Raw genomic sequence first — 57,671 nt, 5'->3', positions numbered from 1 at the left:
GAGGAAGATCTGAAGCCTCTTCGACTGACGCTGAGCTGTCTGCTTCGTTTGCAACAACATCAGAGCTACTTTGAGTACTAGCAGCTTTTACATCACTCTCGTTGGACTCGTTTCCGCATCCTGTGAGCGCAGCCGCAGCTATAGTGCCTGTAAGAACTAGTGATATTATTTTTTTCATAATAGTTTCCTCCTGCCCGAATTTAAGACTTATTATCGCACCAACACTGGGATTTGACTACAATAAAATAATATATATTAGTTATAAGTTTTAGCTATAACAGATAAACATAACCCATTCATCGTCTCAAAACACCCTTTTGTCAAGTTCTGCGAAAGCATATCAGAAGCTGGCGAACCTGAGATAAAGCGAGTTACATATGTAGATCTTGATGGTCAAAATGGCAAGGAACTTATCCTTGATCTTGGAACTAATGCAGGCGTATATCTGATCCTGTCGCACATTGACGGTAAGTACTATGGAAATATGACTACTACAAGGTGTTTCGAAGAACTTCAGAATGATGGAACATATAGGGGAAGCGGCGGAGCAGGCGATTCCTATTACATGAGAGCGACAATCTCTACAGAATCCTATACAGAAGAATACATTGCCGAGTATCATGACGGTGTATTCACAATCGATGGCGAAGAAGTAGATGACTATGAAGGATGGCTTTCTGAGAATTTCTCAGATCCGGCTTATTGGTGGGAAAAGAACTAACTAACATATGGAAAGCTTGTTATAAGCATTTATTATTTATCTCCATAATGTCCACGACAGTGTGAGATGCAGATACGTCCATACATTGTGTAAAACTTAAAATTTTTGTATAATACGTTGGCGCGTATCAATAATTTTGACGCGTAAAAAGATTTTAAATCGGGGAGAAAATTAAATATGATAGAAACAATTTATGAAGAAAGATACAGGGGAGAAGGATTATCACCAGAGAGTGCACATTTTCTAAGCAGTTGGCTCATGATCCTATTTGGGCTATTCATACTGAATACTATTGCATCCATACTTAGTAGTGAAATAATCATAACTTCTCAAGATCTTTTAATTGTAGGCAATATTATAAGTTTTATAGTATCCATTGCCTATGGACTCATTCTTTTAAAAATCTCGTCTAAGGAAGAAAAATACCGTATAGCAGGCTATTGTTTTCTAGTAACTTCAGCAGCAGATGCTATTAAGCTTATCCAGATTGCTGCATCGGGGGCTTCTGAAGATGTTGATTTTATAGCCTTTGGATTTATTATCTCGCTGGTTTCCTTAATAGCGGAGCTTATTGGTAATTATAGTGAATTCACCGGTCATTCTAACGTACTTGAAGGAGTGGATGACGAATTATCAGAAATGTGGCTACGGTTATGGAAGTTGTATATAGGTTCTTTGATCGCTATGCTGTGTAGCATTATTCTAGCGTATGTTGTTGGTATGCTTCTGATCATAGGTGCAGTAATAGTAATCTTCATTGTAAGCATTATGAAAATCGTCTATATCTATCAGACATCGAAAGCATTAGACGAATACAATAAAAGACTTAGAAGTGAAGTATGAACTGACCGTATGGAATAGAAAAGGCGCAGGTTCACTGCGCTTTTTTGTTGTAGACTTGTTTCATTTTTAGGTTATTATCTTTTGGGTTCCGGATCAGGTTCCGGCCCTTCTCACTAGAAAAAACGATCATGGCTGACATCCATCCCCTAAAACCCACCTTTCATCAGAAAACATGCAAATATATCCCCATCCCGTGGTATCATTCATATATGCGTTTTAATGGAGGTCAGTGACAAGTATGAAAAGAAAAATAGTAGTAGCATGTATCCTCGCGCTCACACTTACAGGATGCGTCAATACGGATCTGTCGATGAATGACGATTCTACTGAGGAAGCAAGCAAAGAGAATGCAGCAGGTGAAGAGGATAGCAAGTCATCAGATGATCCATCTGATAAAAAAACAGAACAGACTGATGAAGAGGAAGATGAGACTTCCGAAGAGACAGATGAGGCAGAAGAATCTTATTCAGGCGATGGGTATCAGGTAGTAGCATTTGATGAAAACTCCATGAAAGTAACCATGGAGCCATTTGGCGAAGTTGAACTCATACCGCTTATCGATAAGGACGCAGGCAAGTGGTCTTCATTCAAGATAATGCAGGACGATACAGAACTTGCACAGGTGTATTATTCCCGTTATCACTCTCCAAAGGAAGATGATACATATTATGATGAGATTAGTGAAGTTGGAATATGCGACATCAATTTTGATGGTATCTCAGATGTAGTTGTAGTCGGAGATACTCAGGAAGGAGAGATGATCCAGATCTGTACCGGAGAGTATGAGGATTATAGTGATAGTTATAACTATAATACTTTTAATAAACCTGAAGCTATTGAGGACTATTTTGGAAGTGACTTTTCAGCAGCTGCAACTATAGCTTTTCTGACAGATGGACATCCCGATGGACAGTTCGACTCATATCAGGAAGCATATGAGATGATCGCCAGCAGATACTGCTTCGGCCATGACTATGCAGATTATGAGTATAAACTCATATACTTTGATGATGATGACGTTCCGGAGCTTGTGATCGATTATCCGGGCTACAGTGTCAGCATGTATACCTTCGCAGATGGAAAACTAATACTTTCCATAGATGACTGGGGCTACGGCGCAGGCGGTAACGGTGGTTACGACTACTATCCTAAAGCAGGTCTTGCAGTAAATTATAATACAGATTATGCTGGAGCAATTCTATATACCTATTACATGAAGATGGATGAAAACTACAAAGTCTCGGTGGCATATTCAGAGAAATACTATAACTATGAGGATAAAGATGGAGACGGAGTGCCTTCAGATGATGAACTTGATGATTGGTCTGAAGATTATGAAGGCAAAACAGAGTATGAGTGCTACACAGGTGAAGACCTGACACAGGACGAGATCGTAGACAGGATCAGTGATCTGGTCAAAGGAACCGGAGATGAGATAGATGGTCTTAGCGGCGATGAAAACCTGATAGAGCTCAATGATGAACTGACAGCACCTAGCTGGAAGGTTACAAAGCTTGAAGGAGAGGAAAACAGTTTTACTGTAGGCGGAGAGGAATTTGAACTTTCGGTAAATGTACCCGAGGAGTATTATAAAGAATTCATTCTTTCAAATGGCGACTCCCAGTACCAGAAAAAAATATTATGTAATACTGAAAACATGTTTTTAATAGAAAAAGCAAATGGAAAGAGCTATCTGTACATAAACATATTAGACGAGGGTAACAGCGACACATTGTATGTATTTGATCTGAACAATACCAAGATAAGCGAACCACGCATATATGAAGATTACTCTTTGTTCTATAATGACATCACAGATGCAAACAGTTTTGTACTTCTTAAAGCTGAGGATATCTTTGGCAGGTCTGTAGTTAAGAAGACTTTTACAGTTGGATTTGACGGCATGCCTGTTAGCGTTGATAAGTTTGAGTACTACGTAGGCATAGATTCTATCAATCCCGGCAATCCTGTTGGACAAACAGGTGAGACTATCGTGACCAAAAAGGAGATGACTTTAGATTCATCTGACGATATTGACAGTGAGTATTATTGGACCGAAAAAACTATTCCTGCAGGATCAAACCTTACACTGTACAAAACAGACGGAGAGACATATGTCGATCTTATCACCGATGATGGAGTAGGCGTCAGATTCAATATAGAAGATGGCGTTATATGCGGCGAGTATACAGTAGGTGACTTTGAGGATGTTCCGATGTTTGGCTGAGGAAGCGCCATGAACATATTGACATGACAGAAGGAAATAATTATACTTGAGTTTAACTAAATAACGATTACATATTTACGGTAAAGCCAGAGCGATCTGGTGACACAAAGCTATAGGGACTCTCAGAGTCAGCCAGTTGCATGTAACACGAGTAATGGGCATTGCAGCTGTGCAGTGCCTTTTTTATTACCTTTTGGGAAAAGAGATAGAGGATAAATACATGAGAATAGCAAACTTCAAGATAAACAGAATATTGGCGATGCTCATTATTATAGGACTGATAAGTAGCCTGCCGGGATTAACACTTACCAAAGCCCATGCCAAGAGCGACATACCGGCTTATACAGGAAGTGCATCAGTAGTCCTAAACGGCAATATACCAACCTTCGCAGCATCCGATATCACCACAGTATCATACGAACAGTATGGAGCACTTGATAGCCTTGGAAGATGTACAACAGCTGTAGCATGCATAGGTCAGGACCTCATGCCTACAGAGCCCCGCGGATCAATCGGAACTGTAAAGCCTACAGGTTGGAATCAGAACAAGTACCCAGGACTCGTTGACTCAGATCCGCCATATCTCTACAATAGATGCCATCTTATAGGCTACCAGCTCACAGGCGAGAATGCTAATGAGAACAACCTTGTCACAGGCACAAGGTACATGAACGTTGATGGTATGCTTCCATATGAAAACATGGTTGCGAATTACATAGAATCAACCGGTAATCACGTAATGTACAGGGTTACACCTGTATTTGAAGGCAATAACCTCCTGTGTACAGGAGTTCAGATTGAAAGCTACTCCGTAGAAGATTCAGGACAGGGAATCTGCTTCAACGTATTCTGCTACAACGTACAGCCGGGAGTTAATATCAATTACGCAGACGGCAGCAACAGCGCTATAGACGGATATGTTCTTATACCAAATGATGTGACAGAAGAAGATGTAACCAGAAGCACTACAGACCAGACCACGCAGCAGTATAGCTACGTTGTTAATACAAATACTAAGAAATTCCACTATCCTACATGCAGCAGTGTCAGCGATATGAAGGAAAAGAACAAAATGTATTATGAAGGAACGAGAGATGAGCTTGTAAATCTTGGGTATGATCCTTGTAAGCGGTGCAATCCATGAGAATGAGTAATTAGATGATGATAAAGTGTAAATTAATCAACGCAATTAACTAAAAAATGCTATAATTATATACGGAGGAGCGATAGCTCCTCCATTTTGCATTTACAGATAAACTTACGAGGAAGAACATGACCATAAAAGAAGACGAAGAAAAATACCTCATGATTTTCTGATGTACAAACAATGAGGATTTCATATGATTACAGCAAAAGAAGTATAAGAAATAAATACAAAAGACATTTTGAGTGTAAATAAAAGTTTTCATAAGTATTATTTTATTTTGAATACTTTGCATGGATATTTCATATCTGATAATTACAAAATTGTGGCATCACTCGTATATTATCGAATGAGGAATTAGAGTATGGGCATACTAAGAGATGCAGCTGTCAAAATTGCTAAAGATACGTTTGTATTGTTCGGAACAAGCGCAATTATAGCAGCCAAAGATCAACATGATCGAAAAAAGGAAGAAGAATCTGAAAAAAAGGAGGAGAAGATCAATAAAAGATTTAAATTGACTTCCTTTTTTAGCAAATATAAAAACCATTTATTAGCTATTTGTCATGAGAATGATGAAGATACGAAAACTTATGTGTTCTCAACTGCAGATAATAAGATAGAATTCTTTACAAGCTGCCCAGATAATTTCAATGGAATATTATTTTATGATTATGATGAAAATGTGATTGGTAGCGTGGTACTTGATAATCCTGATAAATCGGGCTTTTTATTTCACAAGAAGTATTCGCGGAATCTTATTTTATATATTGGAAAACGGCAGGTAGGAACAGTGGAGATTGTTATAGTTGGGAAAAGTAAGAGAATAAAGGTTCATTCAGATTTGTGGGATGTATGGCTAAACGCTAGAGATAGTTCCTTTGAGTCAGAGAAAGAGTTTAAGATAAAGCCAATGGATCTTTTTTCGAAGACAGCCTACCAGATTGGATTTAACGATGAAAGTAAAAGTCTATTGCTTGCGTTAACATTCGTTGCAGTCAATGAAGCTAAATGCATTATTAAAGATGTCAGATAGATTTAAACTCTGATACGGAGGGGTAATATGTCATATAGTGCTGATACATACAGGCATCATTTAGATAAGTGCGCATTTGATGCACTAAGTAAATTTCCAAGGTTCGTAAAGCTGTGTGAGGCGTATTCAGCCAATTATACAGAGATAATGGCTAAAATTCAAAATATGTCTGAACTTGTAAGACTTGGTGATAAGCAGATGCCGAAAGTATATAAGCTGCTTCCGCCTATATGCGATAAATTAGGTATTGATATTCCCGAGTTCTATTATATAAAAAGTGGGGATATGAATGCCTATACAGGTGGAACTACAAAGCCTTTTGTGATTGTTACATCAAAGCTAGTTGATGAGCTTAATCCGCAGCAACTATCAAGCATAATAGCCCATGAATGTGGACATATCGCTTGTAAACATAGTCTATATCATTCGATGGCTGAAAATCTTGTTAATGGGGTAGATAACAGCCCACTTAGATTATTTCCTGCTGTGAGAAAGCTGATTACTCCAAATCTTGAAAGAGCATTGCTGTTTTGGGACAGATGTAGTGAATTGTCTGCTGACAGGGCAGCTGTATTATGTGATGGCGGTGATGAGGCTTTAATTGACAGTCTTCTTAAGATTAATGGATACGGAGATGATATCAACAGACATGAGTTTGTTAAGCAGGCGCTTGATCTCAAGGATTTTATTGATGAAACCAAATCTGCTAAGGCTTTTCAGCAGATGTTGGATCAGTGGAATAGCCATCCAAGACTTGCTACCAGAGTATACGAAAGTCATACATGGGCTGAATCTGAAGAATTTTATAAGATTCTTGATGGTTCATATAATATTCCAGAAGAAGAAATTGAAGAAAAGGAAATAGTGGCTGCCAAAATAACTGTTTCAGCTGCTGATACAAACAGTAATGAGGTGCCACTTCCTGAAGGAATAAATCTTGATACAGAGCTGGAAAGGATTAATTACAAGCTGGAAAAGTACAATAATCGTGCAGATGGAACAGACTATGCATTTGCAGTAATTAGTGGTATTTATTCAGGAATTATTGATGCATTGTTTGTGGGGCAGTGTAGTATAACTCCAGAAGGAATTGGATTAAATCATAAGCAGGTCAATGAATTTATTCAAAAATATGCAAAGGCGAGAGGATTTAAAAATGACAGATTAAAAGATGCAATCGTTGATCTGGAGAAGGCTTTTAAGGTTGCACAGGATAATGTATGGAAGGGTGCTGGTATAGGAGTTTCTGCGAGTAATCACCATCTTGCTGATCTTGCACACCATCCTACGCCGCTTGGACTTATGTCCGCTATAATAGTTCAGTTTCTAAGGATAGGAACGTTTGTTAATAAAGAGGGTAAGTGGCATTTTGTTTTAGCAAAGACAGACGTAGGTGATATTGTTGAAATTCTTTCTCCTGCTATTATAACAGGAATACTTAACTGGCTTGTTTCTTTGGCAGAAAAAACATATGAGGAAGAAACAGATCAGGAAGTTCCTAAAGCGCTTCATGGCATTGTTCATGTTGTTGCATCAACGCCTCTGATCATAGAGATTGCTAAGTGTGCAGATAACTGGTTTGGCCATCTTGTTAGTGATATGGGTGGTTCGAAGAATACTGCCGGTGGAGGAATGGGAATACCTGGTATATTTGTTTCCTTGCTATATGAAATATCGGGACTTCCAATTCTTAAAGACTCGGGGCTGCCTGCTTTTGTTAATGATCTTTATGAACATCAGAAACTTGACCTACGACATGAGCTATCTATATACAAGAATCTTGGAAAACAGGTAATACCAGTTGCCTTAAATGAGATTGTTGTAAGATTAGGCTTTTTTATTAATCATCTTGCAACCGAATATGCTGACAATGGAATAGCTAATATCAGATGGAACAGAGTCGTTCCATTTGGAAACAGATCGGTAGATAGAATGATGATGATCGCAAGCATGACTTTTAACATTGCAGACACTGCAGATGCAGCGCTTCATGCCGGAATTGAATCATGTGGTAACTGGGTTCTTTTTGCTGGATCATTTGTTACAAGATACAACTATGTCGGTGCTGGCAGAGCTGCTCTTGCTATAGTCAAAGAGATATCGAACGAGAAGAAAGAGGCAGAGCTTATTCACCTTAAGCTCATTCTTACAGAAGCCAAAACAATTGATGTTATAGATCAGATAAGAATGTATCGAGATGCATTGGAAAAGAGAGTATCAGACTATTTGGCTGAAGATCTTAAAGCATTCCTGACTGGCTTTGATTATATGAATGAGGGATTTAAAACAGGTAATTCTGATCTTGTTATAAAAGGTAATGTGGTAATTCAGCGCGTGTTAGGTCGGGAGATCCAGTTTGCTGATCAAAAGGAATTTGATGAACTGATGGATTCTGATGATTCAATTATCCTATAACATAGTGAGGAAGTGCACATGGAGAAAAATGTTAATAATCTTGATATTGCAAAGAAGTTAGATACCACGATAAATTGCATAGATGATCTGCCGTTTTCAGCTATATCTCCTTTTAATGCTGCAAAGATCATTTATTACATGATGACAGTTGATGGAGAAATAGAAGAAAGAGAAGCAGAGAAGTTCAACCTGATAGGAAAGGAGTTGGATCCTGATTTTGTAAATCGAAGGGACTATATTGTTAAGGCTTGTAAGAAGAATCTTGATAAAGCAGGTGATGGCGAGGACTATTATGAGGTTGTACAAAACGGCGTTGAAGAAGCACTTCTTTCTAAGCAGGTATTTGATAAAGGATATGTTCCTTCGAAAATGCTGGTGTGGGATCTACTTGCACTTGTCTATAGTGACAATTCTTATAATGATTTAGAGAAGAAGCTGATGATATACATAGTAAATAAGTTAAAAATCGCCAAGGATGTTTTTCTTGAAATGGAGAGCAGCTATCTTACAGTCAATGATCTTGAAAGAGAACTGGAATGGATTAAATCCACTAACAGGCCTTATCTGACGATTGATGCACAAGTAAAAGAAATTGAAAGACGGGAGCAGGTTATTTACGAGAGCATAAAAGCGCTCATTCTTCTGTAGGGAGGAAGGTATATGCCATTACCAATACTATTTATAGGAATAGCAGCCGTTGCAGGAAGCTTGGGAGTTGGAAAGACTATTAAGGCAGGGGTGGATTCATATACTGCCAAGGATATAAACAAGAAGGCCAATCAGATTGTTGAGGAGTCGACAGATTATCTTAATTGTCAGCGTTTTGCATGCGGAGATTCTCTAAAACAACTTGGAATTGAAAAGGTATATATCCTGAATAATAGCATGAAAGAGTTTCTGGATACCTTTACAAAGATAAAAAATGTTGACTTTAGAGAGTCTGAGGGCTTGCTTGAGTTAAGTAAGATAAAGCTTGATGAGAAGAACTTTACAGAGCTTAAGCAACTAGTGAATTTTGCAGTATCACTTGCTGGTGGCGGCGTTGCCGGGGCAGCAGGAGGTGCTTTGACTGCATTTGGGGCTTATGGCGCTGCGCAGGCATTAGCATGTGCTTCAACTGGAACTGCGATAGCATCCCTTAGCGGAGCTGCTGCAACCAATGCTACCTTAGCTTTCTTTGGCGGAGGATCTTTAGCTGCTGGGGGCCTGGGAATGGCGGGTGGTGCTGTTGTACTTGGCGGTCTTGTTGCAGGTCCGGCACTTCTTGTTATGGGCTTTGTTGCTGGTGCAGCAGCTAAGAAGAATCTGGATAAGGCTAAAACCAACCGTCTTGAAGCCATACAGCTTGCAGGTCAGCTTGATACTGCTTCTAAACAGTGCGAAGCGATAAGACGCAGGACTTATATGTTTCATAATCTCTTGGCAAGACTTGATTCCTACTTTCTTCCATTTATATACAAAATGGAAGATATAGTTGGTGCTGAAGGAGATGATTATAGCAAGTACTCAGATGAATCAAAGAAATGCATAGCATCGTGCGTGAGCTTGGCTGTATCCATTAAGACAGTTCTGGACACTCAGATACTTACAGACGATGGTATTCTTAGTGATGAATCGTCAGATATTGCAGTTTCTACGGAACGTTTTTTGGAAACGTTTGCGGTTGTGTGATACAGCATATCGAGGAATCATTGCTTTTCTCCTTGTTGAAACATGTAGATTTCTATGAAAAAAATAGGCAAGTATTTGAATGACTCTGATTGCGGTATCGGCGGCAAAGGTAACTGACCTCCTTTTATGGATTTGAAAGAGATTATTTGTATTAGCAACAGTAAAGATATATCACAAATAACTGAGAAGCATGAGTTTTATGAATCAACAGCGTTACTAAAAATTGTAGTATACTTATTATAGTTGCTTTACAGAAAATCTAAGACTGGAGCAATTATATGAACAATTCTGAAGCTACCAAAGAAAACCTCTATGTCATAACCAATCATAAATTCCCCAGCGACAGCTACGGAGAAGATGATTATCTTGGCAACTGGCCGATGCTTTATATCCTGGAAAATGGAGATAAGGTCTATATTGGCGAGTCTACTAATGTTGCGGAGAGAATGAAGCAGCATTATAACAACAAGGAAAAGCGCGAATTTAACAAAGTTCATTTCATATATTCCGGCAGATTCAATCAGTCTGTAACTTTCGATTATGAGTCTAAGCTGATCCAATTTGTTTCTGCTGATGGTAAGTATACTATTACCAACAAAAATGATGGTATTGCTAATAAGAACTATTTCAGCAAGCCTGAATATGACGAGACCTTTGAAGCGTTATGGAATAAATTAAGGTCTTATAATCTTGCTGAGCACACGCTTGAATACATCAAGAACAGCGAGTTCTACAAATATTCTCCTTTTAAAGAACTAAATAAAGATCAAAAGATCCTTGCTGACAATATCATCAGAGAGATAAGAGAAGGTAAGGAGCTACCCATAGTAGTAGAGGGTCGACCAGGCACTGGTAAGACAATTGTCGCAGTTTATCTGATGAAGTATTTAAGGGATTATGAGGATGAGAAGACTCATAGATTCCCTTTCCGTGAAAAGAAGATGGGGCTTGTTATTCCTCAGACATCGCTTAGGGCTACGCTTAAGAGTCTTTTCAAAAAGATAGAAGGACTTGCTGCCAAAGATGTAATAGGTGCATCAGAAGCGGTAAAGGCTGGGGAGTGGGATATCCTTTTTGTAGACGAAGCACAGAAACTTCAGGTAAGGCGTAGTATCGTTGGATATCAGGCTTATGATAATAACAATAAAAAGCTTGGACTCCCAAGTGATGCAACAGAGCTTGACTGGATACTTAAGATCTCTAAGACTCCGGTTTTCTTTTTTGATCCGGATCAGTTATCAGGCCCATCGGGTACAACTATCGAGGTATTTCAGGACAAAGTGAAGATGGAGCTTTCAAGAAGAAGGCGTATGACTGCGTATCTGACACATTTCTTGAGAATGCAGATGCGTGTCAAGGGCGGAGAGGAGTATATCAACTATGTAAATGATATACTTCATAATGTTGATGTTCCAAGGAAGACATTTGACGATTACGATTTTAAGATTTTCACACACTTTGCTGATTTTAATAAAGAGCTCTATGTCAAAGAAAAAGACATGGAACTTTGCAGGATGCTTGCAGGCTATGCGTGGGAGTGGAAGACCAAGAATGACAAGACTGCATATGACATAGAAATCGAAGGTGTCAAAAAGAGGTGGAATCATTGCCTTAATAACTGGATTAATAGCGATGGAGCGCTTGATGAAGTTGGATGTATTCATACAAGTGCAGGATATGACCTTAATTACGCCTTTGTAATTCTCGGGAATGATATTAAATACGATGATGAAAAGGGTAGGATCTATGTAGATAGGTCCAATTATTATGACAAGCGTGGAAAGCAGTCGGCTTCGGATGAGGAACTGGATCTGTATATCAAAAATATATACTATGTTTTGATGACAAGGGGAATCAGGGGGACTTATCTGTATGTATGCGATGAGAAGCTTAGAAACTATTTTATGAAATACGTGGAGGAGTTTTGACAGCTATGGATTTTGAAGAGGTTAAGAAAGAGGTACTGAAATTCACTAAGGACAGGGACTGGGATCAGTTCCATACTCCTGAGAATCTTGCTAAGAGTATTTCAATAGAGGCAGCAGAGCTTCTGGAGTGTTTCCAGTGGAGCCCGGAATATGATAAGAAGGCTGCGACTGAAGAGCTGGCAGATATCATGAATTACTGCATTCTTATGGCGGATAAGATGGGCGTTAATATTGAAGATGCCATTATGGATAAGATTCAGAAGAATGCGGCTAAGTATCCTGTAGAGAAGAGCTATGGGAGTAGTAAGAAGTATACGGAGCTGACTTGATAAGGACTAGGTACCTGCCCGCTTTTTACGGGGCATATACAAGGCTGGGGCATATTGATATGTCACAGGAAGAATTAACTGATTTGCTGGGAAGTAATGATGTTACAGTGATGTTGAAATAATGGAGATATAAATTGTTAGATGAAGGTAGTAGCTTGCCTATACAGGGCGTAAGCATTAATTGGGACAAAATAGATGAAAATAGCTATCTGCGCAGGATAGATGCAATTAAGGATTTAGATTATCTTGCCTTTAGGAAAAACATTACTATATTTGTGGGTGAGAATGGCAGTGGTAAATCTACTATGCTTGAAGCTATTGCAGTAAATTATGGATTTAACCCTGAGGGTGGCACCAGGAACTATAGTTTTTCAACCTATGATTCTCATTCGGAGTTATGTGATGCAATAAGGCTATCCAGAGGATTCAATAAGCCGGGGTGGGGATATTTCCTTAGAGCAGAGAGTTTTTATAATGTGGCATCAGCAGAGGAAGAATATAGTAGACTAGGTGGAGTTCCACAGCACTTCCATGAGCGTTCACATGGTGAAAGCTTTTTACAGCTGGTTCAAACGAATTTTAAAGGGCATGGGCTTTATCTTTTAGACGAGCCGGAGGCTGCATTATCACCGCAGAGACAGCTGACCCTGCTATTAGAGATAGTTAATTGTGCCAAGGAAGATTCTCAGTTTATCATGGTTACACATTCCCCTATTCTTCTTGGAATACCTGGAGCAGAGATATTAAGCTTTGATGATGGGCAGATACATCCTATAGATTATGAGGATACCGATAGTTATCAGGTTACAAAGATGTTTATAGAGAACAGGGAGCAGCTGCTTAACAGATTGTTGAATTAGGGAGACTTATTGTTTTTTTCAAAATGATAGATATGATAATTACAAGAAGCTTTGATTAGGTACCGTGACGCTTAAATAGGGGGGTGAGTAGAATGTTTTTCAAGAAGAAGCCTGAAAAGCTAACCTATGACAAGGAAAATAAAAAGCCGGTTATCAGAGCGAGTATTTGTAATGGTGAAATGGTAGCCGGTTTTCAGGATATTCATACCGGGGCTTTTGAGGAAGTGATGCTTGTAAGAAGCGATGCAGAAATCGCTGATTTTATGCATCAGTATGGGATTACGGAAAAGGTTGAGAAGATTTACTGATGCAATCTGTAATAAGGCATTTTAAAGAACTCAGCACCACAGAGCTTTATAGAGGACAGGGAACAGCTGCTAAGCAGATTGCCTTATTAGGGTTTTGACGAGGGGATTACATGCCATTTCAAATTATCAGGAATGATATTACAAAAGTAAAAGCAGATGCCATTGTTAATACAGCCAATCCAGAAGTTGCTATTGGTGATGGCGTTGATTCTGCCATATATAAGGCAGCAGGAGTAGATAAGCTTTTTGCAGAGCGTCAGAAGATCGGAAGGCTTAACCCTGGCGAAGTAGCTATTACTCCGGCTTTCAATATGGATGCAAAGTTTATCATCCATGCAAGCGGCCTTTGGTGGGAAGGTGGAAGCAGCGGTGAAGCTGAGCTTCTTAGGCAGTGCTATGATAAGTCGCTGCAACTGGCTGTTTCTCATAAGTGCCAGTCTATTGCTTTTCCTCTACTTGCTACTGGTACTTATAGATTCCCTCAAAGACTTGCTATGGAGATAGCTGTAGATTCTTTTACCAGATTCCTTGAAGAGCATGATATAGAGATATTCCTTGTTGTGTTCGGTGACAAGGCGGTGAAGATATCAGGCGACCTTGGAGAGGAAGTCATAAGCTTCATTGATGATGATTATGTAGGCAGTGCTCTTTCTGATGAGTACAGATATGAAGGCCTTCCTGAGGAATTCGATGATTATTCTGATAGAGATCTTGGAAGTTTAGATTCAGAAGAGGCTGATAAGGATCTGGACTATAGTGGTGAGGTTTTTCGGGCTTCATCTGTTAGTGCTCGTCGAGGATTTTCGCCGCGGGAGCTTGACGATTCTTTTGACAAGAAAGTTAAGCCGTTAAAATCCTTGGATGATGTTCTTAAAGGTATATACAAGGATTCTTTTGAGAAGCACTTACAGAAGATGATCAACAAAAAAGGTCTCAAGAATTCGGAGGTATACGCAGCTGCGAATATATCGAAACAGTATTTTTCCAAATTATTAAAAGGACAGGTTAAGCCTTCTAAAGAAAAGGTCTTGGCACTGGCCGTGGGGCTTCGTCTCAATATGGATGAGACTGTGGATCTCCTCAAGCTGGCAGGCTACGCTTTATCGCCTATATCCCAGACAGATGCTGTGGTGGAATATTTCATAGAGCATGAGGACTACAATGTATTAAAAATAGATATTGTACTGTTTGATTACGGCTTAGACCCGCTGTCAAATGGATGATTATAAGGTCGCCTTCGGGTTGACCTTTTTTCTATGGCCAATTGGTATCATATGATCATCAGATAACGAACGCCTCACTGCAGGGAGGTGGTATAGATGCCAGGAGGTAAAGAAATTATGAGTAAAGGATATACAGAGATTATTTATATTTTGGATAGATCAGGTTCTATGGGTGGTCTTGAATCAGATACAATCGGCGGTTTCAATTCCATGATGGAGCAGCAGAAGAAGACTGGGGAGAAGGCTGTTGTTTCGACAGTGCTTTTTGATGATGTATGTGAAGTAATCCATGACAGAGTTCCTATTGAAAAGGTTGAGAAGATGACGGACAAGCAGTACTACGTTAGGGGCTGTACAGCTCTTCTTGATGCAGTGGGCGGCGCTATTCATCATATCGGTAACGTGCACAAATATGCCAGGGAAGAGGACAGGCCGGAGAAGACTATCGTAGTTATCACTACGGACGGTATGGAGAATGCAAGCTGCAAGTATTCCCGTGACAAGATAGAGAAGATGGTTAAGCGTCAGCAAAAGAAATACGGCTGGGAGTTCATCTTCATCGGTGCCAATATTGACGCATATGCAGAGGCTCAGAAGTATGGTATTCGCAGGGACAGGGCTGTTAACTATGTGTGTGATGATATAGGTACAGCCAATGTGTACGCAGGTGTTTCTAAGGCAGTTTGCTCAGTAATGATGGCTGATAGTTTGTGTGAGGTTGAAGGCTGTCTTGATAATAGTGATTGGGACGAGGAGATAAACGCAGATTATCAGAGACGTGGCAATGGCAGAAAGGCAAGGAGGTAATAGCGATGGCAGTAAAAGGTGCAGTGCTTGGAGATATCCTTGGTTCTCAGTACGAATTTGACAGGCAATTGGATCTTGATTGGAAGAATGTGCCGCTTATTAGCGGTCTTCCAATGGGATTCACAGATGATACAGTTATGACGCTGGCTATTAAGAAGGCTATTGTAGAAGGACTAGACCTGACTGATACTATGGTCAGGATAGGCAGAAGGTATCCTGATTGCGGCTATGGTGGCAGAGGAGTTCTATGGAGGATTCGGGGAATTGGATGCTGAGGGGATATTGAATGAGTATCTTGATGATGAATTGATGGAGATTTTGATAGCATAGGTATTTTTTTGATATATCAGGATATGGTGATATAATAAGCGCTGTCAATAATTAAGAGATGACAACTGGCATCCGGTAAACAAATTGTTGACCGAATGCCCGTTTTATTATATTCTTAAGTTGTAAAAACAGAGAGATTTTATAGGGTCAAAATGGAGGATGCACCATGTATGCAACAGATTTTGCGCAGGTTGGCGCCAATATATTGGATAAAATAGAAAGAAAAGGCATGACTCAACAAAGTCTTGCAGATGCACTTGGTATTTCCAAGCAGGTTATGAATAAAATAATTAAGGGCAGTAAGGCTATCAACGTAAATGAACTCGCAAAGATAGCGTCAGTAATAGGAACTACAACTGACGAGTTACTTACTGTATCAGGAGAGCCAGTGTCCGCAGATAGTATGAGTTTCATGGGATCGGTAACTGACGAGGAGACATTAGAGAAGATAGAACTGATGAGATCAGCTATTGATGAGATTCATATGTTGGAGGAATTACTCCATGCGTAAATCTTTGAATGATTTTGAAATAGAAGAAGTTAAAAAACAAGCCAGAGAAAAACTCGGTATTTGCAGAAAATCAGGTGACGTTATTGGGACACAGATTTTCTCTATACTAAGTATTTATGCCAGAGTAATATATTATCCACTTGGGAAAACTGCGCCATGGGGATTTACAAGGATAAGCGGGTGCAGGGATGATGCTTCTTTAGAAAAACCATTTGTTGCGATCAATACGTCGATTCCGGTTGACTGCCAGGTCTTTGCAGCTGCGCATGAACTGTATCATATCTGGTATGAGCAGAAACCGGACATTTTGCCATCAGATCTGCTTGATGAAGACGGCAAGGAAGCTGATGAGAAGAAGGCGAATAGATTTGCTGCAGAATTTCTTGTGGATGAAGTTATGCTCAGGCAGGAAATAAACATCTATGGAATAAGAACTTTTGATATAAAAGAAGTTCTACAGTTAGCACAGCTGTTTGTAGTGCCATATAGAGCTATGGCAAAGAGACTTTACGAGATTTCAGTAATCGATGAAAGGGAAATGGATGATTTATTGTCTGTTTCCGAGGCTGAGGTTGATCAGTACAGAAAGAGGTATGCTATTTTTGTTCCTAACATGGAAAACAGAATCTTTATAGACAACCTTGCGGAACTCTCGGTTTCTGCATTCGAAAAAGGTCTCATTACTTATGAAAAACTGGAATATCAGTTGTCTATCTGCGGATTAAGACCAGAAGATATAGGTATTGTAAAGCAGAGCATAGGCTAAAGTACCGTGTTGTGTTAACAGAAGAAGTGATGCTTGTAAGAAGCGATGCAGAAATCGCTGATTTTATGCATCAGTATGGGATTACGGAAAAAGTTGAGAAGATTTACTGATGGAATTTGTAATAAAGCATTTTAAAGAACTCAGCATCACGGAACTTTATGAGATATTAAAAACCAGAGCTGAGATTTTTGTAGTAGAGCAGGACTGTGTATATCAGGATCTAGACGATAGTGACCAGGATGCGATCCATGTTTTTGGTTGGAATGATTCCGGCAGAGTTGCAGGGTGTCTCAGAGTATTTTGGAAAGATCATGATGAAGCGGAGATTCTTCCAATATAAGCATTTAACGTGTGCGAAATTGATGTAATGTCAAAAACGCACACGTTAAAACGCTAGAAGTTTTTACCTTTTCTCATGAAGTCCACAAGATTAATGTGTTCTATACCATTGCGCTTCTGAAGGAGCGAATCTACAGTGGCAACATATTTAGGGTAATTGTCTTTTATAGATTCAAGAGGTTTGTATTCGCGATCTTCTGTATCTTTGGACAGTGCTATTGTATAAGCAACCTGTACATAGGAATAACGCATCTCATTGTCCCTTAGGATAAAGTCGCATTCCAGTTTCCCAATCCTTCCGACACTTACAGAATAGTCGTGGGATCTTGCGTATATATATATGATGTTTTCAAGGACGGGACCGAAATTTATCCTATTATCGGTGTTTTGGACATAATAAAACCCGGTGTCGGACAGGTAGTATTTTTTCTCTCCGCTTAAGGATTTTTTCGATTTCATGTCGAACCTTGGACATTCATATAGGATCTTAGCATCCAGTAAGGCTTTGATATATCGTGCTATTGTTGCCTCACTGATTGGGGTCCCGGTTTTCTCAATTGCTTTCTTAAGACTTTTCAGGCTTGTTGTTGCACCGAAATTATTAATGATATATTTTTGAACAGTTTCAAAAGTGCTCTTATTGCGGATTTTCAATCTTCTTCTGATGTCTTTTTCAAAGATCTCATCGATAACGCTTTGTACATATCTACGTTTTGCAGCCATATTATCAAGAAGGATCGTTCTGGGAAATCCGCCTTCCAATATGTAATTCTGTAACTCTTCCTGACGATCCGGTGCGATCTCTTTTCCGTAGAACTTTTTAATGTCTTCATATTCCTCGAAAGAGAGTGGGAACATTTCAAATTCGATATATCTTCCGGTGAGTTTTGTCATAAGCTCACCACTTAAAAGATATGAATTTGAGCCGGTAATGAAGATTGACCATTCGTTAGTTCCGCGAAATCCATTTAGGACAGTCTCAAACCCTTTTACATTCTGTACTTCATCGATAAAAAGATACTTTGTACCGTTTATTGCAGAAACCGATTCGATCAATTGTTCCAGCTGTTCCGGCTTCAGGATCTTGTTGTAGTCTTTGCTGTCGAGATCAAAATAAATAATATTCTCCGCCGGAATTCCGGATTCCTTAAGTTCGTAAGCAATCGTCTCCATGAGACAGGATTTTCCGCATCTTCTGACTCCAGTGATCACTTTGATAATGTCAGTCGTATGATAAAAGTCGCGGATCTTTTTCAAGTAGTTTTCTCGAGGGTACCAATCCATATCATTATTCCTTTCGAAGGTGTTTTCATTCATATGTTATCAAAGCTAAGCATCAGAATCAAGTTTAACGTTTGCGATATTGTAAAAATATCAAAAACGCTAACGTTAAAATCAACAAGTATGGTCACGCCATACTTTTATTAATCCACCGTTTTACAGCGACTACGGAATACATATTAAAGTGGGCAAAAACTTTTTTGCCAATTACAACTGCACTATCATCGATGTGGCAACAGCCTGATTAAAAAATATATGTATACATCACTTGTAACGCACAACTCATACTCGACAAAATTCAAAGATCTTTGATTTTTGTCGAGTATGAGTTGTGAATTTATGTCTATAATGATATAATGTAATCGACAAAAATCAAAGATTATTGCAAAAGTGAGGTTATATATGGAGTATTCTAGAAATCTTTATTTAAATCGATTAATAGAGCGAAAGCAGAACGGACTTATAAAGGTCATAACAGGAGCCAGAAGAGCAGGTAAATCGTATCTGCTAAATGAGCTTTATTATAAGTATCTATTGAACTCGGGAGTTCCAAGTACTAATATTATTCGCTTTGCCTTTGATTCCGACGAAGACATAGATTTACTCGATGCATACATTCCAGAAGAGTCTACTAAAATTGGACAAAAACCAGATATGCTTTTTGTTAATGCAAAGAAGTTTAGAGCATATATAAAAGACAAAACCAATGATAAAGATAATTTCTATCTTTTACTAGATGAAGTTCAATTGCTTGATAATTTTGTTGGAACCCTTAATGGCCTATTAAGACATACCAATTACGATATTTATGTTACTGGCTCTAACTCTAAGTTCTTGTCATCAGATATTGCAACTGAATTTAAGGGAAGAGGGACAGTAGTACATGTATTACCATTGGCCTTTTCAGAATACATGCAAGGAACAGAATTGTCTCCGGAAAGGGCTTGGAGAGAGTACGTTGTAACAGGTGGAATTCCTCTTGTTGCACAAATGCGAAGTGAGGAAGAAAAATATACTTATCTTAAAAACCTTTGTGAAGAAACATACTTAAAAGATATTATTACTCACAACAGAATTAAGAAAAAAGTAGAGCTTGGTGATACGTTCAACATTCTAGCCTCTATGATTGGTAGCCCAGTTAATATAAAGAAGATAACAGATACATTTAAAACAAACTTAGATAAAGGTATTACTAAGGACACTATCATTGATTATATTGATTATTTTCAGGATGCCTTTGTCGTTTCAAAAGCAAATAAATATAATATCAAAGGTCGAAAATATATCGGGTCTCCATTCAAATTATATTTTGAAGATGTGGGTGTAAGAAACGCCAGATTAAACTTCAGACAGATTGAAGAAACTCATATTATGGAGAATATTCTGTATAATGAGTTGCGATATAGAGGTTTTAATGTTGATGTTGGAGAGGTAACTATCAATGAAAAAACTGATCGTATAGATGTAAATGGTAAGCCAATATATGCAAAGAAAGCGCTAGAAGTTGATTTTATAGCAACAAAAGGAGATCAGAAGTTTTACATTCAATCTGCTTTATCGATGGAGTCAGAAGAGAAGCAGACGCAAGAGAAAAAGAGTCTATACTATATAGATGATTCATTTAAGAAAATAGTAGTTGCTAAGACTGGCCTCAATCCTACATATGACGATGAGGGTGTATTAACAATAGATTTGTTTGATTTTCTGTTAGACGAAAAAGTTTTGGAGAGCTAGTGTGCTGACTCGTTCATATTTAATCAAATAATTAGTTTTTTGTTACAAAAGGGAGAGCAGCATGAGCAGAAACATGCTTTCTAATAACTGTTGCGACATCCTTTGATATCGAAGTTATCTCATCATCGATATCTTCTTTTACAGGGAACCAGTTCTGATCTGGTATAGTAAAATCATATGCCTTTAAGAAGTCTTCCGATGGGAGCTTTCCAGTTATTAGCTTGGTAAGTACCATTGAAACAAGGAAGTCGCCGATTGCAGATGCATGCTCCCCATCGCGGTAGTACAGGTCTGCGCCCAAGGAATCCTGAAGCTCCTTCATTGCAGAGCTCCAAACTTCTCCAATTGGAGCAAGTAATGCACCTTGATCCTTTGCAAGGCTCTGATATCTTCGATTCATTTCAGCCTGGTTCTCAGGCTTTACTTTCTCTGCCCAGGTTTCAAATATGACAGGAACAGTATTAGCTTTTTTGCACAGTTCAATGATCCTTGCAGCGTAGGCTATTGTATCTGCTTCGTCAGTCATCGGATGTGCCTGCTCCTGAATTATACAGTAGTCATATTTTCCATGAAGAATGTTGAACCTCTCAGAAAAGTATTCTTCGCCCATATGCCATTTTAAAGATCTGGCAGAATATGCCAGCATTACTACTTCACACTTTTCGCCGGTTGCGTTTTCGATCATCTCGCTTACGAGCTGCGGCATATCATTCATATATGTATGGCTGTTACCAATAAAAAGAATTCTCATGTGATTATCCTTTCTTATGTTCACATCCAGCGGATCATCTTTTTTGATTGTTCAAAGCCAAGCTTTTTTGCAATTCTATGGATGCGGTATTATCATTTACTAAAAAAATATTTTTTGTTAAAAAACGATATCAGTTATTATACCCGGGAATCATGCGTCTTACAATCGAGATTGATTGTAAACGAATAGCTATTTTCTATATTATAATGATATAGGTGTGACACCATATAAGGATCGGATTGTTTAGTGAGATTCTTAGAGTGGGAATTTGGTTTTCATGAAGATGCCATGAACGAGACAGAAAAGGAAAAAGTTATATGATAAAGAAAATTATACTGATAGTAATAGTAATCCTGTTGGCAATTATATTCTGGTTCGAAGTTCCTGTTACCGAGCACATAACAGTCAGCGGAAATGATAAGATTGATACTCCCATCAGGATTGCGCTTATAACAGATCTTCATTCCTGCTATTATGGCAGGAATCAGTCGCAGCTTATCAAGATGATAGATGATGAGAATGTGGACATTATTCTGATGTCCGGTGATATCTTCGATGACAAGTTTAGCGAAAAGAACGCAAGGCTCTTCATAGAAGGCGTCTGCGACAGATATCCGTGCTTTTATGTTACAGGCAATCATGAGTTTTGGAGCGGCAGGCAGGATGAGATAAAAGAGTACCTTGAAGCGCATAATGTAACGGCTTTGGAGGGAGAGTATTCTGCCATCGAGGTTAATGGTAATACCATTGTGATAGCAGGAGTTGATGATCCAACATACATGACTATGGATGATTGGACCAGGCAGCTAAAAGAAGCGGATTGCGGTGAGGAATACCAAGATTGTTACAAGATTTTATTGTCTCACAGACCTGAACTTGTAGATGTATACGCAGGCTATGATTATGACCTTGTAGTATGCGGACATGCTCATGGAGGACAGTGGAGGATCCCTTTTACAGGAGTAGGCGTTGTTGCTCCAAATCAGGGGCGTTTTCCAAAATATGTTGACGGCTTATATGAGCTTTCAAATGGTACAGATATGGTTGTAAGCAGAGGCCTTTGCCGCGAAAGAATGCCATACCCAAGATTTTTCAATCATCCAGAAGTCGTAATAATAGACGTTGAGTGAACCGATTGTAGCCGAATCAGTAGATGAGCAGAACTGCAATGGCGATAGGTTGTAAAAAGCATTCATGTCATATAGAATTATGGCAAGGATGCTTTTTCGTGCATATAATTTAGAATGGCAGGAGACAATATCATGTATTGATTATAGAAGAATGAATTGCAATATGAATTTGAATGGAGGAAGCTACGTTGATCAAAGATTATATTACTAAAGTTGAAGCAGGCAAGTGCAGCGCAAAGGAGATCAAACTTATCGCGATCTGTCTGGTTCTTATTGGAATTATTATTGGAATGATCCTTTCACCTGCAAGGGTGTTTACATTCGGAAGCTTTAATGGAAACACAGGAAGCCTCACCACTCCTGATCTTAAGAAAAAGAAGAAAAGTACAGATCAAGAAGTTGAAGGATAATTAACGGATTAGATAATGTCTTTAACTACAGGAAAAAATTTATTCGTGTATTATAACAATTGCCCTATCAGGACATGATATGATAGGGACCGGTATAGCCAAAAAAGAAGATGACCTAATTGCAATACTTGATATAGCTACGCTTTTTGGATAAAGAAAAAATCCTGTTGAGATAAGGCTTATAGCAAATCTCAACAGGATAATCTAAAATAATTGGTTTGAACAAACGCTGGTATAAATCTAAACAATTGTCTTGAACAAACACTAAAGAAAATATCACATATTTACATTGAACAGATTTCTAAGTTCATTGACAATATCTTCTGAATCAGCATCTATACAGACAGCTTCATTGATCTCTGAAAGGCTATTTAATTGAGCTTTGTCTGAATCGCTCATCTCATAACCGATTGTATATACAGATATTCCAAGTCCGCCTACGATAGGAGTGATACGGTTTAAGCTGTATCCGGCATTCTGCGCACCATCTGACAATACAAACAGCATACAGTTAGCATCAGGAACATCTTTCTTGGCATCAAGGAGCATCTGGAGTCCTACAAGAACTGCATCGTAGGTAGCAGTCTGACCGCCTACATTAAGATCTTTGACCGCGCCGCTGAAATATGCTCTTTGAGTATTATCGAATTTGGCAACCGGAAGATTTATATATACATCATCACTATAACTTACAAGTCCTACATAGTTACTGGAATCAATATACTGCATCGTATTAAGAAGTGAATCCTTAAGTGAATTGATACGAGTACCATTCATAGAGCCTGATATATCAGTGACAAATACTGCGATTGTGGGTCTTGATCCGTTCTTGTTGGTCTTCCATACTTTCTGTGCAGAGAGATAATCAGAACCTGTCATACCATAATCTTCAGATACGTAATCATCATCAAGATTGAAACCTCTGTCAGTAGCCATCTTCTGAGCTTCATCAGTAAGACAATAATCTATGAACATCTTAGCAGCTTCAAGTCTGTCACCTTCTGTCCAGCTGAAGGCATAGGCAGGATGGTCGTGGCGTACACCTGCAGGAGTATATACGTAGTTTTTAAGGTCAGCTGTGTTGATATAGGTCTGCTTCTCCATAACCATGGCATTGATGATACCTTTTTCTGCAGAAGCCTTGAGTATAGAAGTAGTATATGCTGCAGTTGGCGCATTGTTCTGATATTCTACAAGCTTGGATACTGCATTTTCTGAAAGAGGATCAGAAGGATCAAAAGAGTGAAGCATGGAGCACAGGATGTTCATACCTGTAGCAGATGTATATGGATTAGTATAAGCGAATACAAGATCACCTTCGATGGCTGCTTGAAGTATGCCGTCTACAGTTACTTCGCCGTGTTTTTCTGAATATGTATCATATACATCTTTGGACAAAAGGATACCTGCGGTATTACCTGCAAGTCTTTCAGCAAGGAGAGTGGTGTTGACACCGCTTGCACTAAGCATATCTCCCCACATGTAGTTAGAAGGTATGTATACATCTGGCTTGTAGCCGCCTTCTGTTATGTAAGTAAGAGTCTCACCTGAAGAGATCTTCCTTATAGAGACGCTTACACTCTGGCCATTGATAGTATAGCCTTCCTTGTTGAAGTTCTGACCTACAGCTACCAGCCATTCATCCGGATAACTGCTACCGGAGAACTCTGAAGGTGCAGCGATTTCGATGTTAATGCTTCCGCTGCCTGTCAGCATCATCTCAAAGGTATCAATATCTGCCAGTGAATCAGCTACTGATGCTTCTGACATATCTACGTCAAGTCTTGGTGATACAGTAGTAGGTTTGATATCCTTTACAAAAGTGTCAAGCTCCGAAACAGCATCATCATAGCTTAGTGCATTGTCCAGAGTTGAGTTTCCGGTCTTGACGCCGGAACAGGCTGTAAGTGATACAGCCAGGGCAAGTGAGATTACCCCATTGATTACTTTTTTCATAAGTAACTCCTCCCATTTTTTAATTATATGAATGCTTTAGGGACATTCCTATAGCATCAGCATATCCTTGGATCATTGTAACTGCATCTGTGTCTTCATTCTGCTCATTGGTATATCTTGCCATCTGCAGAAGGAACTCTTTGGAATTGTTCATAAGCTCTTTGTTATTATCAAGGATTATCTGTGATTCAGAGCTGAACTCATCGCCTGACTCCAGCGCTACATACAGATTGACTATGCTCCTGCAGTTGTGATATACAGCGGATTTAACGCTTCCCATGATCTCTTTCATATTAGTGAACTCAGACATATCGTTGAATTCGAACAGCTTTTCATTTCTCTCTACATATTCATCTATCTGATCCATATCATGTAAGAGAGTAGTTCCTGTGGGAACAAAGCCGCTTTCTTCATTCATTAGATCTCTAATAAGACCGCGTACATCTTCTTTTTTCTTGCGGATCTCTTCCTGTCTGGCAGCTTCCTCGGCAGCGAGCTTTTTGAGCCTTGCGCTTTCTTTGGCACGATATCTGATGATCATTGATATACATACAGCTGCGCTTATGATACTAATGGCAAGGCATATGATCGACAGTGCTTTGAAGACTGTTATGCCTGCGTTTATAATGATCTTTGATCTATAATAAAAAACAGCTATTGTAGCAGCTAGAGCTGCGATCATAATGACAGCCTTTTTAATAATATTTACTTTTTTCATACTCTGTAACCATCCCCTTTTTTGATAATATATAATAGATTGGCGACATCAACAGCTTCCTTCTGTTTCTGAGCAAGCATTAGCTTTTGCTTTACAACTTCGCCATTATCGATCTGTGAATCCATGATATTAATATAATTCTGGATAGTTGCCATATACTGCTGTATCTGCACGAGACTTATCCGTTCAGAATCAGATACTACTTCTCCGATACTTTTTTTATTTTCAATATATGAATTAAGTCCCGCGAAATCCACGGAAGCCTCTTCGTAGAGCTTTTTATAAGAACTTATTCCTGCCCTTAGAAAAAGAAGATATGCATCCATTCCCTTAATAGCTGGTCCTATCTCGGTTGCAGAAGGCGTGACTATAAGTTTCTGCCTTGCCTGGAGTTTTGATATACGCTCCGGATACTCTGCAATCTTTCGTTGTAAAGTTTTTATTTGTAATAATTCCATGATATAACTCACTTTTATAATTATTATAAAATGAAGGCCCTTGCTTATCAGCCGCTAAAATACTGTTTTAAAAGCCTGTAATGCGTATAAAAAGATATTTTATAATGTAAATAACTATTTTTGATGATGTAATTAAAATCATCGATAAAAAGTATGATCAAATATAAATGATCCGTTACACCAGGGGCACCTGTTATATATTGATAGCGCTGTCAGAATTCATAGCCCTCAACTACTATTTGGATCTGGTAGTAATAAGTTCTTTTATCCTGGTAATCATTAATGGTTTTTTCAGAGTCTCTATAGCGTCCTGTTATATCAATACTTGTTAGAATATTAGTATCTGCATCAAAAGTATATCTGACATCATCAATATAGTTGCTGTCTATCTTTTTACTAAAAGCATTTACGAATGGTCTGTAATAATCAAAACCATATGCGGGGTCTTGAGTCAGTACTACTGTAGTATTTGTGCTTTTGGATCGATCTATGTATAGCGAGCACTGATCAAGATCAGGCAGTAGCAGATTCATAAGATCTATATCAGGAATAGGGCTCCAACTATTTCCAAAGGTTCCAGAAGAATTGGCTTTTCCATTATTTACGTTTTGTACCAAAGTGTATCCGTAGCGCTCAGATTTGTCATATGGTTTGAAATCAAAAAATTTAGATGTTATGGAAGTGTCTTTCTGATCATATGCATCATCTATTACAAGTGTATTATGATAATCCCTGGTTCCGGCGTATTGCCTTGTAAAAGAAATATTTATATCTTCAGTAGCTGTATAATTATCCATGCCCTTACTGTCAGGAGACATTGTAGGAGTCCAAAAGGTACAATCTATATTACAGCTCCCTGTTCCTGAGACAGATAAATTAGTGGCATAAAAGAGATTTTCTTTGGTGACATCAAACAGATGTGCAATTTTTTCGGCGTTAGGATCAGGCCCCTTTTTAAGGCACCCGCATAACATGGTCATAGATAGAACCATAGTCATAATAAAAGCTACAAATTTTTTTCTCTTAAGCATAAAAAATATCCCACATAATAAAACTTTTCCCTGGTGACAAAAATTGGCGTCATCAGCTTAAAATTATAGCATATTTTTAATGATTCTCCGGGATTTTTTTAGACATATATCTGACAAGTTTTTTGTGAAAAACCAAATAGCAAGCATTATAATAAAAACCCAAAATGTCGATATAGAATTAGGTATTCTCTTTTGCCCGCGATATGAAGTTAATGAATCTTCTTTTTAAGTTATGATAGGTTAAAAGGAGCTCTGATGGATAAAAAAGATGTAGCAAGCAGCATAGATAATGGTATAGGCCAGTTTACTGCTGAAGCTAGTGATATAGTTGATGAATATACGCCTTTATTTGACGTAGATGATTACCCTAAGGCGCAGCGTGAACTCATAATTGAATGTAATAGAAGAATTGATGAAGCAAATAATAAATGTCGAATCGCCAGATACAGAGAGGATGTGTTTGCTAAAGGGTTAAAGGCAGGTATGTACTTCTGTACTTTTGACCGGGAAGAGAACCTTATCAGTTTTGAATTCAATGATGAGACCAGACAGATGCTAGGCTATGACGGACTAGACGATCTTCCTAATGAATTTGACAGCTGGGTCAAGACTCTTGTTCCGGAAGAAAGGGATGGCATAGTTAAGCTGTTTTGGGATTCGATAAAGTGCCATCGTGATCTGCCGGACATCACTCATGCTACATATCGTATGCAGAAGAAAGACGGCAGCATCATATGGGTCACAGGAGCAGGAAGATATATAAGACGCGTAGATGACGGCTCACTGGAGATCTACATGGGATGCTATCGAGATATTACAGCTCAGAGAGATCTGAAGGAGTATCTTAAGATAGTTGAGGCTATAGGTAAGGTCTTTAATTTCTCTATGTTCATAGATGTTAGAGATATGAGCTACCGCATGATAAGTACCAATGAATATGTTGAGATGGCAGATAAAGATCCTGATGCTTTAGTATTTCTAAAAAATAATGTTAAGGCGACAGTTGCAGAAAGCTTCCAGCAAAGCTTATATGACTGGTTTGACAAAACCAAGATCCTTGCAGCAATCGAGGAACATGGATCGACAAGCATGGAATTCTACAGTGAAGGAGCAAATCGCTGGTTCAATGGTGTCTTCATGGTGGGTGACAGAAATGAAGACGGTAGCCTTGCGCATATAGTCTACGGCTGTATGGATACTACGGATACTAAATTGCAGAGCCTGGCTCAGCAGAAAAAGATATCTGAGTTTGAGGCAGAAGTCTATGTCGATTCTCTCTCTAAGATCCGCAACAGAAGGTTCCTTGATGATAAGCTTAAATTCGTGCCTTGCAAGGCGGTAGTTATGGCAGATATCGATCTGTTCAAGAATGTCAATGACACAGCCGGCCACCAGGGCGGAGATGAAGCTATACAAAAAGTGGCCAAGCTTCTCGAACACTCTGTCAGAAAAGATGATGTTGTCATACGCTACGGCGGTGATGAGTTCATGATAGTTTTTTTCGATATAACAAGAGCAGATCTTGAAAGCAAACTTGCAAACCTTAAATCGGCACTTAAGGATATAAAGATTGATAACAGCCCGGAAGTTCGTATAACCATGAGTTTTGGCGCAGCCTACGGAACAGAACTTGTAATAAACACGTCAGCTACTTGCAACTGTGCAACATGGACAGTTGCAGGTAGCTGGCTTATTTTGTATAAAGGTAAGTTATAGCGGTTTATGTAATCAGAGCTATATTACCTGTGTCAAATGTGCGATTGTTTCAGGATTCTACTGTATTGTATCTGTTGAGAACTAAAATGGTTTTGGATATAATTAAGCGGTAGAAAGGAAGAATAAGACGATGACAATAGAAGATTTGATCCAAATTGTAAAAGAAGCCGGAAACATCTTACTTACAGCAAAGCGTCCTAAGATAATGGAAAAGGCAGGACATGCAAACTTTGTAACTGAGACAGATGAAAAGGTCCAAAGATTCCTTGTAGACAAGTTAAAAGATGTCCTTCCGGAGTCTGAGTTTCTTGGAGAAGAAGATGGCAAAGACGCCTTTTCATCCAAGATGGCAAGTGGATTTTGTTTTGTGATCGACCCGATAGACGGAACCTCGAATTTCATCTATGAGTATAGACCATCAGTTATCTCTGTAGCTTTGTTAAAAGATGGAAAACCCTACATGGCAGTTGTATATAATCCGTATGATGATATGATGTTCTCTGCAGTCACAGGGCAGGGCGCATACCTTAATGGAGACAGGATAATGTCATCTGATGCGCCGCTTTCAGACCAGCTTGCCTGCTTTGGTACAGCGCCGTATTATGAAGAATACAGGGATAGATCTTTTGACATAGCCAAAAGATTATTGCCGCTATGCGTGGATCTTAGAAGATCAGGAACAGCAGCATGGGATATGTGCTGCGTTGCTATCGGCAGATGCGGACTGTATTTTGAACTTAAGATACAGATCTGGGACTATGCGGCAGCAGCACTTATTGCGGTGGAGGCCGGTTGCAGCGTTACCGATATCGAAGGAAGGCCACTTTCATATACAGGAGCATCATCAGCACTTTGTATGGCAAGAGGGGTCAAAGAAATACCGGATTGCTTTAAGTGATCATACAGATATTGCTAAAATACTGGATTGCTCTAAGCGACTATACATATTATAATTCATAGTGTTTCACTAGGATTGCCCATGTGGCAGGGATTAATGCCCGGATTTTTTATAAGTTAAGAGGATATGATAATGAGGGAAGCTTTTTTTGCCGGAGGATGTTTTTGGTGCGTTACTCCGATCTATAAAATGTATGGAGTTGATAAGGTGATCTGCGGATATGCTGGCGGAGATGAAGTTAATCCAACCTACGAGCAGGTTAAGCATCAGGAGACAGGCCACAGAGAGACGATCAAGCTTGTATATGATCCTGAGAAGGTTTCATATGACAGACTTCTTGATATATACTTTGCCAATGTTGATCCATTCGATTCAGAAGGCCAGTTTATAGACAAGGGATTCTCCTATACTCTTGCCATTTTCTATAATTCTGATGAGGAAAAAGAAATTGCTAAGGCCAAGATTGCCAAGATAGAGGCAGAATCAGGCAAGAAGGTTCAGGTAGAGCTTCTGCCTTATAAGAATTTCTATGAAGCAGAAGAGTATCACCAGGACTATTATCTTAAGAATCCTGAAGCTTTTGAAAAAGAGCTGATAGAATCAGGCAGAAAGAAGAGCTGATCGCTATAAATAGTGTATTCGAGCTGCCCGCTTGGGCAAAACAGCATTTCCAAAGCCTATACAGGGACAGCGGTATATAAATCATTGCCACACTGTTAATCGTTTTAAAATTCATGGCATGATATCTGGAGTTTTTTATTCTGGGGTCTGAAACTCGATTCGCGATAGTCTCGTGGACCCCTGGCAGAATAAAAATCTCCATCTATCACGCTCATGAATTTGATAAAACGATTAAAAAGTGTGGCAATGTTTTATATACCACTGTCCCTGTATAGGCTTTGGAAATGCTGTTTTGCCCAAGCGGGAAGTTTATAATAGACCTGCAAATACACTTGCAAATATTACAGTTAGGATTCCCGCTACAGCGATGGAAAGGGAACTCATAGCGCCTTCTATTTCCCCAAGTTCCATGGCTTTGGCTGTTCCGATAGCGTGAGATGCTGTTCCAAGGGCAAGTCCCTTGGATATAGGCTCGTGGATTCTGAAAATCTTGCATATAAGCTCGCCGAATATATTGCCAAGGACACCGGTTATAACAATAACGGCAACAGTTATAGTTACATAGCCGCCAAGCTCTTCAGATACGCCCATTCCGATTGCGGTTGTGATGGACTTTGGAAGAAGCGTTACATAGTTTTCGTGGGACAAGCCCATGAGCTTTGAAAGTACAAGTACTGTTACAAGACTCGTCAGAACGCCTGATAAGATGCCAAGGACTACAGCTTTGGCATTATTTTTTAGAAGCTCCCACTCTTCATACAAGGGAATTGCAAGGCAGACAGTAGCAGGCGTTAAGAGCCAGCTAAGATACTTGGTACCTTCGTTATAAGTTTCGTAGTCGACATTGCATCCTATAAGGAACAGAATCGTTACGATTATAGATATGAGAAGCGGATTTAATAATCCAAAACGGAATTTCTTTTTCAAAAAAGCTCCAAGTCCATAAGCTACAAGGCTTATTGTGACTCCGGCATAAGCACTGGTCTGCATAAACTGTGTCATGACATTTCTCCAATATTACTGATTTATAGATTGTATATGATATAAGTTTCGATTTCTGTTATTTAGTCTCTTTGCTCTTATCCTCGCGGATCACAATCTGTGAGACGATTCCGGTTGCACCCATTACAGTGATAATAGTTATGACTGTAATAACAGATACAGGCACAAGTACAGGCTTTAGGACGTTCCAGGAGGACATAAGCCCAACGCCTGCAGGAATGAACATTACAGGCATGATCTCTATAAGGAACTTGCCCGCGTCCTTGACCTGATCAAGTTTGATGATCCCTGTAAGAAGCAATATGAACAAGAATACCATTCCATAAATGCTGGCTGGAATAGGAAGTGGCAGGAGTTCCTTCAACACCTCTCCAAGTAGAGATATTGCCAGTATGATTAAAAACTGCTTTAAATATTTCATTATATATACCTCGAAAGTTTGAGTGTATGACTTGAAATCCACTTGAGGATATCGAACCTTACACATTATACTAGATGTGTTCCAGTAAGCAATTGACGTTTGTACTATTATTGTTCATAGATTTTAAATATATTTCGGCTATTTTTTAATGGCAGTTATTTAAACTTCGCACTTATCAAAAATATGCCATCCTTTGAGACAGCGTCGATACAGACAGTTAATACATTTTCATACATATATATTGTACAGACCAGCATCACCCTGAAAAGTCTTTCGGATGCTGGTTTCTTTATTGTTGAATTTAATACGTAAGAATGTGTACAATAAACAGTGTAGTAATAGTATGATAAAACGATATCTTATGAGGTCGAGTATGTCTGATCAAAAAGGGTTACATTATGATGCCTTTATTAGCTACAGGCATAATGAGTTTGACAGCTTTGTAGCTGAGAATCTGCACAAAAAGCTTGAAAACTTTAAGCTTCCAAAGTCTGTTCTTTCCAAGGTTAGAAGTGGTAAGAAGCGGATCGAAAGGGTATTTAGAGATGTTGATGAACTGCCGCTTACTGACAACCTATCTGACCCCATTACTACGGCACTTCAAAATTCTGATTTTCTAATTACTATATGTACCCCCCGATATCTTGAATCCAAGTGGTGTATGAAAGAGATAGAAGTATTTCTTCAGTCTCATCCAAGGGATCATGTTCTTGTGGTGCTGGCTGAAGATGAGCCTGTGAACTCTTTTCCCAAGATACTGTGCTACGAAGAAGTAAGATCCAGAAATGATAGGGGAGAGATTGTTATAACAAGGCGGGAACTTGAGCCACTGGCAGCTGACACAAGAGGAGATAACAAAAAAGAAGTTCTAAAAGCCATGGACACAGCAGTCATCAAACTATGCGCTGCGATCTTCGGACTTAATTATGATGACCTAAAGCAAAGACACAGAGCGCAGAAGATAAGAAGGCTTTCTATGATCTTTGGCAGTATCGGAGCTGCACTTTTGATCTTCGCGATCTTTGCAACTATCATGCTCATTAAGATCAGCAGTCAGAACCGCCAGCTTCGCTATGACCTTGCAACTACTATGGCCAATACTGCCGATAATCTATGCGCTGACGGAAGGAATAAAGATGCGGTCTATGCAGTAAGAGGCGCGCTGCCTGATGATGGGACTGATTATAATGAAAAGGCTTTAAGGGCGCTATATCAGGATATGGGCGTATATAAAGCTTCTGACATGTATGCGCCTGTCTGCACCTATGATGTAGGGAGCTGGGTAGAGAGCTTTGATATACTGCATGACGGGCAGGATATACTCGTGGCTGAGTCTGATGCTGCATATGTATTTGATATAGAGTCTTGTGATACAGTTCACGAGATCCTGAGTCCTTATCCCAATGGACTGCAGGCGGATCTGTTCGGAGAGGGAGTCCTATGGAGTACGCATCTTGGCAGTAATTTTTATTCTTTTGATTCGGGGCAAAATACTGAGATGGAACTGACTGATTTTGCACGCGCTTATCACAATGATGACGGATCACTGGCCATTGTTAGTGATGAGGGAAATCTTTATGGCATGGACGGTTTTGGGAATCTATTGTATACAATATATTTAAATGATATATTCACTTATGAAGAGCCTGAGCTTGCAGATGTATTTTGGAATCAGGATGAGGTGCTGTGCTGCTTTGGAGGATATGAGGGCTGGGGATATCTGTCATTTGATCCTCAAAACGGTGACATTATAAGTTTATATGAGAAAAAAGATGAATCTATCTATGAGCCTGTATTTGGCTATAATGATGGAATCTTATATGCAGCTATTTCAGAAGAAACAGATGAAGGCAGCAGGGTAAGAGTGTATGCAAATGATGTAGGATCAGGGGACATTTCTTGGAAGCTTTCAATAGATGATTTTGAAATGGAAATCGTAGATGCATATGATTTTGAAAACGGCAACCAAAGAATACTTGTAACTGAGGAGTTCATTTACTTCTATGGAGCTTATGAAGTTGCCGTCATCGATCCGATTCTTGAAGAGATAGTTTCAAGATATTCATACAATGAATACATCATGGAAGCCTGGATAATGAATGATGAGATGTACTTTATCTCTAACTATGGCAAAGTCTTTACATGCAGCGGATCGTACGGGCAGCAGGAAGTAACGGATACCTTTTTTACCAAAAAACCTGTGCAGTATATCAAAACTGCAAGATTCATTAACGGGGAACTGTATATACTCTTCTTAAATGCCAGTTATGTCATCAGGTATTCAAATAGTATAAGTCCCTTTGCAGAGGCGGTAGATGGTGAGTATGAGGAGACTTCAGTAGAGTTGTACTTCCCTGATCAGGTATTTGGCGACGAGGAATTATATGATTTTAATATAGATCTTGTTTCTGAGGTGGCTTTCTATTCTGATGATGAAAAATATTCTTTTGGCCTGTTCAATGATCATACAGCCAAGATCTTCGATGCAAGGACCGGAGAACTTATCACTTCTTTTGAAACAACAGAAGAGCACTTTAATGATCTTAGGTACTGTGACCTGACAGGCAGTTATATCTTGTCAGGCGAAAAGTCCTATATCTTCGATAAAGACATGCGGATAATCTGCATCATGGACAGGATAGTATGTGTGGAAGATGATTATTTCATAATGTACAGCAATGAATATGGATATATACGGATTCCATATATTGATTACAGCGGGCTTTGCGATCTGGCTGACGATTATCTTGGAGATTATGAACCGCCTTATACCGTCAAACAAAAGTACGGTCTTAACTGATCATGGGGGATGCTGATATGACTAGTGTTGATATGAGCAGTGTAGTGATAATTCTGGTTGCAGCTGCAGTTTTTCTGGCTCTCATCGTATGGTTTACAGTGGATGTCAGGCATGTTAAGAAGTGGACCGGGATATCTTTTCTTATAGCAATTGCAGGTGGTCTTATCATCTATGGTGCAATAGATGCTGACCAATTCAAGGATATGCCTGTTATCGCAGTGCTGCGCACAGTAGTTCATGTGGGGCGCATGTTTGGTAATGCAGGCGACGGATCCCATGATGCCTTTGTCGGGATAGTTGGAGACAGCATCTTCACGTCTATGTTCTACTGGCTGGTTCACTTTTTTGCATACTATTCTGTGGTCAGCGCCTTGGTTCTTGCTATTGGCAAAGATATTGTCAAGATATTCAGGACCTGGCTTCTTAGATTCAGGGATATTGAACTTATATATGGGATAAACGATGATTCGATAAGGCTTGGGGAGACTCTTGCCAGAAACAGACGTATATCATTAGTATTCGTAGGAACAGGAAGTGTTCCGGATAGCCTTGTTAACAGAACCGGCGCGCTTGTATATGATGATCCTGAAGCTATGAATGCCGGGCCTTCTTTTCTAAAAAGAATGTCTGTCAAAAAAGGCACCGGGAAAATCAGGATAAGCGCTCTGTCTATGGATGATGAAGCCAATTACAGCTATGCTGTCCGTATGCGCAGTAGTCTAAAAGAAACGGATATATCCCCTTCAAATACAGAACTTGTAATGTTTGTAAGGGCGGCATCTTTGGGAAATGAGCTTCAGAATTTTGAAGATAATTATGGATACGGCAGCGTTAAAGTGTTCGATAGAAGAGAGCTTGCGTCAAGACTCCTGTTTAGAGAGCATCCTATAGCTGATGTGATCACCTTTGATGATAAAGGCAGAGCCATGGATGATGCTCATATCCTCATGGTGGGATTTGGTAATATCGGACAGGAGATGCTTAGAAGAATAGTAGCTTTGGGACAATTCGAAGGAAGCACCTTGCATGTTCATATCTTCGATCCTGCTATAGATAAGATCGATGGATACTTCAAAGCAAGGTATCCGGGACTATTGGACAATTATGATATAAGCTTCAAGGCTGCAGATGCCAGAAGCAGCATCTACACAGAATATGTAAGAGAAGAGGCTGAGAATCTTAAATATATCATCATAGCTACAGGTAATGAATCTGTAGGTAATGAGATAGCATATGGCACGATAGATATACTGGCTTCTTGCGGCATATATCTTCCAGTCTACCAGTGTTACTACGACAAGATTATCCGCAATCATTATAAAGATGAATGCATAGTTACTAAAGTCATCGATGATGAAATACTGTATGGCACAAAGCTTGATGCCATTTCCAAGGAGATCAACCATTTCTACTACGGCGAAGGCGATGCTGATGAGCAGTGGAAGAGATGTGATTACTTCAGCCGCATGAGCTGCAACGCAAGTGCGGATTATCTACTGGGACTAATGAACAGGCTTGGACTTATGCCTGCATCAACTAAGTCTGAAAAGCTTTTGGCGGGATCTTCCTTGATCAAGCCTAATGAATCTGAAGATGAGTCAATACCAAGCAAGTTCATGGAATCAGGTGATGAGTCATTAGCATACAAAACGAGTAATTGTGAGATAAGTAATACGATATCTGATATTATCAGCGGTGAATTCCTTGAAAACCTTGCTAAGTCAGAACACCTAAGGTGGATGGGATTCCACTATTCTATGGGATATCAGCCCATGACTAAAAAACAGATCGATGAAAGAGTAAGACTATACCAAAAAGATAGCTCAGTTCGCATCTTGAAAGATGTAGAGCATAAGCGCCATGGATGCCTTGTACCATGGGATGATCTTGATGAGCTGTCAGATTTTGAAAACTCCTATACCGGCAAGAACGTTGATTATAAACAGATGGATAGAGAGAATGTCAAGGCAGTATGTAAGATCATAAGCCAGATGATTGATAAGAACGCAACCTGAGTTTATGAACAAGACTCCACCCAAGTTAGCGTAGCTTCAAGGGATGGAGACCATTTAAGAAAATATGTGTTTGTGAATCCTGAATGTATAAGGGTACACTCCAACTGTAACAAAAGATACGATCAGATACCTAAGGCTTCTGACAATGCCTGCTATAAGTGTTCCTGAATCAAGGAATTCTGCACTAAAAGGAAGCTTTAAGAGTGTGTTTAGAACCAGATATATAGCTACTCCAAAGAATATCCTAAGTACACAGCTGAGAGGATTTCTGGTATTTTCAAAGTGAACAAATCTTTTTTCAAATTCAAAGGCACCGTAGATTCCACCTACAAGTCCAAGACAGGTAAAATAGTCTGTTGTCTTGCAATACAAAAGCCCAAGACAAGATATCAGGAAGATCACAAGATACAGGATCCAGGTCTTTTCCTCAGGGATCTTGTTCCTGCAAAAAACAATAAACCATATGCACAGAAATCCCGAGATCCATCCTACGATAACATCTGTAGGATAGTGGACGCCCACGGCAACTCTGGAGAAACCGATCAGTAGGATGATAATGCCGCAGAGAATAGTAGCCCACTTCTTCCTGACTATCATGGCGATGGAACCAAAGGCAGCAGCTGCATTGGTAGAATGACCGCTTGGAAAAGATAGTCCCTGAGCTGAGATATCAAAAAGATCATGCTCAGTATCAAGAGGCCTGTAGCATTCAATGGATTCGTGGTCAAAATAGGGGCGCCTTCGCCAGAAGATATTCTTGATAAGTGGATTTATAATAACGCCAAGAACCAGGATGGAACCCACTTTCTCACCAATTCTTTTGTCATAGCACCAGTATAAAAATGCTATTAACAGTATGAGAAAATATTCTTCGCCAAGGGCTGAAAAATGTGAGACTATGCCAGCGCCCTTGTCTCCCAGAATCTGCTGTATCCATTCCATAAGTCTTACTTCAAATTCAAAATAAAAAGTATTACCTGTGACTGCGTCCATGATCGAGGCCTCCTGCCAATTCTTTTATTTGTAGACTTCCTGCTTGGGGATACCGGCCCGTCTAAGCGGGAAGTTTTAGTCTATTAATAGTAATTGTACTATAAATATATTAATATATGGCAATTTATAGATTTTTTATGACAGAAGCATAAAGGATATTAAGATATATCATTTATTTGAGGGTTTGCCAAGCTATTTTTGAGAGTCTGATCTTCGAGGAATTTCATTACATATGTTAACAGCCTGCGAATTGCTTCGCAGGCTGAATTATTATTAACTAATGATACATCCCTTCTTTAAGATGATATTTGCATACTGGCTTGTCTCGGATGTAGCGATGACGGCATATGCCTTTTTTGCCTCTTCATAAAAGGCAAAGCGTTCAAGAGTTCCGATGACTTTTGATCCTCTAGGATCAGCTTCATCTACAGCTTTCTTATATTTATCCCAGATAGATATATCAGCATTGTCTCCTTCGCAGCGTTCCATGAGTGTTACCGGCTTATCTTCATACTGATCGAGAGGGAATAGTTTTAGTATACTTTCAAGAATCTCCGGAACGCCGTGTCCGTCCATTCGTACAAGTATAGAATCTTTAGCTATAGAAGCGGCCGGGAAGTTGCCGTCAGCAATAACTATTGTATCTCCGTGTCCCATCTCGCATAGTACTTTGAGAAGATCCGGGCCGATGATCGGTGGTATACCTTTTAGCATAATATTGCTCCTTTTAATATTTTTTCATAGCATATTCTTTATATCAGGCAGCGGCTCTTTGAAATCAAATCCATAGAAGCGCATCGCATTGCCTCCAAGAAAAGCTCTTTTTTCTTCATCTGTGAGCTTGTTCGACTCTTCGATGAAGCGGACAGCCATAATATAAGTGATATCTGTCATGGTACGCGGGTAGTCGCTTCCCCACATAAGCTTGTCCATGCCGCAGATATCCCGGGCTGTGATGATGGCATCGATAGCAGAAGGGTAGGGGTAGAACTCTTTGTGGAAGAGCCAAGTAAGGCCGCCGCTTTCGATATATACGTTCTTGTTCCTGGCAAGAGCGATCTGCGATTCCCAGCCTTTAGTCGTGACCATACCAAAATGTCCTATGGCGATCCTAAGATCAGGGCATGAATCTATCACAGCCTGAAGAGAATCTACCTGAAGGTCTCCGTCAGCCATATCGATAGATATGAACATTCCAAGTTCCTGCGCCTTCTTGAATACTGCCATATGAGAAGTCAGATCCTGATCCTTAAGACGGCCTGCACAGATTTTGATTCCGTCAAATCCTTCTGTGTTAAAATCAGCATTTTCTTTATATAAAGAGCAGATTTTCAGGCGGTCTTTATATTTGGCTTTAGAACTAAGAAGATAACTGTCCTGATTGCCATCGATATATTCCTGGGTGATAACTGCGCCGTTAACCTTTGAATAGTTCATATTTGCAATAAGGCGCGTGGCGGTATTTCTATTATCATCCATATAGGGAGGCATCATCTGGCGAGTTTCGCCGCCAAAATCCGCAAGGCCGTTGCCAAGACCTATGACAGGCTTCCCATCCACAATTCCTTGCTGCACGTCCCATAGATGTACGTGTGCATCAATCTTAATACAATCCATAGTAACCTCACGCCTTTCAATATTTTTTACAAGTCTTTTTACGATGTGTCTGAATAATCTTTAGACTATTACACCAGTTCATTTTCTGAATTGTAGACAAAAGATTTCATCTTCAATATTTTAACGCTTCTGCTTGCCTCAGATGCAGATTCAGATATAGAATCTTCCGGTTTATTGACTTCTATAAGCACCTTGGAAAGTGATCCGTCGTTGTGAGTCAGAGCATCGAAAGCGCCTTTTGTATCATCAATCGGATATACATCACTTACCATGTCCATTACATTAACTTTGCCTGAAGATATGAGATCTATAACGGCTTCGAAATCTTTCGGATAGGAGTTCCTGCTTCCGAAGACGTTCAGTTCTTTTTTCAGAAGGATTGAGTGAAGGAAGGTGGTCTCTTTCTTGCCATTGCCTATCAATATGATCTTACCTGCAAATGCTGCGCAGTCTATGCAGTTTAGGAATGTGACACTGCTACCGCAAGCTTCGACGCATACATCGAAACCGTTGCCATCTGTGATCTTCATGGACTCTTCGAGAATGTCAGTTTTAGCTGAGTTGATAGTGCCTGTAGCGCCGAAGTGCATAGCCTTTTCAAGTCTTCCGTCAAGGATATCAGCAACATATACTCTCGCACCCTTGGCAACAGCGGATATCGTTGCAAACAGGCCTATAGGACCAGCGCCTACAACCAGCACTTTGTCAGAAGGCTTGATCTGTGTACGGCTAAGAGCGTGCCAGCCGATAGTGAAGGGCTCTACAAGTGCAAGCTCCTTGGCAGACAGGCCGCGGCCTGGATATATGCGCTCTATTGGCATTACGATATAATCACGAAAACTTCCGTCTCTCTGAACGCCCATAGTCTGGTTGTCAGTGCAGCAGTTAACAAAGCCCCTCTTACAGGAATAGCACTTGCCGCAGTTGAAGTAAGGGTTGCAGGTTACGATATCACCTGCTTTAAGTCCCTTGGAGTTCGCAGGTATCTCAACGATCCTTGCACTAAACTCATGGCCGGGGATCCTGGGATATGTGGTAAAAGGCTGATTGCCTGTGAAGCTTGCTACGTCTGCTCCACAGATTCCACAGTAGAGGACCTGAAGAAGCGCCTCGCCTTCACTGGGAGTTGGCTTCTCTGTCTCTACTACTGATATTTCAAATGGTTTATTTATAAGTACAGTTTTCATGTTTTTGATATATTGACCTCCACTTGGTTCTTTTGAATTGGTTTTATTAGGTGAATTGCCACCTTTTTTGTTTGAATATTTCTTGTTCAAGATAACAGCAGCTTTCCTAGGGGTATTATGTGATTCGCTATTATCTATCTCTGTTTACGTATTTCTCGTTCCAGATAACTGCTGTTTTAAGCGGTGAATTCTTGGAGTAGATCTTCTCTTTATAAGCCTTGATCGGATCGGCAGCGAATTCTTTTCTGTCTATGAGTTCGACGATCTCGTCGTAGTTACTCTTTGAGAGGAGTTCTATTGCTTTCTCCATGTGATCCTGCCTGAAATTGATGGAGGCTATGATGAGATGATTTTCAAATCCAAAAGGCATTGTGTCAAAAGAAATCTTGGGTCCTAAAGAGAAGCTGTTGTACAGGCCGTTGCATCCCAGCACTTTGTGCTCAAAAGCAATCCTGTGCTCGACATTACTGCCGCTGACGCCGATGAAAGTAGTAGCTCTTCCGCCAAGCTTTTTGATAATGGCATCTGCAAGCTCTTTCTCAGTATCATAAGTATTGCGAAGGTACTGTGCGCCGGAGTTCTTGACAGAGAAAGTTACCTTCTTGGAATCTTCAGGGCTTCTTGCTATGAACAGAATCTTAGCTTCAGGATACTTCTTGGATATGAGGTCGCCGATGAACATACCGGTAGTTCCAAGACCGAAGATGACTGTTCTGTCGAAGATCTCTTTTTGGGCAATCTCTCTGGCCGATGCCTCATCGCACTTATGTGCTCTCATAGTACGCCTGAAGTTGTGGGCGCTGCCCATGTCTTCCATGCGCTCTAGCTGGAATAGCATGCAGGCGAATGGATCAGGGAATACCATTTTTTTGGCAAAAGACAGATCGAGCTTGCCGTCATGTACATATCCATCCGGGATAGGCAGCAGCATGTCAGGATTGAAATATTCCTTGTCTGCAAAAAGCCCATCAGCCTTGTCGCAGCCGTATTCGAAATAGGTCTCATCTTCTGTGTATCTTGTAGGATCTATGGAATCACCGCCCCTTATCAGAACTATTGCGAAGCGGTTTTGTGAAGGAACCCATACGATGCCTTCGTGGCCGTTGACAAGCCTGTTCTTACCTTCAGGGAATTTGGCAGATAGTTCTCCCCTTTGCCCCATGTTCATGAGCTCATTGTCTGTGCCGCAAAAACCAACCATGACAGGCTCGCATAGTACGCTGTCGAGAAGCGGTTCCCCCTTAAGACGCTGCCTTTTGGTGTTCTCGATCTCTACATCGCCGTAGACCAAAGGCCTATTGGCATCATTTTGAAAATAAGTGCCTTTTACGATCATTTGTAACCTCCCCATTTATTGTATTTATTTGATGAAAACAGTGTATCTTGCTTAAAACTTCCCACTTGGACAGACCGGCATCCCCAAAGTCTTTACAGGGGGCAGGCAGTATATAAATCATTGCCGCGCTGTTAATTGTTTTATAATTCATGGCATGATATCTGGAGCTTTTTATTCTGGGGTCCAAACTCGCTTCGCTCAAACATGTGGACCCCTGGCAGAATAAAAATCTCCATCTATCACGCTCATGAATTCTATAAAACAATTAAAAAGCGCGGCAATGATTTATATACTGCCTGCCCCCTGTAAAGACTTTGGGGATGCCGGTCCGTCCAAGTGGGAAGTTTTAGTATTTTTATCGTTAGTTTACGAATGCTTAAGAGTGCAAGGCATCTAGAGATGCCTGTTTTTATTTTGACCGGAGAGAATTGTTGATGATGTTTTTTGAAGAAATAGAATAGTCCGGTCGTAATTATGAGTCAAAAGAAAATTTTGAATCATATCGCATGTATTTATATAACCCCCTGTACTAGAGCACTTTACTTTAAGCTTTATATAAGGCCATGAACTAGAGCTCTTTACTTTAAGGATAAATCAGATAATATATGCCTAACAATGTCATAGAATGACGTGATAAGGCGATTAATGTCGTATAATTACAGCTTTGCCTATATGATTTTGAAGCTGGACATTTTAGAATGGTATTAGAGATGGGACGTTCATTTGGGGCGTATTAAGCAAGGATATACTGCCTGTAGTATGGAAAATATGATCATGGCAGTAGGATAAAGCGGCAGACAACTGCCTAAAACAAGAAATCAAGAATCATGGCAGTAGGGTATATGGGAGGGTATCACTATGAAGTATCGAGATCTAAGAATTTCTTTTGAGTTATCAGATATAGAATTCACAATCTTAAGTATTGGAGAAGAGACGATTCTGACTCCCTTCCCCAAGCATAGCCACAGTAAGAGCAGCTATGAACTTCATTATATTAAGAGCGGGCATGGAACCCTTATTGCAGACAATGTGACATACAAGGTCGGCCCGGGGACATTTTTTGTAACAGGCCCGGGAGTCCTTCATGAGCAGATCTCAGATATGGATGACCCAATGGTTGAGTATGGCATGTATCTACAGGCTTTTGTTCCGGGGGTGGTATCTAAAGATAACACCATGTCTCTTTTTCTAAATACTGTTTTCTATATATGTGACGCCGGCCAGAAGCCTGCCTATATCATGGAGGAGATATTTAAGGAGTTAAGAGATACAAGGTACGGATATGAGCTTATGCTCAATGCTCTTATACAGCAGTTCCTGCTTACTATTACAAGACTTTACGAGAACGGAACTGTAAGACGTCAAAAGGCAGTGCTTGCAAGCCCTGCAGATATGACCTATCTCACTATAGAGGAGGCATTTCTATATGACTACAAGGATCTGACGCTTCCGGAACTTGCCAGAAGAGTTAATCTTGGCCCCCGTCAGACCCAGCGCCTTCTTAACAAGCATTACAACCTGACTTTCTCCCAGAAGAAGGCAGAGGCCAGGATGTCAGCGGCGCTCCTTCTTTTAAAGGGCACTACTAAAAGCATAGGTCAGATTTCTGAAGAGCTGGGATTCTCGTCTCCGGAGCACTTTACCAATACATTCAAGAAGTATTATGGGATGACGCCGGGCTCCTATAGAAGATTGGCGTAGATAGTTCACAGGTACATTTATTTGAGCCAAAAGGTACTATTGATACAGATATCATCTGCTCAAACCTGGTGATATTCTGTCACAAGAAAGCTTTGTTCAGAAGATTAATAAAAACTATAGACCATGATAATTATTGCGATATTTGTCGCATGTTTTGAGAAGAATTAAGGGTTTTAATATTGCAAAATTAGTGTATGGAAAAACTCAAACTTAACTTCATATCATGAGCAAAGCGAGTGGCTAATAAAATCAATACATTAAGTGGGGGCATATAATGGCAACTAATAATAATACAAAAATAAACTTATGGTACAAGCAGCCTGCAAGAAGATGGGAAGAGGCACTGCCTCTTGGATGCGGAAGACTTGGAGCCATGGTGATGGGCGGAGTATCCAGAGATGATATATTCCTTAATGAAGACAGCATCTGGAGCGGTAAGCCTACAGACAGGATCAATAAAGATGCTAAAAAGTATCTAGGAAGGATCAGGCAGCTTATAAGAGAGGGCAAGATCCCTGAAGCTGAGAAGCTGTCTATGATGGCACTTTCAGGTACTCCTAATTCTGAAAGGTCATACGAAACAGCAGGTAACCTTGCTATCTTTTTTGACAATGAAGGTGAATATACTGATTACAGACGTGAACTTGATCTTGGTACCGGAATTGTGACGGCTTCGTATAAGATAGGCAGCACTGAGTATACAAGGAAGTGCATAGCTTCTGCAGACTATCAGGTTATCGCATATCACATTGAAGCTGGAAGATCTGGTAGCGGCGATGATAGCGGCCTTTTGAACTTCTCTATGAGACTTGAAAGATGCCATAACAGGCAAGATGAGATCATATACGATGATGATGAGATCGGATTCCATGTAACATCTGATGAAGGACATCCCTTTGCTGTAAAGGCAAGGGTTGTGACAGATGGCGGCAGTATCACATCTATAGGCGAGCATCTTGTGATAGAAGGAGCCAGGGCTGCAACTATTTTTATTGATATACATACAAGCTTTTATGACAAAGACTATCTCAAAGCCGGAAGCGACAATCTTGACAGAGCTGCAGCCTCCGGTTGGGACAAGATACTTGAGAATAACATCAAAGACTTTGAAGATCACTTTAATACCATGTCCCTGAAATTGAGTAATGTTAACGCTAAAGATAATGCGCTCGGTGGTATCTCCAAAAGAGAACTTCCAACTGATGAAAGACTTGAAGCATTGAAAAAGGGAGAAGAAGATCCTGAACTTTTTGCAATCTATTTTATGTATGGTCGTTATCTTCTTTTTGCATCCAGTAGGGGAACATGCCTTCCGGCAAATCTTCAGGGAGTATGGAATAACAGCATGACTCCGCCATGGGAGAGTAAGTATACTATTAACATTAATGCTCAGATGAACTACTGGATTGCAGAGAGTGGTAACTTATCAGATTGTCATATGCCTTTCTTTGAGCTTCTAAAAAGAGTATGTGAAAATGGCAAAAAGACTGCCGAGAAGATGTATGGCTGCAGAGGTTCGGTGGCTCACCACAATACTGATATATATGCAGATACCGCGCCTCAGGATCATTGCATATCATCGACCTTCTGGATCATGGGCGAAGCGTGGATGGCAACTCATATCTGGGAGCACTATCTGTATACAGGTGACAGGAAGTTCCTTGAAGAGTATTTCTACATATTGGATGAGTGCGTGGCTTTCTTCAAAGACTTCCTTATAAGAAATGAAGAAGGCAAGCTCGTCACATCGCCGTCAATATCACCTGAGAATGTCTATATAATGAACAACGGCATAAGAGGCTGCATGTGTGAAGCTCCGACTATGGATATTGAGATATTGACTGAGCTGCTTACCGATTATATCAAAGCCGGGCAGACTCTTGATATTGATGAAAAGAAGATAAAAGATGCAAAAGATATACTTGCAGATCTTCCTGAGATTAAGATCGGCAGATATGGTCAGATTCAGGAATGGCTTGAAGACTACGATGAGCAGGAGCCTGGTCACAGGCATATATCCCACCTCTACGGAGTATATCCCGGAACTTCTATCAGCATAGACAAGACACCAGAACTTATGAAGGCTGCAAGGAAGACTCTTGAGAGAAGACTGTCTTATGGCGGCGGCCATACAGGCTGGTCCAGAGCCTGGATCATCGGATTGTATGCTCATTTCATGGATGGGGATAAGGTTTATGAGAACTTGAATGCCCTTTTGTGCCAGAGTACATTCAATAATCTTATGGATTCACATCCGTATGGAGCAGGCGCGATCTTCCAGATTGATGGAAACTTCGGCGCTGCTGCAGCGATGCTTGAGATGTTGGTTCAGGGCGATGGAGAGAGATTCCGACTCCTTCCGGCCCTTCCAAAACAGTTCTCTACAGGATCTGTAAGCGGCCTGTGCTTAAGAGGCGGATACGAGCTTTCTATGGAATGGAAAGATCAGAAGGTCACAAGCTATGAGATAAAGCGCAGGGAAAATACATCTTATGATGATACGGACAAAGAAATTGAAGTCGAAGTAAATGGAAAGAAGCAGGTTGTAAAGCTTTGAACCGGAAGTGAAAATTGCAATCTACTTAGCAGGTAAGAAACAATAGTATGTTCAAAACAATGTTGCTATTGATCTTAACTGGTTGTATAATTGATAACGATTTTCAGTTGAACATATTCTTTCGGGTTTCATGAATATGTGATAGAACGACATCTTCTGAGATGAGGATCAAGACACTAAATGTTTTTATGAGAAAGGAGAAGACAGCGATGACAAGAATTAACAGTTCTAAGGCAAGCAGAATCTTTGCCGGCATGATCGCGGTTCTGATGATTCTTGGCGTGCTGTTTTTTTCTTTCTATATCAGTTCAGAACTTGAGCATAACTGTACAGGTGGAGATTGCCCGATATGTGCAAGCATCCAGCAGTGTGAGAATGTTCTTCATAAAATAGGTGGCGGGATAGCATTGGCTGTTTCTATCATACTGCCTGTTTTACTTATTTGTGTTTTAATATATATTTCTGGCAATGATCTATTGCAGGCAACACCTGTTTCTAGAAAAATCCGTATGAATGATTAAAAAGACCTCCGGTGTGCTGATCTGTATGTACATGGCTTTATTTGTGTTGTCAAAAATCCGGCACAGATCATTTTTCTCTTTGATCATAATCCATGTATTTTTTAGCTATATCAGTCAGCATATCAGAAAATCAAATATTAGATAGCTATATCTATTGTATAGATAGTTATTTGTTACTGTTTGGCAATAGCCAAGCCTTTTTTGCATATTTTGATTTCTGGAGGTTTTTTATGAAAAAATATATATCTACTATCATTGCTACTGCTATGGCAGGTAGCTTTCTTTGCGCATGCGCTTCTGGCAACTCTTTGACTGAAAACTCCGCTAATAGTGCAGTTTCTGGGGACGCAACAGTATCTGATAATGGTGCTGATAATGCCAGCGGCGATACCATGAGTATCGTTACAACTATTTTCCCGGAATATGACTGGGTTATGAATGTACTTGGAGACAATGCGTCAAATGCAGAAGTTACAATGCTCCTTGATAACGGTGTGGATCTTCACAGCTATCAGCCTACAGCTGATGATATCCTTAAGATCTCAACTTGTGATCTCTTTATATACGTAGGAGGAGAGTCAGACGAATGGGTTGAGGATGCTCTTCTTGTAGCTACAAACAAGGATATGGTAGTGATCGATCTTCTGGATGTCTTGGGTGAATCTGTCAAGGAAGAGGAAGTAGTCGAGGGCATGCAGGAAGAAGACGAACACGACCATGCCGAAGATTCAGATCATGACGAAGATGCAGAACACGATGAGGGAGAAGTAGAATACGACGAGCATGTATGGCTCTCACTTAAGAATGCATCAGTACTGGTGCAGAGTATAGCAGATGCGCTTGAGACTATAGATCCTGACAATGCAGATACTTACAAATCCAATGCGTCAACATATATAGATAGCCTAAATGCCCTTGATGCTCGCTATGAAGAAGCTGTTAACTGCGCTACTTATAACACAGTTCTATTTGGTGACAGATTCCCCTTCAGATATCTTGTGGATGATTATGGTCTTGATTACTATGCAGCTTTCGTTGGATGCTCTGCAGAGACAGAAGCAAGTTTTGAGACGATAACCTTCCTTTCTCAGAAGGTCGATGAACTTGGACTTCCTGCAGTACTTACTATTGAAGGCAATGACCATCGTATAGCTGAGACTATAGTTGGTAATACATCGTCCGGCGATCAGCAGATTCTAACTATGGATTCCATGCAGTCCACAACATCCAAAGATGTAGAAAATGGTGCATCATATCTATCTATTATGGAAGACAATCTCGATGTACTGACCAAGGCTCTTAGCTGACGGATTATTTGAAATAAGGAGGAGTTAAATTAGAAATTAACTCCACAAATTGGTGTCGCGAGCTCCGCCAATTTGAACCATTAGTCACTTTCTTCGCTCGCGATATGAGGTTAAATATGGCATTACTTAAAGTTCAGAATCTGTCCCTGGGATATGATTCGCATGCAATTGTAGAGAATCTAAACTTTACAGTAAATACAGGAGATTATCTGTGCATAGTTGGAGAGAACGGCTCAGGTAAATCAACTCTTATGAAGACACTGTTACATCTTCAGGAAGCGATCAGTGGTCAGATTCTGACTGGTGATGGCCTTAAGAAAAATGAAATTGGATATCTGCCACAGCAGACCATAGTTCAAAAAGACTTCCCCGCATCCGTAAGAGAGATAGTTCTCTCCGGATGTCAGGGGCGAAGCCGCTTAAGACCTTTCTATAGCAAGGAAGACAAAAAGCTTGCAAGGATCAATATGGAGCGTATGGAGATACTTGACCTTGAAAAAAGATGCTACCGCGAGCTCTCAGGAGGCCAGCAGCAACGCGTCTTGCTTGCAAGAGCGCTGTGTGCCACAAGAAAAGTTCTTCTTATGGATGAGCCTGTATCAGGTCTTGACCCCAAGGTTACGGCACAGATGTATGAACTTATACAAAAACTAAACAAAGATGGAATAACCATTATCATGATCTCGCATGATATTGCAGCAGCAGTATCCTATGCAAGCCATATACTTCATATAGGCGATGACATTTTCTTTGGAACACGGGATGAATATAAAGAAAGCGAAGTTGGAAAGCTCTTCCTGATGCAGAACAAGATAGCTTTAAATATTACAAATACTATAAATGCTACAAATACTATAAATAATACAAATACTATAAAAACTATAGAAGCGCCTGGCTCAAATACAGAATCAAGACTCGGGCAGGGACAAGGAGGTCAGGCATGATATTCGATAAATTTATGATGTATCTTCAATATCCATTTGTGCGTTATGCACTTATAGTTGGTATACTTATTGCCCTTTGTTCATCACTTCTTGGGGTGACGCTGGTACTTAAGAGATTTTCATTTATCGGAGATGGATTATCCCATGTAGCCTTTGGTGCTATAGCCATAGCATCAGTTTTTAATCTGACCAATAAGATGCTTCTGGTACTGCCTGTAACTATCATAAGCGCGGTTCTTTTGCTTCGCACAGGTCAGAACGCCAAGATAAAAGGCGACGCTGCGATAGCTATGATATCAGTTGGAGCTCTTGCATTTGGTTACCTTATCATGAACATATTTTCGACATCATCGAACTTATCCGGTGATGTATGCAGTACTTTGTTTGGATCGACTTCAATACTTACTCTTACGCAGAAAGAGGTGTGGGTCTGCATAGTATTGTCGATTGCAGTTGTTATTATCTTTGTACTTTTTTATAACAAGATATTTGCAGTGACTTTTGATGAAAATTTTGCAAAGGCAGCAGGCACCAGCGCTGATACCTATAACCTTCTTATAGCGATAGTCATAGCAGTTATCATAGTACTTGCAATGAACCTTGTGGGTTCACTTCTTATATCCGCACTTGTGATATTCCCTGCGCTGTCAGCTATGAGGATATTCAGAAGCTTTAAGAGCGTTACGATATTCTCTGCAATATTGTCGGTGATATGTGCTTTTGGCGGTATGGTCATATCTATTCTTGCAGGTACACCAGTTGGATCAACGATAGTTGCAGTGGACGTAGCAGCTTTTGCCATATGCAGCATTATCGGATTTATATCAGGCAGAAGATAAGTAATATAAAGAAGAAAAGTAAGATAATGAAGTACCCGAAGGAGTAATAGATCATCATGAAAAAGAATATATGCTTATTGTATATTATATCGCTAATGTGTATAGTATCAGGCTGCGGAGATATTGCGCCGTCATCGAGAACTACAAGTTTGTCGCCAACTGTTGGAGATGTACTTGAAGCAGGAATAGAAGCAGAAGACAGTAAGAATACCACGTCAGAGCAAAACGATTATAAAAGTGAAAACAGTACTTCTTTTCAAGATGCTGTATCAGACAATGCCGTAAGCAATATGAACTCTCAGGATATAGCATCGTCTGATAATTCTGCAAGCGGCAGATCCAGCGGTGTGAATGAAAATGCTCCTTTACCTGAATCGGTGGATGATTCTGCAGTGCTTGGAAATAGCGAAGAAGGCATCGATATAGATCTGACAAATGCCTCAGCTACAGTAGTGTATTCTGAAGTATATGACATGATGTACTTCCCGGAGAACTATGTGGGCAAAACCATAAAGATGGACGGACTATTCACCTATTACTATGATGAAGCCATGGACAAGTACTACTTTGCCTGCATTATTATGGATGCCACAGCATGCTGCTCTCAGGGAATTGAATTCGAGCTTACTGATGATTATGTATATCCTGATGATTATCCTGAGGATGGCGGAGATATCTGCGTAGTAGGTACATTCGATACCTATGAAGAAGAAGGCTTTACTTACTGCGTGTTAAGGGATGCAAGGCTTTGCTAGTGTACTGACTCCTTCATATTTAATCAAATTACTTGGCTATGAATTTATCTACATCGTCATAAAATCTTGCCAATGGTTATAGCTGTGTTTATATAAAGGCTTTTGGGGTGCTGTTTTTTTGAGTGGTAGTTTAAGTTAGTAACTAAACATGTAAGTAAAAACCTCTTTAGGTTGTGGTATACCCTAAAGAGGTTTTGGCGTCTGGAATCATATCAATGACGGACCCTGGAAAAAATTTTTCTATATTATGGAAAATTGATGTAAATTAATATTAATATTGATATATAATAGGTTGTTCGAATAATACATGGCATGCTAATGGCATATAAATCAAACTTCAGATTAGGCGGTAAGTATCCTTGAAGGCATTGATGGGGCAGACAGATAATAAAACATTTCCACGCTTTTAACTGTTTTATAAAATTCATGAGCGTGATAGATGGAGGTTTTTATTCTGCCCGGGGTTCACCTGTCTGAGCGAAGCGAGTTTGAACCCCGGAATAAAAAGCTCCAGATATCATGCCATGAATTTATAAAACAGTTAATGCGTGGAAATGTTTTATTATCTGTCTGCCCCATCAATGCCTTCAAGGATACTGTTCCATCTATGTGTTGAGTAAAGAATCAAACAGGAGAGATATAGTGAATCTTTTTGACATAATTGGCCCCATAATGGTAGGCCCCTCAAGCTCCCATACTGCAGGAGCTGTAAAAATCGGATACGTATCAAGAAAGCTGATTGGAGAGCCCATAGCAGAAGCAACTATCAATCTGTATGGCTCCTTCCTTGCTACAGGTAAAGGACATGGTACCAGATTTGCCATAGCGGCAGGACTTCTTGGTATGAAGCCTGATGATAAGAGGATACCGGACAGTTATAAGTATGCTGAGGAAGCTGGTATGAAGCTGACATTTGGAGAAGCAGAGCTTCATGATGTGCATCCCAACTCTGCCCAGCTCATATTAAAAGGAGTCTCTGGTAAAGAGCTCGAAGTAGTCGGAGAATCTGTCGGAGGATCGCTGATCAATATAGCCCAGATAGACGGAATCGCTGCTAACTTCTCAGGAGATTATCCGACACTGATAGTTCATAACGTAGATCAGCCCGGACATGTTGCAGAAGTTACCAGTATGCTTGCACATAAATCTATTAATATAGCAACAATGCAGCTCTACAGATCCAGTAGAGGCGGCGAGGCTGCAATGGTAATAGAGTGTGACAAAGAAGTCCCTGCAGAGTCCATTAAGTGGCTTGCGCATCTTGAGGGAATTAATAAGGTTACGTATTACAGTCTTTTGAACTAAGAATATATATGAGGTTAAGTTTGAAAATGATTCATTTTCAAACCCAAATTGATGACGCGAGCTCCATCAATTTGAACCATTAGTCACTCGCGACATGAGGTTATAAATGAGTTTTTCTAAATTGACAGATATAATAAAGCAGGCAGATGAGCATAATATAGCTTTCTGGGAAGTGATAATGCATGATGACATGCAGGAGAGGAATGTCACTGATAAGGAAAGTTTTGATGAGATGCTGGTAATGCTACGTGCCATGAGAACAGCAGATGAAGAATATGATCCAAGCCTTATCTCTGCAAGCGGACTTGCAGGAGGTGATGGCGAGAAGCTTCATCAGTATAGACTTAAAGAAAATAAGCTTCTTGGCGATTATATATCTCAGGTTATGGAGAAAGCTATCAAGATGGGCGAATCCAATGCCTGTATGAAAAGAATCGTAGCAGCGCCGACAGCTGGTTCCTGCGGAGTTATCCCTGCAGTCCTTCTGACTTATGAAGAGCAGAAGGGCGTATCTGAAGAAGAGATAGCTAAGGCACTGTTTGTGGCAGCAGGAATAGGAGAAGTTATAGCAGCAAGTGCCTGCATATCAGGGGCTGGTGGCGGATGTCAGGCTGAGATAGGTTCTGCAAGTGCGATGGCAGCAGGAGCTCTTACTTATCTTGAAGGCGGAACCAATGAACAGATAGTTCATGCAGTAGCTCTCTCTCTAAAGAATATGCTGGGACTTACCTGTGACCCAGTAGCCGGCCTTGTAGAAGTTCCCTGCATTAAAAGAAACGTCTCCGGAGCTGTTAATGCTGTAGTATCATCTCAGATGGCTATGGCAGGCATCAAAAGTGCCATAGAACCTGATGAAGTCATAGATTCTATGAGAAGAATCGGCAAGCAGATACCGGAGTGCCTTAGAGAAACATCAAGAGAAGGCCTTGCAATCACACCTTCCGCAATTGCAGTAGCCAAAAGATTAAAATAAAGAACATAAACTTTTTTTTACAAGCTGGAAATAACGATTATATATTCAAACTTCCCACCTGGACGGTGATACTGCACCGTTCAGGTGGGAAGTTTTGTCAGATATCTATAACACTATTTATCAGAAAGTCATCGTGTATCCTTCTTCGAAGATCTCGCCTTTTCTTAATATATTTCCATATTTTCTGTTTTCGAGTTTTTTGTCAAAGTCTTCGCCATCTGCTCTTCCGTACCAAGGCTCTATGCACATGAAGGGAGCATCCTTGCCGGCAGGAGACCATAGACCAAAGAGTGGTGCATCGAAGTCTACAGTTACAATCCTCTTATCTTTTTCATATAAGGATACGCTTGTTGCCTGCCTATCCTCTACTACCAGCGCATCGCCTGCAAACAGTTCATTTGAAAGGTGAAGCTTACCATTATCAAGATCATACTTTTGTGTACTATTAGTAATAAGCCCCTCACTATTAAGAATATATGATGTGATGGAGTCATTCACAGGAGCCTTTGAAGATTCATCACTTATCTTAGCAAATGTAAGATAAGAATCTTTGAGGCAGCAGTTGAAGGCCGGGTGAGCTCCTATAGAGAAGTACATGATATCCTGATCCTTGCCAGATACACGCCAGCTCACAGATACGCTCTTACCTGTAAGAACGTATTCAACTTCAAGCATGAACTTGAAAGGATACTTGGCAAGTGTTTCTTCATTTTCTTCAAGGCGCATTACTATGCGGTTCTTGGAACTATCTACAAGATCAAATTCCATATCTCTGGCAAAACCGTGCTGTGACAGAGTATATGTCTTTCCATTATATACAGACTCTTTGTCCTTATAATTACCAACAAGTGGGAAAAGAATAGGAGAAGTACGCTTCCAGTACGTCGGATCAGCCTGCCACATATATTCGAGGCCATTCTGATCTTTTATAGAGCGGATCTCTGCTCCGAAACTTTCTACAGATACTGTCAGTTCTTCGTTTGCAATGCTATATAACATAATAAATCCTCCGATATATGGTGGTTTTTGCACATGCCTTTGTGTATGACTGTATAGATTGGATCATCGTCTTACAAAATCAAAAACTGTGCGGAATTTTGAGATACATTCAAGACTACATGTGGTTTAATTATACCTCAAAAACCTTGGCCTAGGTGAAAAGACATAATAGATAGGTTAAGTTTAAAAATGCTATATTTTCAAAAACAATTTACAATTCTTTTGACACTTATATCAGCATCATGATATCAATCATATTTTGAAGAACTTTTGCAAAACAGTGGAAAATATAACGGTATTTTCATTTGAAACTTAAAAAGTCTACTGGAAAAAAGTTTCCTTAAAAGGTGCGCATTTATCTCTTGTATAGTTCTTGAAATTTATATTTAGTTTATAAAAGTTATGGAAACTGCACAAAAACGTTCATTAAATAACGACTTACAGATAGTAAAATACACAAAGAACCATTGATTTGAGTTTATATAATCTTTATAATTTGATTATAAATTCATAATAACAGGAGGGAATACAGTATGCTATTTCAACTTTATTCATCTAGTGCAGCTATGCAGCTCCTTGGATGGATCCTCGTATTTGCGGGACTTATCCTTTTCAATGAGATCGGACGCCGCACTAAGATTGGTGGAATGATCGTATTTGTTATCATTCCGGTGATACTCACTGTATACTTTATAGCTATTCAGGCAGGTGCATTTGGAGGTCTTTCCAATCCTACCAGAGCATATATGAATGGCTGGTTCCATTACTTCAAGCTTTATGCTGCAGACATAGGATGTGTCGGTTTCATGATGATCAAGTACAAATGGGGCCTTGGCAAAAAGGAATGGTTCAAATGGTGGCCTTGGTTCATCGTATCAGCTAACATCATGATCGCTAACGTATCTGACCTTGAGTCTGCATTTGCTGCAAGAGGAATCACAGGTGATTTCTCAGGCGCATGGTGGGCTTCCAATGAAGGTGTATTCATCTACGGTGGATGGTGGAATATCCTCAACTTCATCGCAGGTATGATCAACATCTTCTGTATGACAGGTTGTGTTAAGCTCCTTACTTCCAATGACAAGAACAAGAGCGATATGCTCTGGCCTGATATGACTATCTGGTTCATTCTTGCATATGATGTATGGAACTTCGAGTACACATATCTCAATCTTCCTACACACTCATGGTACTGCGGCGTTGCACTTCTTCTTGCTCCTACTTTTGCAAACGCATTCTGGAACAAGGGTGCATGGATCCAGAACCGTGCCAACACACTGGCTATCTGGTGTATGTGGGCTCAGGTAGTACCGCTCTTCCAGCTCAAGGGCAGATTTGCTGCAGCACTTCCGAGAATATACGGCGGCGCTACAGAAGCCGGAATCACAACTATGGATCTGTACGAGAAGGCTATAGCAATCTTTAATGCAGGTGATGGTAAAACAGTTGCAGCTAATGAAGCTATGGCACAGATGGGCATAACAGCTGATCCTACAGCACAGGGCGTAGTAGCTATCGCAGCCGTAGTGATCAACGTTGTCTGCATCATGGTTATCATCAAACGCTCCATCAAGGCTGGTCGCAATCCTTATTCCAACAATGTATTTGAAGGAACAAGAGATTTCGAAGAAGCAATGGCAAGAGCAGAGAGATAAGACGATTCGAGCATCATAATTCATTTTGATTTAAGATTGTATCATAAGGGTAAAATGTTATTTTTGATATATGGTAATTAACGGGTAACTAGACTCCTGATATGGCATTTCGCTGTATCAGGAGTCTTTTTATATCCAGTTATAGGAAAAAGCTATTATACAAATCTGAAATAGGGTGCTAGAATACAATCATTCAAATCCTATAGAAATAGTATGAAAACAGCAAACACGGTCAAAGGAGGAGACAATTATGGGAAAATTATTTACATCAGAATCAGTAACAGAGGGACATCCGGACAAGGTAGCAGATCAGATTTCAGATGCAATACTTGATGCACTCTTAGAGCAGGATCCCAAGTCAAGAGTTGCAGCAGAGACAACTGTAGCGACAGGACTTGCACTCATCGTAGGCGAGATCACAACCAAGGCTTATGTAGATATTTCCAAGGTTGTCAGAGATACGATCAGGGAGATTGGATATACCAAGAACTCAGATGGATTCAATGCTGACTCCATAGCAGTCCTTCAGTCAATCGATGAACAGTCTGCAGATATTGCACTTGGCGTAGACAAGGCATACGAGTCCAAACAAGAAGGCGCTTCCAAGGATTACGGAACAGGCGCAGGAGATCAGGGTATCATCTTCGGATATGCAACCAATGAGACACCTGAGTATCTGCCTCCGGCTATCTCTTTTGCCCACAGACTTACAAGACAGCTTGCCAAAGTCAGAAAAGATGGCACACTTGCTTACCTTGGGCCTGATGGTAAGAGTCAGGTTACTGTCGAGTTTGATGACTCAGGCAAGAAAGTTAAGCGAATAGATACCATCGTCATTTCCACTCAGCATAGCGCTGATGTAACTCAGGAACAGATCCACAAAGATATAAAAGAATATGTCATCAAAGCAGTTATCCCTGCAGAGCTTTTAGATGAGGCTACCAAGTATTTCATCAATCCTACCGGAAGATTCGTAATAGGTGGACCTCAGGGAGATTCAGGACTTACAGGTCGTAAGATCATCGTAGACACTTACGGTGGAGCCGGACACCACGGCGGCGGAGCTTTCTCAGGCAAGGACCCGACAAAGGTAGATAGAAGCGCAGCTTATGCAGCAAGATGGGTTGCCAAGAACCTCGTAGCAGCAGGCGCTGCAGATCAGCTTGAGATAGAGCTTGCTTATGCTATCGGCGTTGCCGAACCTGTATCTATAACCGTAGATACATTCGGAACAGGCAAGTACTCAGATGAAAAGCTCGTTGAGGTTGTTAAGAACGTATTCGACTTAAGACCTGAAGCTATCATTGATTCACTTGATCTTAGAAGACCTATTTATAAGAAGACTGCAGCATACGGACACTTTGGAAGAGACGATGCAGATTTTACCTGGGAGAAGCTTGATAAGGTTGAAGCTATTAAGGCTCAGCTTGGCTGATCTTATATAGAAATAATATCCTTGGCAGTCCTAAGATAAAAGGATTGCCAAAGAATATAATGGCAGATCATATCGGTATACATTCTGTATTTAAGTTTAGTAATACCTATGATGAATTGAAATGTGAGGAGAACGGAGTATGAAATATTATGAATCTTTAAAGGAAGCTATAGGTAATACACCCATGCTCAAGCTCCAGAGGGCAGATGAGAGCATAACATCAGATATATATGCCAAGCTGGAGCTTTTCAATCCTTGTGGCAGCGTCAAGGACCGCGTTGGATACGCAATGGTCGAAGATGCTGAGAAAAGAGGAATATTAAAACCGGGAAGTGTGATCATAGAGGCCACAGCGGGGAATACCGGTATAGGAGTAGCTTTTGGTGCTTTGGGGAAAGGATATAAGGTTATCTTCGTAGTTCCTTTAAAGTTCTCTCCTGAGAAGCAGACTCTCATGAGGATGCTGGGAGCAGAGATTATCAATACACCTACAGAAGGGGGCATGCAGGGAGCTATCAAAAAGGCTGATGAACTTGTAGCTTCTACGCCGGGAGCTGTCCAGCTGGGACAGTTTGTAAATCCTGAGAATCCCGCTGTCCACTATCGTACAACAGGACCTGAGATCTGGAGAGATATGTCAGGACATATCGATTATTTTGTAGCAGGCGCCGGAAGTGGCGGTACATTCTCCGGAATTGTCAAATATTTAAAAGAGAAAAATCCTAATATCATCGCAGTTCTTGCAGATCCTGTTGGCTCTACCATGGGCGGCGGCGAGCATGCTGACTATAAGATAGAAGGAATAGGCAACGACTTCATAGCAGACACAATGGATATGTCTCTTGTAGACAGAGTTGTGAAAGTTAATGACGATCAGGCATACGGTCAGGCAAGAGAACTTGCTCATACAGAAGGTGTATTTGCAGGAAGTTCATCAGGAGCAGCCCTTTATGTTGCCAAGCAGATAGCAAGAGAAGAAAAGGGCAAGAATATAGTGACAGTCTTCCCTGACAGAGGCGACAGATACTTTAGTGAACATCTGTATGAATAATATTAAATATCATCTTAATTAAAACAATACAAAAAATATAATAAGTATATTTGAATACAAAATCAGTGTATTTATAAAATCGATAAGTATATTTAT

At 40.1% G+C, this 57,671-nt stretch carries 52 protein-coding genes, 1 pseudogene and 1 riboswitch (1 of these 54 cut by a window edge); of the genes and pseudogenes, 38 read left to right on the top strand and 15 right to left on the bottom strand.

Annotated elements, in window-relative coordinates:
* A protein-coding gene (locus I7804_RS15430) for a TlpA family protein disulfide reductase (protein ID WP_248404097.1) crosses the window boundary here: on the bottom strand, positions 1 to 178 show its start. 962 nt of this gene lie to the left of the window's left edge; only the first 178 of its 1,140 coding nucleotides appear in the window; its start codon is at positions 176 to 178; the stop codon falls past the left edge of the window.
* A 306-nt stretch (positions 179 to 484) separates the two neighbouring features.
* Here I7804_RS15430 and I7804_RS15425 point away from each other — a divergent pair, with 306 nt between their 5' ends.
* From I7804_RS15425 to I7804_RS15340, 18 genes are all read left to right on the top strand, one after another.
* The gene (locus tag I7804_RS15425; RefSeq protein WP_248404096.1) at positions 485 to 721 is read left to right on the top strand and encodes a hypothetical protein; all 237 of its coding nucleotides are present in this window, start codon (positions 485 to 487) and stop codon (positions 719 to 721) included.
* A 177-nt stretch (positions 722 to 898) separates the two neighbouring features.
* The gene (locus I7804_RS15420) at positions 899 to 1,564 is read left to right on the top strand and encodes a hypothetical protein (protein ID WP_248404095.1); all 666 of its coding nucleotides are present in this window, start codon (positions 899 to 901) and stop codon (positions 1,562 to 1,564) included.
* 238 nt (positions 1,565 to 1,802) lie between these two features.
* On the top strand, positions 1,803 to 3,791 hold the full coding sequence (locus tag I7804_RS15415) for a hypothetical protein (protein ID WP_248404094.1): 1,989 nt from the start codon (positions 1,803 to 1,805) through the stop codon (positions 3,789 to 3,791).
* A 69-nt stretch (positions 3,792 to 3,860) separates the two neighbouring features.
* Positions 3,861 to 3,935: riboswitch (cyclic di-GMP riboswitch) on the top strand.
* Positions 3,936 to 4,011: 76 nt separating this feature from the next.
* On the top strand, positions 4,012 to 4,935 hold the full coding sequence (locus I7804_RS15410; protein ID WP_248404093.1) for a DNA/RNA non-specific endonuclease: 924 nt from the start codon (positions 4,012 to 4,014) through the stop codon (positions 4,933 to 4,935).
* A gap of 364 nt (positions 4,936 to 5,299) precedes the next feature.
* On the top strand, positions 5,300 to 5,971 hold the full coding sequence (locus I7804_RS15405) for a hypothetical protein (RefSeq protein ID WP_248404092.1): 672 nt from the start codon (positions 5,300 to 5,302) through the stop codon (positions 5,969 to 5,971).
* A 27-nt stretch (positions 5,972 to 5,998) separates the two neighbouring features.
* Positions 5,999 to 8,386, top strand: coding sequence for a M48 family metallopeptidase (locus I7804_RS15400; RefSeq protein ID WP_248404091.1), 2,388 nt, complete (start codon positions 5,999 to 6,001; stop codon positions 8,384 to 8,386).
* A gap of 18 nt (positions 8,387 to 8,404) precedes the next feature.
* Positions 8,405 to 9,034 carry a hypothetical protein gene (locus I7804_RS15395; protein WP_248404090.1) on the top strand — a complete coding sequence of 210 codons (630 nt, stop codon included), beginning with the start codon at positions 8,405 to 8,407 and terminating at the stop codon, positions 9,032 to 9,034.
* A 12-nt stretch (positions 9,035 to 9,046) separates the two neighbouring features.
* The gene (locus I7804_RS15390) at positions 9,047 to 10,057 is read left to right on the top strand and encodes a hypothetical protein (RefSeq protein ID WP_248404089.1); all 1,011 of its coding nucleotides are present in this window, start codon (positions 9,047 to 9,049) and stop codon (positions 10,055 to 10,057) included.
* Positions 10,058 to 10,335: 278 nt separating this feature from the next.
* Positions 10,336 to 11,985: a DUF2075 domain-containing protein gene (locus I7804_RS15385; RefSeq protein WP_248404088.1), complete on the top strand. Its 1,650-nt coding sequence runs from the start codon at positions 10,336 to 10,338 to the stop codon at positions 11,983 to 11,985.
* A gap of 5 nt (positions 11,986 to 11,990) precedes the next feature.
* Positions 11,991 to 12,314, top strand: coding sequence for a nucleotide pyrophosphohydrolase (locus tag I7804_RS15380; RefSeq protein WP_248404087.1), 324 nt, complete (start codon positions 11,991 to 11,993; stop codon positions 12,312 to 12,314).
* Between the two features lie 134 nt (positions 12,315 to 12,448).
* Positions 12,449 to 13,174: an AAA family ATPase gene (locus I7804_RS15375; protein ID WP_027207664.1), complete on the top strand. Its 726-nt coding sequence runs from the start codon at positions 12,449 to 12,451 to the stop codon at positions 13,172 to 13,174.
* A 92-nt stretch (positions 13,175 to 13,266) separates the two neighbouring features.
* On the top strand, positions 13,267 to 13,482 hold the full coding sequence (locus tag I7804_RS15370) for an aspartate dehydrogenase (protein WP_248404086.1): 216 nt from the start codon (positions 13,267 to 13,269) through the stop codon (positions 13,480 to 13,482).
* A 110-nt stretch (positions 13,483 to 13,592) separates the two neighbouring features.
* On the top strand, positions 13,593 to 14,705 hold the full coding sequence (locus tag I7804_RS15365) for a macro domain-containing protein (protein ID WP_248404085.1): 1,113 nt from the start codon (positions 13,593 to 13,595) through the stop codon (positions 14,703 to 14,705).
* A gap of 117 nt (positions 14,706 to 14,822) precedes the next feature.
* Positions 14,823 to 15,512, top strand: a complete 690-nt coding sequence (locus I7804_RS15360) for a vWA domain-containing protein (protein WP_248404084.1) — start codon at positions 14,823 to 14,825, stop codon at positions 15,510 to 15,512.
* A gap of 5 nt (positions 15,513 to 15,517) precedes the next feature.
* Positions 15,518 to 15,787 (top strand): ADP-ribosylglycohydrolase family protein, encoded by a 270-nt coding sequence (locus I7804_RS15355; RefSeq protein WP_248404083.1) that lies wholly within the window; start codon positions 15,518 to 15,520, stop codon positions 15,785 to 15,787.
* 221 nt (positions 15,788 to 16,008) lie between these two features.
* Positions 16,009 to 16,353: a helix-turn-helix domain-containing protein gene (locus I7804_RS15350; RefSeq protein WP_248404082.1), complete on the top strand. Its 345-nt coding sequence runs from the start codon at positions 16,009 to 16,011 to the stop codon at positions 16,351 to 16,353.
* Positions 16,346 to 17,119, top strand: coding sequence for an ImmA/IrrE family metallo-endopeptidase (locus I7804_RS15345; protein ID WP_248404081.1), 774 nt, complete (start codon positions 16,346 to 16,348; stop codon positions 17,117 to 17,119). Before I7804_RS15350 ends, I7804_RS15345 begins: the two co-directional genes overlap by 8 nt.
* A 109-nt stretch (positions 17,120 to 17,228) precedes the next feature.
* Positions 17,229 to 17,459, top strand: a complete 231-nt coding sequence (locus tag I7804_RS15340) for a GNAT family N-acetyltransferase (RefSeq protein WP_248404080.1) — start codon at positions 17,229 to 17,231, stop codon at positions 17,457 to 17,459.
* Between the two features lie 53 nt (positions 17,460 to 17,512).
* Here I7804_RS15340 and I7804_RS15335 read toward each other — a convergent pair whose 3' ends face one another.
* Entirely contained in the window at positions 17,513 to 18,775 is a 1,263-nt protein-coding gene (locus I7804_RS15335; protein WP_242829123.1) for an ATP-binding protein, read from the bottom strand.
* Between the two features lie 366 nt (positions 18,776 to 19,141).
* On the opposite strand from I7804_RS15335, the gene I7804_RS15325 reads away from it, so the two are divergent.
* On the top strand, positions 19,142 to 20,473 hold the full coding sequence (locus I7804_RS15325; protein ID WP_248404079.1) for an ATP-binding protein: 1,332 nt from the start codon (positions 19,142 to 19,144) through the stop codon (positions 20,471 to 20,473).
* Positions 20,474 to 20,504: 31 nt separating this feature from the next.
* On the opposite strand, the gene I7804_RS15320 is transcribed toward I7804_RS15325, so the two are convergent.
* Positions 20,505 to 21,224 carry an SGNH/GDSL hydrolase family protein gene (locus tag I7804_RS15320; protein WP_248404078.1) on the bottom strand — a complete coding sequence of 240 codons (720 nt, stop codon included), beginning with the start codon at positions 21,222 to 21,224 and terminating at the stop codon, positions 20,505 to 20,507.
* A gap of 317 nt (positions 21,225 to 21,541) precedes the next feature.
* Between I7804_RS15320 and I7804_RS15315 the strand changes: the two genes are divergently transcribed.
* Both I7804_RS15315 and I7804_RS15310 read left to right on the top strand, forming a co-directional pair.
* The gene (locus I7804_RS15315; protein WP_248404077.1) at positions 21,542 to 22,354 is read left to right on the top strand and encodes a metallophosphoesterase; all 813 of its coding nucleotides are present in this window, start codon (positions 21,542 to 21,544) and stop codon (positions 22,352 to 22,354) included.
* Between the two features lie 188 nt (positions 22,355 to 22,542).
* Positions 22,543 to 22,764 (top strand): hypothetical protein, encoded by a 222-nt coding sequence (locus tag I7804_RS15310; protein WP_248404076.1) that lies wholly within the window; start codon positions 22,543 to 22,545, stop codon positions 22,762 to 22,764.
* A 276-nt stretch (positions 22,765 to 23,040) separates the two neighbouring features.
* On the opposite strand, the gene I7804_RS15305 is transcribed toward I7804_RS15310, so the two are convergent.
* From I7804_RS15305 to I7804_RS15290, 4 genes are all read right to left on the bottom strand, one after another.
* Positions 23,041 to 24,720 (bottom strand): vWA domain-containing protein, encoded by a 1,680-nt coding sequence (locus I7804_RS15305; RefSeq protein WP_248404075.1) that lies wholly within the window; start codon positions 24,718 to 24,720, stop codon positions 23,041 to 23,043.
* Between the two features lie 19 nt (positions 24,721 to 24,739).
* Positions 24,740 to 25,438, bottom strand: a complete 699-nt coding sequence (locus I7804_RS15300) for a hypothetical protein (protein WP_022753087.1) — start codon at positions 25,436 to 25,438, stop codon at positions 24,740 to 24,742.
* The gene (locus I7804_RS15295) at positions 25,435 to 25,896 is read right to left on the bottom strand and encodes a hypothetical protein (RefSeq protein ID WP_110073023.1); all 462 of its coding nucleotides are present in this window, start codon (positions 25,894 to 25,896) and stop codon (positions 25,435 to 25,437) included. The genes I7804_RS15300 and I7804_RS15295 overlap by 4 nt, the downstream gene beginning before the upstream one ends.
* Positions 25,897 to 26,108: 212 nt before the next feature.
* On the bottom strand, positions 26,109 to 26,927 hold the full coding sequence (locus I7804_RS15290; RefSeq protein WP_248404074.1) for a hypothetical protein: 819 nt from the start codon (positions 26,925 to 26,927) through the stop codon (positions 26,109 to 26,111).
* Between the two features lie 255 nt (positions 26,928 to 27,182).
* On the opposite strand from I7804_RS15290, the gene I7804_RS15285 reads away from it, so the two are divergent.
* The 3 genes from I7804_RS15285 (at position 27,183) to msrA (ending at position 30,162) form a co-directional block, all read left to right on the top strand.
* Entirely contained in the window at positions 27,183 to 28,643 is a 1,461-nt protein-coding gene (locus I7804_RS15285; protein ID WP_248404073.1) for a sensor domain-containing diguanylate cyclase, read from the top strand.
* A 130-nt stretch (positions 28,644 to 28,773) separates the two neighbouring features.
* Positions 28,774 to 29,541, top strand: coding sequence for an inositol monophosphatase family protein (locus I7804_RS15280; protein WP_248404072.1), 768 nt, complete (start codon positions 28,774 to 28,776; stop codon positions 29,539 to 29,541).
* Between the two features lie 132 nt (positions 29,542 to 29,673).
* Positions 29,674 to 30,162, top strand: a complete 489-nt coding sequence (gene msrA / locus I7804_RS15275; RefSeq protein WP_248404071.1) for a peptide-methionine (S)-S-oxide reductase MsrA — start codon at positions 29,674 to 29,676, stop codon at positions 30,160 to 30,162.
* Positions 30,163 to 30,471: 309 nt separating this feature from the next.
* Here the strand turns inward: msrA and I7804_RS15270 are convergent, their stop codons facing one another.
* Both I7804_RS15270 and I7804_RS15265 read right to left on the bottom strand, forming a co-directional pair.
* Complete coding sequence (locus I7804_RS15270; protein ID WP_248404070.1) at positions 30,472 to 31,164, bottom strand: LrgB family protein; 693 nt, start codon at positions 31,162 to 31,164, stop codon at positions 30,472 to 30,474.
* Between the two features lie 58 nt (positions 31,165 to 31,222).
* Positions 31,223 to 31,585 carry a CidA/LrgA family protein gene (locus I7804_RS15265; protein WP_248404069.1) on the bottom strand — a complete coding sequence of 121 codons (363 nt, stop codon included), beginning with the start codon at positions 31,583 to 31,585 and terminating at the stop codon, positions 31,223 to 31,225.
* Positions 31,586 to 31,958: 373 nt separating this feature from the next.
* On the opposite strand from I7804_RS15265, the gene I7804_RS15260 reads away from it, so the two are divergent.
* Together I7804_RS15260 and I7804_RS15255 are read left to right on the top strand one after the other, a co-directional pair.
* Positions 31,959 to 34,385 (top strand): toll/interleukin-1 receptor domain-containing protein, encoded by a 2,427-nt coding sequence (locus tag I7804_RS15260; protein ID WP_248404068.1) that lies wholly within the window; start codon positions 31,959 to 31,961, stop codon positions 34,383 to 34,385.
* A 17-nt stretch (positions 34,386 to 34,402) separates the two neighbouring features.
* Positions 34,403 to 36,400 carry a hypothetical protein gene (locus tag I7804_RS15255; RefSeq protein ID WP_248404067.1) on the top strand — a complete coding sequence of 666 codons (1,998 nt, stop codon included), beginning with the start codon at positions 34,403 to 34,405 and terminating at the stop codon, positions 36,398 to 36,400.
* 54 nt (positions 36,401 to 36,454) lie between these two features.
* Here I7804_RS15255 and I7804_RS15250 read toward each other — a convergent pair whose 3' ends face one another.
* The 5 genes from I7804_RS15250 to I7804_RS15230 all read right to left on the bottom strand — a co-directional run bounded on the left by I7804_RS15250 (position 36,455) and on the right by I7804_RS15230 (position 41,533).
* Positions 36,455 to 37,393 carry a phosphatase PAP2 family protein gene (locus tag I7804_RS15250; RefSeq protein WP_248404066.1) on the bottom strand — a complete coding sequence of 313 codons (939 nt, stop codon included), beginning with the start codon at positions 37,391 to 37,393 and terminating at the stop codon, positions 36,455 to 36,457.
* Between the two features lie 273 nt (positions 37,394 to 37,666).
* Positions 37,667 to 38,107: an RbsD/FucU family protein gene (locus I7804_RS15245; RefSeq protein ID WP_248404065.1), complete on the bottom strand. Its 441-nt coding sequence runs from the start codon at positions 38,105 to 38,107 to the stop codon at positions 37,667 to 37,669.
* A gap of 24 nt (positions 38,108 to 38,131) precedes the next feature.
* Complete coding sequence (locus tag I7804_RS15240; protein WP_248404064.1) at positions 38,132 to 39,010, bottom strand: amidohydrolase family protein; 879 nt, start codon at positions 39,008 to 39,010, stop codon at positions 38,132 to 38,134.
* Between the two features lie 68 nt (positions 39,011 to 39,078).
* Entirely contained in the window at positions 39,079 to 40,197 is a 1,119-nt protein-coding gene (locus I7804_RS15235; RefSeq protein ID WP_248405980.1) for a zinc-binding alcohol dehydrogenase family protein, read from the bottom strand.
* A 130-nt stretch (positions 40,198 to 40,327) separates the two neighbouring features.
* Positions 40,328 to 41,533, bottom strand: a complete 1,206-nt coding sequence (locus I7804_RS15230; protein WP_248404063.1) for a hypothetical protein — start codon at positions 41,531 to 41,533, stop codon at positions 40,328 to 40,330.
* An 858-nt stretch (positions 41,534 to 42,391) separates the two neighbouring features.
* Between I7804_RS15230 and I7804_RS15225 the strand changes: the two genes are divergently transcribed.
* The 9 genes and pseudogenes from I7804_RS15225 to sdaAA all read left to right on the top strand — a co-directional run bounded on the left by I7804_RS15225 (position 42,392) and on the right by sdaAA (position 52,435).
* On the top strand, positions 42,392 to 43,234 hold the full coding sequence (locus tag I7804_RS15225) for an AraC family transcriptional regulator (protein WP_248404062.1): 843 nt from the start codon (positions 42,392 to 42,394) through the stop codon (positions 43,232 to 43,234).
* Between the two features lie 274 nt (positions 43,235 to 43,508).
* Positions 43,509 to 45,791 (top strand): glycosyl hydrolase family 95 catalytic domain-containing protein, encoded by a 2,283-nt coding sequence (locus I7804_RS15220; protein ID WP_248404061.1) that lies wholly within the window; start codon positions 43,509 to 43,511, stop codon positions 45,789 to 45,791.
* Between the two features lie 209 nt (positions 45,792 to 46,000).
* On the top strand, positions 46,001 to 46,312 hold the full coding sequence (locus tag I7804_RS15215) for a hypothetical protein (RefSeq protein ID WP_022758239.1): 312 nt from the start codon (positions 46,001 to 46,003) through the stop codon (positions 46,310 to 46,312).
* A 230-nt stretch (positions 46,313 to 46,542) separates the two neighbouring features.
* Complete coding sequence (locus tag I7804_RS15210; RefSeq protein WP_248404060.1) at positions 46,543 to 47,619, top strand: metal ABC transporter substrate-binding protein; 1,077 nt, start codon at positions 46,543 to 46,545, stop codon at positions 47,617 to 47,619.
* Between the two features lie 116 nt (positions 47,620 to 47,735).
* A pseudogene (locus I7804_RS15205) lies at positions 47,736 to 48,419 on the top strand (metal ABC transporter ATP-binding protein); the annotation flags it as partial.
* Positions 48,420 to 48,559: 140 nt separating this feature from the next.
* The gene (locus tag I7804_RS15200) at positions 48,560 to 49,402 is read left to right on the top strand and encodes a metal ABC transporter permease (RefSeq protein WP_177174895.1); all 843 of its coding nucleotides are present in this window, start codon (positions 48,560 to 48,562) and stop codon (positions 49,400 to 49,402) included.
* A gap of 56 nt (positions 49,403 to 49,458) precedes the next feature.
* Positions 49,459 to 50,157: a hypothetical protein gene (locus tag I7804_RS15195; RefSeq protein ID WP_248404059.1), complete on the top strand. Its 699-nt coding sequence runs from the start codon at positions 49,459 to 49,461 to the stop codon at positions 50,155 to 50,157.
* 642 nt (positions 50,158 to 50,799) lie between these two features.
* Entirely contained in the window at positions 50,800 to 51,462 is a 663-nt protein-coding gene (gene sdaAB, locus I7804_RS15190; protein WP_248404058.1) for an L-serine ammonia-lyase, iron-sulfur-dependent subunit beta, read from the top strand.
* Positions 51,463 to 51,568: 106 nt separating this feature from the next.
* Complete coding sequence (gene sdaAA, locus I7804_RS15185) at positions 51,569 to 52,435, top strand: L-serine ammonia-lyase, iron-sulfur-dependent, subunit alpha (RefSeq protein WP_022753066.1); 867 nt, start codon at positions 51,569 to 51,571, stop codon at positions 52,433 to 52,435.
* Positions 52,436 to 52,555: 120 nt separating this feature from the next.
* On the opposite strand, the gene I7804_RS15180 is transcribed toward sdaAA, so the two are convergent.
* On the bottom strand, positions 52,556 to 53,434 hold the full coding sequence (locus tag I7804_RS15180; protein WP_248404057.1) for an aldose 1-epimerase family protein: 879 nt from the start codon (positions 53,432 to 53,434) through the stop codon (positions 52,556 to 52,558).
* 533 nt (positions 53,435 to 53,967) lie between these two features.
* Here I7804_RS15180 and I7804_RS15175 point away from each other — a divergent pair.
* From I7804_RS15175 to I7804_RS15165, 3 genes are all read left to right on the top strand, one after another.
* Complete coding sequence (locus I7804_RS15175; protein WP_022753064.1) at positions 53,968 to 55,089, top strand: DUF5692 family protein; 1,122 nt, start codon at positions 53,968 to 53,970, stop codon at positions 55,087 to 55,089.
* A gap of 250 nt (positions 55,090 to 55,339) precedes the next feature.
* Entirely contained in the window at positions 55,340 to 56,524 is a 1,185-nt protein-coding gene (metK, locus tag I7804_RS15170) for a methionine adenosyltransferase (protein WP_022753063.1), read from the top strand.
* 139 nt (positions 56,525 to 56,663) lie between these two features.
* Entirely contained in the window at positions 56,664 to 57,575 is a 912-nt protein-coding gene (locus I7804_RS15165; RefSeq protein WP_027208039.1) for a PLP-dependent cysteine synthase family protein, read from the top strand.
* Positions 57,576 to 57,671 lie beyond the last annotated feature (96 nt).

It is taken from the genome of Butyrivibrio fibrisolvens (assembly GCF_023206215.1).
GTDB lineage: Bacteria > Bacillota > Clostridia > Lachnospirales > Lachnospiraceae > Butyrivibrio > Butyrivibrio fibrisolvens_C.
This window is presented reverse-complemented; position numbering and strand designations above follow the sequence as displayed.

Excerpts from the sequence above, each read along its gene's own strand:
- I7804_RS15425 (WP_248404096.1), top strand. The coding sequence starts at position 485 with ATGACTACTACAAGGTGTTTCGAAGAACTTCAGAATGATGGAACATAT.
- I7804_RS15420 (WP_248404095.1), top strand. The coding sequence starts at position 899 with ATGATAGAAACAATTTATGAAGAAAGATACAGGGGAGAAGGATTATCA.
- I7804_RS15415 (WP_248404094.1), top strand. The coding sequence starts at position 1,803 with ATGAAAAGAAAAATAGTAGTAGCATGTATCCTCGCGCTCACACTTACA.
- I7804_RS15410 (WP_248404093.1), top strand. The coding sequence starts at position 4,012 with ATGAGAATAGCAAACTTCAAGATAAACAGAATATTGGCGATGCTCATT.
- I7804_RS15405 (WP_248404092.1), top strand. The coding sequence starts at position 5,300 with ATGGGCATACTAAGAGATGCAGCTGTCAAAATTGCTAAAGATACGTTT.
- I7804_RS15400 (WP_248404091.1), top strand. The coding sequence starts at position 5,999 with ATGTCATATAGTGCTGATACATACAGGCATCATTTAGATAAGTGCGCA.
- I7804_RS15395 (WP_248404090.1), top strand. The coding sequence starts at position 8,405 with ATGGAGAAAAATGTTAATAATCTTGATATTGCAAAGAAGTTAGATACC.
- I7804_RS15390 (WP_248404089.1), top strand. The coding sequence starts at position 9,047 with ATGCCATTACCAATACTATTTATAGGAATAGCAGCCGTTGCAGGAAGC.
- I7804_RS15385 (WP_248404088.1), top strand. The coding sequence starts at position 10,336 with ATGAACAATTCTGAAGCTACCAAAGAAAACCTCTATGTCATAACCAAT.
- I7804_RS15380 (WP_248404087.1), top strand. The coding sequence starts at position 11,991 with ATGGATTTTGAAGAGGTTAAGAAAGAGGTACTGAAATTCACTAAGGAC.
- I7804_RS15370 (WP_248404086.1), top strand. The coding sequence starts at position 13,267 with ATGTTTTTCAAGAAGAAGCCTGAAAAGCTAACCTATGACAAGGAAAAT.
- I7804_RS15365 (WP_248404085.1), top strand. The coding sequence starts at position 13,593 with ATGCCATTTCAAATTATCAGGAATGATATTACAAAAGTAAAAGCAGAT.
- I7804_RS15360 (WP_248404084.1), top strand. The coding sequence starts at position 14,823 with ATGAGTAAAGGATATACAGAGATTATTTATATTTTGGATAGATCAGGT.
- I7804_RS15355 (WP_248404083.1), top strand. The coding sequence starts at position 15,518 with ATGGCAGTAAAAGGTGCAGTGCTTGGAGATATCCTTGGTTCTCAGTAC.
- I7804_RS15350 (WP_248404082.1), top strand. The coding sequence starts at position 16,009 with ATGTATGCAACAGATTTTGCGCAGGTTGGCGCCAATATATTGGATAAA.
- I7804_RS15345 (WP_248404081.1), top strand. The coding sequence starts at position 16,346 with ATGCGTAAATCTTTGAATGATTTTGAAATAGAAGAAGTTAAAAAACAA.
- I7804_RS15340 (WP_248404080.1), top strand. The coding sequence starts at position 17,229 with ATGGAATTTGTAATAAAGCATTTTAAAGAACTCAGCATCACGGAACTT.
- I7804_RS15335 (WP_242829123.1), bottom strand. The coding sequence starts at position 18,775 with ATGAATGAAAACACCTTCGAAAGGAATAATGATATGGATTGGTACCCT.
- I7804_RS15325 (WP_248404079.1), top strand. The coding sequence starts at position 19,142 with ATGGAGTATTCTAGAAATCTTTATTTAAATCGATTAATAGAGCGAAAG.
- I7804_RS15320 (WP_248404078.1), bottom strand. The coding sequence starts at position 21,224 with ATGAGAATTCTTTTTATTGGTAACAGCCATACATATATGAATGATATG.
- I7804_RS15315 (WP_248404077.1), top strand. The coding sequence starts at position 21,542 with ATGATAAAGAAAATTATACTGATAGTAATAGTAATCCTGTTGGCAATT.
- I7804_RS15305 (WP_248404075.1), bottom strand. The coding sequence starts at position 24,720 with ATGAAAAAAGTAATCAATGGGGTAATCTCACTTGCCCTGGCTGTATCA.
- I7804_RS15300 (WP_022753087.1), bottom strand. The coding sequence starts at position 25,438 with ATGAAAAAAGTAAATATTATTAAAAAGGCTGTCATTATGATCGCAGCT.
- I7804_RS15295 (WP_110073023.1), bottom strand. The coding sequence starts at position 25,896 with ATGGAATTATTACAAATAAAAACTTTACAACGAAAGATTGCAGAGTAT.
- I7804_RS15290 (WP_248404074.1), bottom strand. The coding sequence starts at position 26,927 with ATGCTTAAGAGAAAAAAATTTGTAGCTTTTATTATGACTATGGTTCTA.
- I7804_RS15285 (WP_248404073.1), top strand. The coding sequence starts at position 27,183 with ATGGATAAAAAAGATGTAGCAAGCAGCATAGATAATGGTATAGGCCAG.
- I7804_RS15280 (WP_248404072.1), top strand. The coding sequence starts at position 28,774 with ATGACAATAGAAGATTTGATCCAAATTGTAAAAGAAGCCGGAAACATC.
- msrA (WP_248404071.1), top strand. The coding sequence starts at position 29,674 with ATGAGGGAAGCTTTTTTTGCCGGAGGATGTTTTTGGTGCGTTACTCCG.
- I7804_RS15270 (WP_248404070.1), bottom strand. The coding sequence starts at position 31,164 with ATGACACAGTTTATGCAGACCAGTGCTTATGCCGGAGTCACAATAAGC.
- I7804_RS15265 (WP_248404069.1), bottom strand. The coding sequence starts at position 31,585 with ATGAAATATTTAAAGCAGTTTTTAATCATACTGGCAATATCTCTACTT.
- I7804_RS15260 (WP_248404068.1), top strand. The coding sequence starts at position 31,959 with ATGTCTGATCAAAAAGGGTTACATTATGATGCCTTTATTAGCTACAGG.
- I7804_RS15255 (WP_248404067.1), top strand. The coding sequence starts at position 34,403 with ATGACTAGTGTTGATATGAGCAGTGTAGTGATAATTCTGGTTGCAGCT.
- I7804_RS15250 (WP_248404066.1), bottom strand. The coding sequence starts at position 37,393 with ATGGACGCAGTCACAGGTAATACTTTTTATTTTGAATTTGAAGTAAGA.
- I7804_RS15245 (WP_248404065.1), bottom strand. The coding sequence starts at position 38,107 with ATGCTAAAAGGTATACCACCGATCATCGGCCCGGATCTTCTCAAAGTA.
- I7804_RS15240 (WP_248404064.1), bottom strand. The coding sequence starts at position 39,010 with ATGGATTGTATTAAGATTGATGCACACGTACATCTATGGGACGTGCAG.
- I7804_RS15235 (WP_248405980.1), bottom strand. The coding sequence starts at position 40,197 with ATGAAAACTGTACTTATAAATAAACCATTTGAAATATCAGTAGTAGAG.
- I7804_RS15230 (WP_248404063.1), bottom strand. The coding sequence starts at position 41,533 with ATGATCGTAAAAGGCACTTATTTTCAAAATGATGCCAATAGGCCTTTG.
- I7804_RS15225 (WP_248404062.1), top strand. The coding sequence starts at position 42,392 with ATGAAGTATCGAGATCTAAGAATTTCTTTTGAGTTATCAGATATAGAA.
- I7804_RS15220 (WP_248404061.1), top strand. The coding sequence starts at position 43,509 with ATGGCAACTAATAATAATACAAAAATAAACTTATGGTACAAGCAGCCT.
- I7804_RS15215 (WP_022758239.1), top strand. The coding sequence starts at position 46,001 with ATGACAAGAATTAACAGTTCTAAGGCAAGCAGAATCTTTGCCGGCATG.
- I7804_RS15210 (WP_248404060.1), top strand. The coding sequence starts at position 46,543 with ATGAAAAAATATATATCTACTATCATTGCTACTGCTATGGCAGGTAGC.
- I7804_RS15200 (WP_177174895.1), top strand. The coding sequence starts at position 48,560 with ATGATATTCGATAAATTTATGATGTATCTTCAATATCCATTTGTGCGT.
- I7804_RS15195 (WP_248404059.1), top strand. The coding sequence starts at position 49,459 with ATGAAAAAGAATATATGCTTATTGTATATTATATCGCTAATGTGTATA.
- sdaAA (WP_022753066.1), top strand. The coding sequence starts at position 51,569 with ATGAGTTTTTCTAAATTGACAGATATAATAAAGCAGGCAGATGAGCAT.
- I7804_RS15180 (WP_248404057.1), bottom strand. The coding sequence starts at position 53,434 with ATGTTATATAGCATTGCAAACGAAGAACTGACAGTATCTGTAGAAAGT.
- I7804_RS15175 (WP_022753064.1), top strand. The coding sequence starts at position 53,968 with ATGCTATTTCAACTTTATTCATCTAGTGCAGCTATGCAGCTCCTTGGA.
- metK (WP_022753063.1), top strand. The coding sequence starts at position 55,340 with ATGGGAAAATTATTTACATCAGAATCAGTAACAGAGGGACATCCGGAC.
- I7804_RS15165 (WP_027208039.1), top strand. The coding sequence starts at position 56,664 with ATGAAATATTATGAATCTTTAAAGGAAGCTATAGGTAATACACCCATG.